Here is a 57,671-nt window from a genome sequence, read left to right as displayed (position 1 = left end):
GCAATGGCGGGAGTTTTGTCAGTTGGTTTAGCATACATTTTAATATTTATTATACTCCGTTTATTTGGTACGAAATGGATCAACAAACTCATTCCCCCCGTCGTTGCAGGAAGCGTCGTAGCAATTATCGGATTAAGCTTAACCCCAACAGCAGTTTCGATGGCTAGTGCAAATTGGATCATCGCCATATTTACTTTAGCAGTGGCAACTCTAGTTAGTGTATATGGAAAAGGGTTTTCTAAAGTTATACCAATTCTTATTGCGATTGTCGCAGGATACATCCTTGCTGGATTTATGGGATTAGTCGATTCAGCTAAGATTATGGCATCATTTAAAACCCCATTTGTCTTGCCTTTCCAAAGCTTCGGCGCAATCCACTTGAATGTGACCGCCATTATTACTTTTGCTCCATTAGCACTTATAACATTGATCGAAGATTTAGGACACATGATGATTCTTAGCAACATCACGCATACTGATATAATTGAAGACCCGGGTTTTGATAAAGTCGTCTTAGGAAACGGTCTAGCAACAGGTATTGCCAGTTTATTCGGTGGTGTTCCGCTTACGACCTACGCAGAAAATATCGGAGTCTTAGCGATAACCAAGGTATACAGCTCCTTGAACCTTTGGATCGCAGCGATTGCCGCGATCATCCTAAGTACCTTTAACCCCTTGCAGGCCTTAATTATGTCTATCCCAACCCCTGTTATGGGTGGTGTTGTAATCCTACTGTTCGGAATGATCGGTGCAGCCGGACTAAGAACATTAATCGAGGCCAAAGTGGATTTCTCCAAAAACAAGAACCTTATTATCGCTGCGGTAATCTTCGCCCTAGGAATCGGGTTAACCAATCATGGTATTATGTTCGCTACTCTAGCAGGCATTTTCTTGAATCTTGTCCTAAAGGATGAAAAAGAAGAAAATTCCTTGAGTTCTACTAAAGAGGCCGCAAAATAATAGGGTTAATGATGCTATTCTAACATAAAAACAGAGCCTAGCAGGGGAGTTAACCTTCGCTAGGCTCTGTTTTTATGTCTTAAACTTCCCTTTACTGGATAACAAATAGTTTTGAGGAAATAATATCACCTGAGGTTTTGGATACTCATACAAACCACTTTCTTGGAGGAATTTTACATGAAAAAATTTATTTGTACAGTTTGTGGCTATGTTCATGAAGGTAATAATCCACCGGAAGTTTGTCCTATTTGTAAAGCAAGCAAAGACAAATTTAAAGAAATGACCACTGAACTAAACTTCGCTGATGAACATAGGATTGGAGTGGCAGCATCCGGATGTGACGATGAATTATTGGAAGGATTAAGAGCTAATTTTATGGGTGAATGCACTGAGGTTGGCATGTATCTTGCGATGTCCCGCCAAGCTGATCGTGAAGGTTATCCTGAGGTTGCTGAAGCTTATAAGAGAATTGCCTGGGAAGAAGCAGAGCATGCTTCAAAATTTGCCGAACTCCTGGGTGAAGTCGTGGTTGCTGATACTAAAGCAAATTTATCTGCTAGAGTTGAGGCTGAATATGGGGCTTGTGAAGGCAAAAAGAAACTTGCCACAATAGCTAAGCAGAATAACTTGGATGCCATTCACGACACAGTCCATGAAATGTGTAAAGATGAAGCCAGACATGGCAAAGCTTTTAGAGGCTTACTCGATAGATATTTTAGTAAATGAGACATCTTAAGTGAAAGTGATCTCGCTTACGCTAAAGCTGAACATCGGGGCTTCAGATACAATAATGTCCAGTGGACATTATTGCCGAGACGCCTTTCCCAAGAGGAATACTTAGCGGCGAAGGAGGACTCTACCCCACCTGAAGTTAACGAAGGACCCACCCCACTTATAGAAGTGGGGGTCTTAAAAACCGGATAAATCATAAAGGAGTGTGTATTAGTGCAAAGAATCAATTGCAGTGCAACAACTTGTTCACATAATAAAAGTGGTATTTGCTATTCAAATAGGGTTGATATCGGGGGCGTTACTGCTTCTACTGAGAGCGGAACGGTATGTGGTTCATTCTTAAATAAATATGAGTACAGTAGTTTAACAAATAATACAAACTCTTCAGGGCCATGTGATGCCCTTACTTGTAATGTGGTGAGCTGCAAACATAATGATAATAAGCTTTGTAATTTGGATTCTATTCAAGTGTCTGGTAATGAAGCTCAAATATATACTGAAACAGAATGTTCCAGCTTTAACGACAACGATAAATAAATAGTCACTCTTCTCAGGACAATGACATTAGATCATTGTTAACAACTTTTCGTCGCAGCGCAATTTTTCCGGGAACACCTTCAATTTAATTACAACAAAGGCCGTGGGAAAACCAGTTTCCAACACGGCCTTTGTTATATTATTGGAAAGTATAACCTTTAGTTAATTACTTCTTCTAGCCTACTCTGCGGCCAACGACTTCGCGTTCGCAAAGGCTCATCACTACAACAAAGGCAGATTAAGTTCCCGCATAGCCTTCTCCATAACTGCCTGATCCTGAGCTCTGATAACAACGCGGGCTTGTTCGTTTTCTTTTTCCACAAACGCATACATGTACTCAATAACAACATCGTGTTTAACCAATTGATTAAGCACTTCGGCAAGTCCCCCGGTCCGATCTGGAACCTTAAGTACCCATACGTGGGTTAATGAGACAACAACCTTACGTTCGCGCAATTTTTCCGTAGTAAGTTCCGGATCATCGACGATAATACGCAGAACTCCGAAATCCTTTGTATCCGCTAAGGACAGGGCACGCAAATTTACCTTAAGTTCTGCAAGAAGACTGACGACCTCAGCTAAACGTCCTTTAGCGTTCTCCAGAAAAATAGATAATTGTAACATAAATTTACCTCCCTATCGACGTTTATCAATAACACGAACTGCTTTCCCTTCACTCCGCGGGATACTTTTAGGTTCTACTAAGCGAAGACGAATGGAAATGCCTAAGATTTCTTCAATTTTACGTTGTAAACGTTCCTGGCGTCCCTCTAACTCGCGGACTTCATCAAAGAAGCTGGTGTCATTGACTTCAACCTGTACTTCCAACTGATCCAAATTTCCCGTACGTTCTACAATAAGTAAATAATGGGGCTCAAACCCACCGAAGGACAGGATTGCTTCTTCAACTTGACTTGGGAAAACATTGACACCTCGAATGATCAGCATATCATCCACCCGTGCTGAAACACGTTCCATTTTCCAGCCCGTATGTCCGCAGGAACAAGTCCCATAGTGCAGTGTCGTCAGATCCTTGGTTCGATAACGTAATACCGGAAAGCCCTCTTTATCTATACTTGTTATAACCAATTCACCCTGGATACCTTCCGCAACGGGATTCCCGTCAGGGCCCAACACTTCAGGATAAAAATGTTCATCAATATGCAAGCCATCATGAGCGGGACATTCCATAGCTACTCCCGGACCCATAGTTTCACTTAAGCCATATATGTCATAAGCCTTAATTCCCAGTCGAGCTTCGATCTGTTCCCTCATACCCTCTGTCCAGGGCTCGGCTCCAAAAACTCCAATTCTTAACTTCAACTCTTCACGTGAAATCCCCGATTCCTCAAGGCTTTCTGCCAGATACAAAGCGTAAGATGGAGTACACGCCAACACTGTCGTTCCAAAGTCTCGCATTAACATAAGTTGACGAGCCGTATTCCCGCCTGAAATAGGAACAACCACCGCACCTAATTCCTCACAACCATAATGCAGACCCATTCCTCCCGTAAACAATCCATATCCATAGGCAATCTGAACAACATCCTTAGGAGTAACACCCGCTCTCCGAAGTTCGTTGGCGACAATTTTGGACCAAAGCTGAATATCACGTTTAGTATATCCCACTACAGTCGGTTTTCCTGTCGTCCCAGACGAAGCATGAAGCCGAACAATATTTTCCATAGGTTCTGCGAAGAGGCCAAAGGGATAATTTTGGCGCAATTCTTCCTTTGTTGTCAGCGGTAGTTTTTGAAAGTCCCTAAGAGAGTGAATATCCTCAGCCTGATGAATCCCTAGTTTTCGAAACCTCTCTTGATAATAAGGAATCGGTAATACACGATCTACCGTCCTACGCAGGCCTTCCAGCCACTGTTTTTCCATTTCTACCATCCCTCTTTACCCATTATTTTTTAGCCTTTGTCATTATGCTATTGAGTATTACAACGGTCCCTCTTTTATAACTGCTATAATACAGTTTGCCTTATAATACCTAATTCTCTAACATTCTGTCAAGGAAACTTTAGGATAATAACATATTCACTGGGGCAGAGGTTTAAAGAAAACTTGGCTGACGCAGGCGGCTGCCTAATTGCCCTTATGCTTAGAAAGTATATTACGCAAGTTTATACGTTCTGACAGTATGAAAAATAATAGTTGCAGCTATGAAAGAAGGAGTCCCTCTCATAACATGATTGGAACTCCTCTAAAAGGACTCGGTCAATTTAAAGGCCGGCAAGTTTTTTCAAAACGTCAGCTTTATCGGTTCTTTCCCAAGGAAGATCAAGGTCGATTCTTCCGAAATGCCCATATGCCGCTGTCTGACGATAAATCGGGCGTCGAAGGTTCAGACTCTTGATAATTCCCGCAGGACGGAGATCAAAGGTTTGCATGACCAATTCAACAATTTTCTCATCCGGTATCTTTCCGGTACCGAAAGTTTCAATAGAAACAGAAACAGGACGGGCAACACCAATGGCGTAGGCAATCTGAATCTCACAACGGTCCGCAAATCCCGCTGCAACAACGTTTTTTGCCACATATCGGGCGGCATAGGCAGCAGAACGGTCAACCTTTGTGGGGTCCTTCCCGGAAAAAGCGCCGCCGCCATGGCGAGCCATTCCTCCATAGGTGTCAACAATAATTTTTCGCCCCGTTAAGCCGCAATCCCCTTGCGGCCCTCCGATAACAAAACGCCCTGTAGGATTGATGAAATATTTTGTCTCTTCATTGAGCAATTCCTTGGGGACTGTCGGATAAACGACGTACTGAAGCAAATCCCGGCGGATTTGTTCTTGGGTAACATCCGGATGGTGTTGGGTGGAAATAACAATAGTATCAACACGCACCGGCTTATTTCCTTCATATTCCACTGTGACTTGGGTTTTACCGTCCGGCCGTAAATAGCCTAAAAGTTCAGTTTTCCGAACTTCCGTTAAACGACGGGCTAAGCGATGGGCCAAGTCAATAGGGACCGGCATATAACTTTCAGTTTCATTCGTTGCATAACCAAACATCATACCTTGATCGCCAGCACCAATTGCCTCTATATCAAGATCTGACATTTCCCCTGTTTTGGATTCCAAGGCCTGATTGACCCCTAAGGCTATATCAGCGGATTGTTCTCCAATAGAGGTTAAAACGGCGCAGGTATCAGCATCGAAGCCATATTTGGCACGAGTATAACCTACTTCCCGAATGGTTTCACGAACAACATGCGGGATATCAACATAACAAGATGTTGTAATCTCACCGCTGACAAGAACTAATCCGGTCGTTACCATAGTTTCGCAGGCAACACGCGCATTAGGATCTTGAGCAAAAATCGCATCAAGAATGGCATCCGATATTTGGTCGCAAATCTTATCAGGATGCCCTTCGGTTACGGACTCTGAGGTAAACAACTTTTTTGTCATCAACATATCACTCCTTTACTTTAACTCCAAGGAGGTTAACAATCTCCTTAACGAGATGTCGAGCAACCTCAAGCTTGCTCATCTGAGGAAAATCTATTTTTCTTCCATCAGGAAAGAGAAAACTAACAATATTTGTGGGACTCCCAAACCCTGCCCCTTCCTTTGTAACATCATTAGCCACGAGAAGGTCAACATTCTTGCGCTGCATTTTTTCCTGGGCGTTAGCTAAGAGGTTTTCGGTTTCAGCAGCAAAACCAATTAAAACCTGAGTCGTCTTCTCTCGTCCTAGTTCAGCAAGAATATCCGGATTAGGGACTAATTCAAGGGTTCGCCCTGAGCCATCTTTTTTGATTTTTTGCTCCGCCTGCACTGCAGGACGATAATCGGCAACTGCAGCTGCTTTAACAATAATTTCAACATCCGCAAAACGCGACAGGACTTCGTCACGCATTTGCCTTGCCGTTTGCACAGACACTCGGGTAACTCCCTGAGGAACTGGCAAATCTGTTGGCGCGCTAACGAGTATTGTCTCAGCACCGGCTTCTTGCAAAGCTTGGGCTACAGCATAACCCATACGCCCGGAACTGCGATTGCCTAAATAACGAACAGGATCTATAGGTTCTTGAGTTCCACCCGCAGTCACAAGAGCTTTCTTTCCTTTTAAGCAAGTACTTAGTTCAAAAAAACGCAGGAGCGTCTCCACAATCTCTTCCGGCTGACTCATGCGGCCGTCTCCCTCGGAACCACAGGCCTGAAAACCTGAATCAGGTCCAATGAAACGTATCCCCCGATCCTGAAGGATTGCCAGATTCTTTTGGGTTGCAGGATGATGATACATGGCATGATTCATAGCCGGGGCCACAAAGATCGGTGCTCTTGTCGCCAGCAAAACGGTTGATAGAAAATCATCAGCTAATCCCATGGCCATTTTAGCTAAAATATTTGCCGTTGCCGGCGCAACAATTACAGCATCTGCCAACTCCGCTAAAGCTATATGTTCAACATTCCATACTTTTGGTTCTTCAAACAAGTCAATATAGACAGGATTTGCAGACAAGCTTCTTAAGGTTAGCGGGGTTATAAATTCCGTCGCTGATGGTGTCATCACAACATGAACATCAGCATGCAGCTTTCGCAAACGACTTACTATCTCAGCCGTTTTATAAGCCGCAATCCCTCCGGAAACTCCAACCAGAATCTTGCTGCCTGCTAACATAGTGTATGCTCGTCAGGAATACATTCATAAGCACTCGTTGATCTAGAAATCTCTTCGAGAGATATACTTACGGATTTGACCCCCCTCGCCAAATCTTCATGCTTCCCTTCTTCCATAATTGCCCGTGCCCGCTTAGCGACCACAATAACCAGCGTATACTTGCTGTCAACCTTTTCCATCAGTTTATCTAGTGACGGTTGTTTCATCAGGATTCCCCCTTAAAGACGAACGGTTTTCGTTTAACCCGGCATTTTTCGGCAATAATGATACTCTTTAATTTATCAACAGCCACAGGAACTTCGTCATTAACAACAACATAATCATATTCACTGACGTATTCCAATTCCTGTATGGCAGTAGCTAAACGCTTTTGAATGACTTCCTCAGTCTCAGTACCTCGTTTATGTATACGCTCTGAGAGTACATCGAGGGAAGGCGGAACAATAAAGGTAAATACTCCCTGAGGAAAGCGCTTTTTAATCTGCAAAGCGCCTTGGATTTCGATCTCCAGAATAACATCCTGGCCGTCCATAATTGCCTGCTCTACAGCAAACCTAGGCGTACCATAATAGTTTTCACAAAACTGAGCCCATTCCAGCAATTCATCTCTGGCGATCATAGCTTCGACGTCTTCCCGGGAACGGAAAAAATAGTGAACCCCGTCCACTTCACCAGGACGCGGCGAGCGTGTCGTCAACGAAACGGAATAGTTTAAATTTGGCATCTGCCGCAGTAATTCTTTACATAAAGTTCCTTTCCCTGCTCCTGAAGGACCTGAAAGGACGATTAATAACCCATGACTTTTCTCCACACTACACCCCTAATCCGCCGGATCATCTACATGATTGCTGGACTCTTTGGTGGAAAGGCGATGTGCCACAGTCTCAGGCTGGACTGCAGAAAGAATAACATGATGACTGTCACAAATAATGACCGCACGTGTACGCCGGCCATAAGTCGCATCAATCAACATGCCCGCATCACGCGCCTCTTGAATGATCCGCTTGATTGGGGCAGATTCCGGACTCACAATCGAGATAATTCGGTTGGCAGATACTATATTACCAAAACCAATATTAATAAGCTTAATGTCCAAAATGAATCCTCCATTACTCTAAATTTTGAATCTGCTCACGTACTTTTTCGAGCTCGCTTTTAACGATAACAACCTGTTTTCCAATAATTAAATCATTGGCTTTAGACCCAATGGTATTGATTTCCCGGTTCATCTCTTGTACCAAAAAATCCAGTTTACGCCCCACTGAATCAGGGCTGTTCAACGCCTCGCGGCTTTGAGCCAAATGGCTGTCAAAACGAACCAATTCCTCAGTAATTGATGCGCGGTCTGCAAAATAAGCCACTTCATTCGCCAAGCGAACCGGATCCAATTCTACACCGCCTAATAACGTTTGAATCCGTTCCTGAAGACGTTCTTGATAGTCGGTCACAACATAAGGCGCTCGTTCAGAAATAAGACGCAAATGCTCTGCCAGTTGATCCAATCTTTGCAGAAGATCGCAGGTTAACTTTTCTCCTTCAGCCCGGCGCATTTGTCCGAAACCCTCGGTTGCTTTCATCAGTGCCTCTGCACAAACATCCCATAGGGTATCCCCCTCGATTTCCGGTTCCTGAACTGAAAGCACTTCGGGCAAAGCCACTAAGCGATAAATATCCGTATCATAGGCCGTATGCAGAGCTGAGGCGAGATCCTTCAATGCCTTATCATACGACAGTGCCAATTCTTTGTCAACCTTCGCTAATCTCATTTTTTCTTCAGTTTCCACGATATTAATATGTACTTCAATCCGTCCGCGCTTGAATTTTTCTTGTAACGTTTTACGGACACGTTCTTCAAATTCCGCAAAATTCCGCGGCAGACGAACAACGATTTCTAAAAAGCGATGATTGACTGCTTTCAGCTCCACAGAAAACTGATAACCACAGCCACTCACTTCTCCCCGTCCAAATCCTGTCATGCTATATGCCATACTTAACCCGGCGAATCAAAACAGCCAGGCTTTTCACCCCTTTATAGTTGATGTCCTTACTATATTATAACAGATCAACGAATAACTTTCCTAGTGAATCAAAGATAGAAACCCGGACTAGGAGCTAAGCAAAATCGCATCTCCCGGCGAAGATGCGATTAAATGTTTTTTGTCTCAGCTTTCTAACCATTCTCCTTTAAACACGTAAGCCGCAGGACCAGTCATATAAACATGATTGTCAGGCCCCCATTCTATCAATAAATCCCCACCTGGCAAATGAACCGTTGCAGAACGTTCAGTCTTTTGATTAAGTACGGCAGCAACCAAGGAAGCACAAGCGCCTGTTCCACAGGCAAGGGTTGGCCCGGCTCCCCGCTCCCACACCTTCATCGTCATCTCCGTCGCTGAATCAATCCGAATAAACTCCACATTCGTTTTACGCGGAAACAAAGTATGGCTCTCGATTGCCGGTCCTAGACGTTCAAAGTCCAGAGTTGAATAGTCATCGACAAAAATGACACAATGAGGATTTCCCATTGAAACGGCAGTATAGGAAAATGTTTTTCCCAAGGCTTCAAGGGACTGGCCGACCACAGGTTCTCCAACACCAAGAACCGGAATAAGATCCGCTTTTAAAATAGGCTCACCCATGTCAACCCTTACTCCACGAACCTGCCCGTTTTCGATATCAAGTCCCAAAGTTAAGACCCCGGCAAGAGTCTCCACCCGCATGGGGTTTCGGGAGACAATTCCTTGATCATAGACGTACCGTGCAAAACAGCGGATACCGTTACCGCACATTTCCGGTTCTGATCCGTCTGAATTAATAATGCGCATCCGAGCGTCAGCAACTTGGGAAGGAAGAATGACAATTAATCCATCTCCCCCGATTCCAAATTGACGGTGGCAGAGTTTCTGGGCTAGCTGCGGATAATCTGCCTCTTCCTTCGGTGTATGAGAAAAATGATCCAGGAAAACAAAATCATTCCCCAGACCATGCATTTTTACAAAGTTCATTATGCTTGCTCCCCTCGCAGAATTTAGTCCCTAATATAAATCTTAAAACATTCGCAGAGAACTCATTCAGCTAAAGCTGAACATCTGGGCTTCGGTGCCGAAAGCACCTTACAAGCCCATAACAAATGCTTACGCGCTGAAGGATGGACTCTTCTCCCACCGAAGCGAGGTATGGGAACAACCCCCACTTATAGGGATAAAAGAATCTCCTTGCTTAGTATACCTAAAACGTTTAGATGGAGTTACCTCCATCTAAATCAAAAGTCTAGTATAGTTTACGTTATATCTCATTAAAGGATACTACGCAAGATAAAGGGGGTCAAGCTATTGAGTCAAGTATACACGGTTTATCCTTTGGCTATCGACGGTTTGCCCTGCCAGTTGTTTTTGAGAAGGCGGGCCAGACCAATTAGAATTGAAGGGCCTCCGGCTACGCAAAGAATTAAAATCCATTGCCAGCTGTGCAGGGCTGTCGTCTTAAAGATAGCTTGTAAAGGCGGCAGATAAATGACACTCAGCTGCATCAGTGTCGAAACCAACACCGCCCCAACTAAGTAAGGGTTTGAAAAAAGTCCTACTTCAAAGATACCTCGTTCTTCAGAGCGACAATCAAAAACATGGAATAATTGAGAGAACACCAGCGTACTAAAGGCCATAGTTCGAGCCCCTAACATATTGGCTCCCATAAAGAGGCCAGCGACAAAAACGAAAAGTGTACCCAAACCTATCAAAGTTCCCCTGATGCCTATTTTACGAGCCAGTCCGCGGGCAAAAATGCTTTCTCCCGGGATTCTCGGAGGACGATTCATAATTTCCGGCTCCGCTCCGTCAACTCCCAGGGCCATGGCAGGCAAGCCATCGGTTACAAGATTTACCCACAAAATTTGAATGGGCAGGAGAGGCAGGGGCAGCCCGACAAGCGTTGCTAAAAACATGGTTAAAACCTCTCCCAGATTACAGGAAAGCAAGTAGCGGATAAACTTGCGGATATTATCATAAATTCCCCGTCCTTCTTCCACTGCGGCAACAATGGTCGCAAAGTTATCATCGCCTAAAACCATAGAAGACGCTTCTTTGGTAACATCTGTCCCGGTCACACCCATAGACACTCCAATATCTGCTTCCTTGACCGCTGGTGCATCATTAACGCCATCGCCGGTCATAGCAACAACTTGGCCCTGGTTTTTCAAGGCTCTCACGATTCTTAATTTGTCTTTTGGGGTTACCCGGGCATAAACGGAAATATCCATAACCCTTTGGCTGAGATCCTGATCAGACATTCGCTCCAATTCTTCCCCTGAGATTACTCCGTCCTTCCCTTTGAGAATCCCTAATTCATGTCCTACTGCTTCAGCCGTCAGACGATGATCTCCCGTAATCATAACTGGCTTAACTCCCGCCTGCCGGCATAATTTAATTGCCCGAACTGCACTGGGACGCGGCGGGTCAATCATGCCCAATAAACCGACGAAAGTTAACCCCTGTTCAATCCCCTCATCATGCATCTCATATTCCGTTAACGATTTTTCTGCGACTGCCAGAACGCGCAGAGCATGCCTGGCCATTTCATCATTGGCCCGCATAATGCTTTGCCTGCGTGCGGAAGATAACTCCACAACACCTTCCGAGGTTAATTCCTGCTTACAAAGCTGGACAATTTTGTCTGGTGCCCCCTTAACATAAGCTCTGGGTCCATGCTTTGTCTTATATACCACGCTCATTCGTTTGCGGTCTGAATCGAAGGGCAATTCTCCAATCCGCTCTTCTTTTCGTTCCAATACCTCACGCCAGATTCCTGCCTTAGCCGCTGCAACCAAAATCGCGCCTTCAGTAGGGTCACCTTCAATTCCCCAGGGAGCATCATTAGCTTTAGAGCGAAAGAGGCCTGCAACTTGAGCTCCCTTTTTCGTTAAGATGGCATTATTACATAAAGCGGCAATTTTTAAGCCTTCATGAAGAGGATCTTTTTCTTTCTCGGGATCGGCACCATAAAAATCCCCCTTGGGATCATAACCTTGACCGGAAACGGTAATTTTTCTGCCATCCGAATAAATTTGACGCACGGTCATTTCATTTTGGGTTAAGGTCCCAGTCTTGTCGGAACAAATCACTGTCGCACAGCCCAAGGTTTCCACTGCAGGAAGTTTGCGAATAATTGCCTGCCGCTTTACCATTCGTTGAACCCCGACGGCCAAGGCCACAGTGACAATAGCCGGTAAACCCTCGGGAATAGCCGCAACGGCCAGAGATACTCCTGTAAAGAACATCTTATAAAAATCTTCACCCCGCAAAATCCCTGTAGCCACTACGACTAAACAAACAAGAACACTAATTAAGACTAACCATTTTCCCAATTCCGCCAAACGTTTTTGTAAAGGGGTTTCTTCCTCTTCCACACTCTGAATCATCCCCGCGATAACACCCATCTCTGTATCCATACCTGTCGCCACGACGACACCGGCCCCTCGGCCGTTGACGACAGAAGTCCCCATATAGCCCATGTTTCGTCGATCAGCCATGGGGGTCAATTCATCGATAAGAGGTGCGATACTCTTACTCACAGGATGAGATTCTCCCGTTAGGGCAGATTCTTCCACTTGAATGTTGACGGCCTGAATCCAGCGCACATCGGCAGGAATGCGATCACCTGCTTCCAAAAGTACGATGTCCCCGGGGACAAGCTCGGCTGCCGGAATTCGCTGCTCAAGGCCTTCCCTTAGAACCCGCGCCTCCGGAGCCGTGAGGGAACGTAAGGATTCCATAGAACGCTCGGCACGAAATTCCTGAATAAAGCCCAAAATTGCATTGACAATCAGAATTGTTAAAATCGTAACTGCATCTGCTATTTCTCCCAAAAGTCCTGAGACTACTGTTGCTGCCAATAAGACCAAAACCATAAAATCTTTAAACTGACCCAAGAACAGAAAAACAGGATGAACTCCCTTTTTTGCTGCCAGGACATTTTTCCCGACTTCTTGCAAGCGCTTCTGAACTTCTTTAACATTTAACCCTTTGCCTGGATGCACATTCAATACCTTGGCCACATCAACCCAAGGCAGTACATGCCATGATTGTTGACGCATGTCTTAATCTCCTCCTCTTACCCAAAGAACTTAGCTCCTTACTCTTTGTCCATTTCGTAGTACATGCTTATTCCGAAGACCGCTGAAAAATGCCTCCGATGTCCAAGTGTGTTATACTAAAAACAATTCGCCCCCCACCGAAGCAAGGTAGGGGAACCACTCCCACTTGTGGAAGCGGGAGTCTGACGATTGGATGAAAGGAGATCCCTCATGGCCTTAGACGGTGTGACCCTCGCCTATTTAGTAAAGGAACTTGCTCCCCAGCTCAAAGGAGCACGTATAGATAAAATCTTTCAACCTGAAAAAGAAGAAATCCATCTTCAGTTGAGGCTGAGCCAAGGCAATAGGAGACTCTTGCTTAACGCTGGCGCTACCTCTCCACGCTTTCACTTGACTGCTGAAAGCAAAAAAAACCCCCCTTCTCCGCCCATGTTCTGCATGATCCTGCGCAAACATCTCGAAGGAGGAAAAATAGCCAGTGTCTCCCAAGTAGAGCTGGAGCGAGTCATCACCTTTGAAATTCAAAACTACAACGACCGCGGTGATCTCGTTACACTCCATCTCTATTTAGAAATCATGGGTAAGCACAGTAATTTAATTCTGGTGGATCAGGGTAGCGGAACAATCCTCGACGGACTTAAACGCTATTCTCACGCCCTTAGCCGCTACCGTGAAGTACTTCCCGGGCGCACCTATCTTGCACCTCCCTCTCAAGGGAAGAAACCTCCCTTTAAAGATGAAGAACTCTGGCGACAGACTTTCTCCTTCGACGATCTCGACCGAAAGATCACAAAACTGCTCCTTACCCATTTCGCAGGAGTCAGTCCGGAATTGGCCCTGGAAATTGCCATTCAAGCCGGCTTATCTGCTGATACTTACCTCCATCAGTGTGGGGACATTGATTTTTCAAGGCTTTTTCAAGCCTATCAAAGGTTATGCAACCCCGAAGATAAGACGGAAATCCAGCCCTGTCTCTACTATCCTCCTCAACCTAAATTACCTCCTATCGCCTTTACCTTTATTCCTTTTCAACAATACCAAACCTTAAAAAAAGTAAGTTTCGATTCTTTAAACGAGACTATTCAGTGCTTTTATAGCGCCAAATCCGTCACCAATAATCTTGAAGCTAAACGTGGCTCACTACGAAAAATCGTCCAAGAACAGCAAACCCATCTTCATAAGAAGCTAAACGTCTATGGAGAAGCCATATCCGAAGCAAATTCCAATCTTGCCTATCAGCGCTGGGGTGAACTCCTCACAGCCAACCTGCATCGAATTGTCTCCAGATCGAAGGAGGTTAGCGTTGAAGATTATTATGACCCCGCTCTTTCATCAGTTCTAATACCCCTTGATCCCCATCTTAGTGCCATCGACAATGCTCAGCGTTACTACAAACTGTATAACAAAGCAAAGGCCACATTAATGAAAACCCAGCAGTTTCAAGAAGCTGCCCTTGATGAAACCAATTATTTGAATTCCCTGCAAGTCAGTCTTGATCAGGCTTCCACTCTTTCTGAACTTGAAGAAATTTATGTCGAACTTATGGAACAAGGCTACGTTGCAGGTAAACATTTGCTCAAGGACACTTTTAAATCGAACAAAAACGGATCAAAATCAAAGTCGCGACAGAAACCCAAGGTTAAATCCTCCAAAGAAATGCCTCATCCTCGCATCTATCGCTCAAGCCAAGACAGAATCATCTATGTTGGGAAAAATAATGCTCAAAACGATTGGCTCTCGTTGCGCAAAGGAAAACCTAATGATCTGTGGCTGCATGTCAAACAGATCCCCGGTTCTCATGTCCTGGTTCCCCTCGAGGAGGGAGAAGAGTTTCCTGACGATGCTACGTTAGAAGAAGCAGCTGCTTTAGCCATTTTTTACAGCCAGTCAAGAGGTTCTTCCCAGGTTCCCGTCGATTATACCCATGTAAAGCAACTTAAAAAGCCCAACTCTGCCAAGCCTGGTATGGTCGTCTACGAGCAGAATTGGACCTTATATCTTACCCCCAAGCCAGAAATCCTGGAACGATTACTGGCAACAGAAGAAGCAATAGAGTGATTGAATAGAAGGATACACCCCCACTTATAAAAGTGGAGGTCTTAAAAACCGGATAAAAAAAACAGCGCAGTAATTTCTTAAGTGAAATTTCTGCGCTTGTTTTTTATCTAGGGAGAACCTTTTCAATACAAAGAAGTTCAGGAGGATTATTGGCCTGATTGGTCAAGCAAATATGAGCAACATTAAAGGCTTTTTGATTCAATGTTGCGGCAAAGACGGCGAGAGCTTCTTGCTCCTCTTTTCCCCGTTCATGTCCCGGGTAGATAACCAATAAAATAAGGCCGTCAGGCTCCAGAAGATCTAAACATTTCTGAACAGCTTGAAGTGTAGTATCCTTTTTGGTTGTTATTTCATGATCTCCTTTAGGAAGATAGCCAAGATTAAACATAAATAAGCGGATTGGCTCCTTGATGTAAGAATCCATTGTCTCATGACCATCAAGAATTAAGACAGCTCTGTCCAGAAGCTTTAATTTCTGCAGCTTCTCGCGGGTTTTACTAATTGCCTCTTCTTGAATATCGAAAGCATAAACCTTTCCTTCTTCTCCAACTAAATCGCATAAGAAAGCAGTATCATTGCCGTTACCCATTGTGCAATCAGCCGCTTTGTCTCCCTGCTTTAATTTTAACTGACAAATTTGCTTTGCTAAATCAACAACGTTCTTAAACATGTTCCTTTTGTCATTCAAGAATAATCACTTCTTCATTAAAAATTCACACGACTGAAGTGAACTTGTTATGTATAATTATACTCGAGAAAACTATGATAACAAGTTTCCGGCTCAATCCCCAAATGCTATTTAGACTCTCGATTTTCCTCCGCAGCAATCTGCCATTGAGTGCGAGCCATATTTAAGATCTTTGCTTCTTCATTACGCTTTGGATGCTCAATAATTTTGGAAAAATAGGAAACGGCTTTGGTATATTGGCCAAGTCGGCGACTTAGCTCCCCGATCATAAATAAGACTCGCAGTTCAGACATTGATGTCCCATTAAAATCGGAATAGAGATAAGATTCTTCATATTCCTGAAGGGCTAACTGCAAAAACCGCTGTTCGTCGTTTTGCCTATTTTCTGTTCGGTATATCCAAGCCAACCGCAAACACAAACCAGCTAATACGGAATGCTTTTCTTTCTTCAAGGTAGCAGAGTATATCGCCAATTTTAGGGTTTCAATACCCTTAGCAGTATCCCTGAGCTGTCCAAGATCGTGCTTTCTCCATTCATAGGATATTTTGGCATTAATGATTTCTTTGGTACCTGAAGGAAAGGTCTCGGAGAAATCATCTGAAAAGGCAAACCCACATTCCGGACAAACTCTAACATAGTAAAGATGCGGATTAGGTGTACCCTCTTTGTAATGGGGACAAAAGTCACTATCAATTTTATAGGGAACAGCCGACCTGGAACGTACTTTTAGGCTGCTAAAACTATGTCCGCAGCAAAGACAGTTTACTTCTTTTTCATAAAAAGCTTCCATTATAGTTGCACTCCTTTTTTGGGGAACCCATGACATTACCGTAAGAGAAAACTTTACTATAGATGTTTAATTTCGACTCCATCAGCTATAATTCCTGCAAATTTTACAAAACCAGTCTCTTAAATCCAAAAGATGGTTTATTTTCATGCTTATGGTTTAACATTTTTTTAATAGAAACTATATAGCAGATGAGCAAATCTAAGCTATAATAGTGTATGGACATTCTTCGGTTTTCCAAAGCCCCTCTCAACGAGGGGACTTTTTGTAAATAAGAAACGATCTTTGTTCAACGGTTGACTAAAGAAGGGCAGGTAGAAGACAGCTTTGAAACTACAAAATAAACGTGTAACCTATTTTTCACGTAGCCGTTGGGTTCCATTATTCTTAGGAATTTTAATGCTTTTAGTCTTAGGCAGGCTTATAGACTTGCAAATAGTTCAGGCTTCCGATCTCAAACAAAGAGGCATTGAGCGACGAACAAACGATGAAAATGTCCGACCCCAAAGAGGTGCTATTTTTGATGCTCAAGGAAATGTTTTAGCTCAAAGCATTCCCGTTAAAGAAGTTTATGCAGATCCCAAAACGTTGAATGACTTAATTTCCAAGAAACAATTTAAAAGCACTAAAGAAGACGTTGCTAAAAACCTTGCAAGTCTCCTAGGAATCGAGCCCCAGGACATATTATCCGACCTTAATAAAACTAACCTTTCTTGGATTAGTCTGGCACATCACGTTGATGTTCAAAAAGCAGATCAGATTATGGCCTTAAAAATCCCCGGAGTCGGCCTGACTGATGAAGAGAAACGCGTAAATCCTATGGGTAGTTTTGCAGCCTCAACACTTGGCATAGTAACTCAAGACGGTCATGGCGTAGAAGGTTTAGAAAACTATTACGACAAAGAGTTGTATGGCAAACCGGGTTTTATCTCCCAAGAAGAAGATACCCGCGCGCGTTCCATTTTAGGTGCTCCTTCGCAGGGAGAACCTCCAATTCCCGGCGACAACCTTACATTAACCCTTGATTCAACTATTCAATATTTAATTGAACAGCAACTTGACGGTTTAGAGCAAACAACTAAGGCTAAGAGTGTAACAATTTTAGCGATGGATCCGAAAACAGGCCGTATTCTGGGTATGGGATCTCGTCCAACCTTTGATCCCTCCAATTATCAAAAAGTAACCCCTGATGTCCGCCGCAACCTTGCCATCGGCATGACCTATGAACCAGGGTCCACTTTTAAGACCGTTACGGGCTCAGCCGCTTTGGAAGAAGGAGTTATAACCCCGAATTCAGAATTCTATGACCCAGGGTATCTTCAAGTGGGCCCTAAAGTAATCACGAACTGGGACTCTAATATAGCATCCCGAGGAAACACCACCTTTACCCAGGGGATGCAATCCTCCTCCAACGTTGTTCTTGCGCAAGTTGGCATGAAACTAGGGATGAACACCTTTTATACTTATCTCAGAGCCTTTGGATTCGGTTCTAAAACCGGCATTGATATTTCAGGTGAAGAAAGTGGTATTCTTGTCCCTCAGAACAAAGCACGAGAGCTTGACCTGGCAACCATGTCCTTCGGACAAGCAAATTCAGTAACACCTATTCAATTATTAACGGCTATTTCAGCTGTTGCGAACGGGGGAACTCTGTACAAGCCCTATATTGTTGACAAAATTACTACACCCGATGGGCAGTTAGTCAAACAACAAAAACCGACATCAGTTCGACAGGTTATTTCTAAAGAAACCGCGACTCAAATGACACAAGTCTTAGAGCAGGTTGTTAACAACGGAACCGGGTATCTGGCCAAAATCCCGGGAATTAATGTAGCTGGTAAGACAGGAACTGCCCAAAAAATCGATCCGGCCACAGGGGATTATTCAAGTACGGATTATATTGCTTCATTTGCATCTTATGCCCCCGCTGAAAATCCTAAAATTGCCTTGTTAGTTATTGTAGATACCCCCAAAATGGCAGATGGAGAACATGACGGCGGTCCTATCTGCGCCCTTCCGGCCAAAGCCATCCTCGAAGGAGCTCTGCAATATTACGGCATTCCGGTAGCGAGCAATACCCAAAGCGATGTTTCAATTTCCCCCACCGAAACCGCTGTTCGCCCCTCTCCGCAACCTGTAACACCTGAACGCACACCAAGTGCCGAAGAAACCGTTGTCCCTGATTTAACGGGACTCACCATGCGTCAAGCCGGAAGTGTCTTAGAAAAATCAGAACTTCACTTTAGCTTTTCTGGTAGCGGCCTGGCAAATCAGCAGTCACTCCCTGCCGGAAAAGTAGTCACCAAAGGTACTATGGTTACTGTCACCTTTTCTCCCCTAGCGTCTCCGTAACGGGTCCTCCAAGTGCTTCAAACTTAAGCTTCTTTTTTAGAGAATTCAAGGAGAAGTTTCGTCCCGGACATTCCGTAGCTGCTCCAGGCACATCCCGATGGAGCTCAACGTCATCAAGGCCTAAGTTGTAATCCTGGAGCAGCTGTACGACTTTTTTCACTAACCCATTGAGCTGAGCTTCAGGCACTTCCGTTTCACTGAAATTTCCCACCAAGCAAACTCCAATACCCATAGAATTTCGCTTGCCTGCTTTGCAATGTGCCCCCTGTTGGGACAAGGGCCTTCCGGCTTGACAGTCTCCATCAGGCATGATGACAAAATTATATCCGATGTCTTTCCATCCCTTGGCTTTATGCCACTCTCGTATTATTTCACAATCAACAGGAACGCTCTTCCCTCCACGACGCACTGTCGTCGGACTTGCCGTATGATGAATCACGATCTTTTGCCAATCCATTTCGAGTCCCCCTTTACAGTCTTTAAATTATGATTTATGCGTTTGCCTTCGATCAAGTGAGAAAAAATAGTTTCCAGTACCTTCAGCATCTTCAAACATAGTTCAAAACGAAAAAGTATCGGTTGCCTGAACCGATACTTTTTCGTTTTGAACTATGTAAACTTTTGGGCAGTAATCTCTACTATTTTCCGATTCCGAAATACCTTAATATCAGAGGATAGAGATCCACAATCCGGGGATGTTTTAAATCAAAGGGCATTCCGGTCACAATCATGGGTACTGTGGAATCCTCTTTCTCCAACGAGCCGTGGCTTCCTCCTCCGGGATGAGTCGGTGCCCCTTCCGCATAATACTCAAAGCCTGAGAGAGCAGAAACAATCACGCGATCACCCTGGCGCGCTTCCAATGCAGAGATAAGCCTCGAAAAAGCATCGGGATAGTTACCAAACTCAATTATTTTCCCGTCGGTCACTTGGGCATCTACCACGGTTAAATCTCCATCGTAAGACCAACTTTGCCCGTATTCATCCAGAATAGGACCCCCACGGGAAAAGGAAAGCTGATTCTCACTACCACCCTGTAGAACAATGTATTTATTATCAGCGACTTTCCATGAAATTTGGGCATTCCTCACATCTCTCGCTAAGATATCGACAATTTGAGGCAAAATTACCTCTTTTCGTTGTAAGACATAAATAAAAGCCATTCGTTCATTGGGGCAAATAACAATTTCGTGATGTTCTCCTGCCTCTTCCCTTGGGCGTAATCGTTTGAAGGTCATTAAAGCCTGATCTAAATTGATCAGGTATTCTGAGCCTAATCCTACCGTAGACTGCGCATGATCTCCTGTAACGATGATGGCTGTTTTCTCGAGAGCAATTTCCCAGGAACCGAACTGATTAAGAATGGAAGCGATCTGCTGATCCGCCATTTCTAAAGAGGGAGCTGTTCGCAAAGGGCCGTAATGGTGGGAATTCTTGTCATTATCCGGAAAATAAACAACTGTAAAATCTGGCAGGCCCCCCTCCTGAACAAGCTGGCGGGCTATTGTACCGGAAAAAACATCATTAAAACCAAAGCGGTGAAAAGGCCCCCTTGGATAAGTAGATAACCGCTCAGAAAAAGGCAAATGGACAAGCTGGCCTAACGTTAGATGCGAAGGTCCAAAAACCTCTGCCTCTCGGAGACGGAATCTCGTGGCCAAAGCAATTGAAAAAGGAAGTTTTGCCTTAAACCCATGAACGGCACGGTGCATAAAAAGATTGATATTCCCCGAGCTAACCCCTGAAGCTTCTAATACTTCGTAAAGTGTCGGCGTTTCCACGGCAAGATGCTCATCATTCAGCTTTAATAACAAATTACGAATAACCTTTTCTGGGCCGATCTTTAAAACATTTTGCCAAGTTGCACCATAATCGACTATTTTTCGTATAGTTTCATTATACCAAATAAACCCGGGAATGCCATGTCGATCGGGGCCTGCTCCAGTAATCATAGAACTTGTGGCCACAGGGGTCATCGTTGGGAACGTCGAAACAACCCCTTCTGTATAGGTTCCATGTTCCGCTAAAAAAGCCAGAGCGGGAGCATTTCCTTCTGCCAGAATTCTTCCCAAGACGGTCGGATGCAAAGAGTCTATCACAAATAAGATGGCCTTTTTCATGATCGACCCCCTTTAAAATGTCCTGCAGAATTCATTATAGCAAAGTTTTCTCCCACTTGTCACGAAACACCTGTCATAACCGTTTTTTAAGAATATCTTAAGTTATTTTTAAGAATGAAATGATATTGTGAATGCAATAACACAAGCGAGGAGAGTTGGATATGAGCATTATTTCAAACCAGGGAACGAGCGCGGCCTTCTTTACTATAGTTCTACTCGTTGCAGCCTGGTATCATATTAAAAAAACAAAACAACAACTCAATCGGCAGAAAAATGATTAGCTTCTTGAAAAGGGTTTAAATAACATGTTCAAAGTGACTGCCACTTCGGCTCCAAACAGCACAATAATGCAGGAAATATAGGCCCAGAACGTAAACAGCATAATGAACGTCAAACTCCCATAGATCATCTCATAGCGTCCTAAATGCTCTGTATACCAAACAAAGGCCACTCGTGAAAGATATATTCCTATAGTTGAAATCAATGCACCTACAAAAAGATAAGGGCTGCGAATAGCTTGGGAAGGCAAAAATCTGTAACAAAAAAGGCAAGTCAGAAACAGCAGCAAAGGAAAGGCTAAGTGCGATATCCCATGAAAAAGAGCTAACCATAAAGGGATACTCTGATTGGGAGTAAGGAAATTTTTTACGAGAGCCAGAGATACAATCGTTGCCAAGGAGGAAACAATCGTTAGACTGACGAGAATCATAAGCATACCAAAGCCAACGAAATACTGTTTAATAAAAGATCGTCTCTTGCGCACCTCCCAGATTGTATCTAAAATCCGCTGGAAGGATACAAAACCGCCCACGGTTGTCCATAGCAGCCCAAGGATTCCAAAGAGCCCAACTTTGTTCGAGCCCAATAAGACCAATCTGGACACGTTTTGCGAAAGATAGAGTTTAGCATCCGGCAAGGCCGGAACATAGGACTGAAAAACAGCCGATATGAAGTTCTGTACGGTCTCCTGAGGAATAAAAATTGAAGCACCATAGATTAAAAGAAGCAGCAGCGGAATCATAGACGAAAAGCCAAAAAAAGCTATAACTGCTGCCAAAGCAGCAATATTATGTTCCATAATTGACGTCACTAAAGTCCGAACAAAGGTAATGACCTTTTGGCCTATAATCATGTGTTAATCTCACCCGCCTCCTGGAAACAACTCTGACCTAGCATTCCCAAGAAACGGTTCCTTAAGCCAAATACTTCCTAGAAAAGTTTACCTTAGAGTTTTCGGCTTCCGGGCTTTATAGCGGGGAGCCCTTGGGCACAAAGAGGACACTCCTCAGCAGCATAGGATTCAATTTTAAGTTGAAGAACAGAACTCTGGGGCAAACCGAAATCCACTGTCCCACCGCTGCGATCAACCAAAACCCCAACTCCCACGGGAACAGCTCCCATCTCTTGAACCACCGCAATGACTTCACGCACAGATCCGCCTGTCGTCACAACATCTTCCACGACCAGAACTCGTTCCTCAGGTGAAAGCGTAAACCCTCTGCGCAGCCGCATGATCCCATTTTCCCGTTCCGTGAACAAGGCACGTACACCGAGAGCCTTAGCGACTTCATGGGCAACCAGGATCCCCCCCATGGCGGGTCCTATTACGGTTTGAATTTTGAAATCCCGAAAGAAATCGGCTAAGCCTTCTGCTAAAACTGCCGCCCGGTCGGGATACTGCAGGACTTGCGCACATTGCATATACTGCCCGCTGTGTTTTCCGGACGTTAAGAGGAAATGCCCCTCTAACAAGGCATTGCTTTTTCTGAATAAGTCAAGATATTCTTCAGTTTTAAGTGTCATACTTTCGTTCTGCTTCTGATTTTCCGTCATTGCTTTCGCTCCTTTTTCGTTGCTTTCTTTACTTATTTTTGCTTTGTTTATCTGTGTCTTATCTTAGCCATAATCTCTCTAAAGCTTGTCTGGGGTCCTTGGCACGCGTAATCGGCCTGCCAACCACAAGATAAGAGCTGCCCGCAGCTAAGGCTTCGTGTGGAGTTAAAACCCTCATTTGATCATCCGCTTCACTCCAAGCCGGTCGAATCCCCGGTGTAACGATCAAAAATTCCGACGCAGTATTCCTGCGAATTTCCTTGGCTTCCTGAGCAGAAGCGACAACCCCATCCAGACCCGCCCTTTCAGCAAGCTTAGCCAGCATCACAACATGATCTTCCAGTTTACGCTCTACTCCTAACTCTTCACGAAATTGGTGTTCCGACATACTGGTCAGAACGGTCACTCCTATAACTTTGGGCACTACTTCCAACATTTCTCCTTCATCATGAACCGCCGCAGCTGCTCGAGCCATCATCTCATAGCCTCCACTGCAATGGACATTGATCATATCCACCCCTGCTTGCACAAATCCTCGCATAGCCCGTTCAACAGTCGTTGGAATATCATGCAATTTCAGATCCAAAAAAATTGGGAATCCCAGTGCCCTTAGTTCACGAATCATCGCCGGGCCGGTATAGGCATAAAGTTCCATGCCGACTTTTAGCCAACAGCCGCTGCCTTGGAGAACATTTGCTAAGACAAGAGCTTCTTCCCGCCCTTTGACATCCAAGGCGACCATAATTCTCTTATTTAAGTTGCTATCCACTCATAGCCCTCCTTTTTTCTCTCGATCACGTCCAATTAGGATTTGAAAATCTAACCCCGATGGGCTAAGCCTACTAATTCCTGTACTGAAGAATACCCTCTCTGTTCACAGTAATTGCGGATGCCTTCAACCACGTCCAAAGGAACCTGAGGGTTATAGAAATTCCCTGTGCCGATGCTGACAGCCGTTGCGCCAGCTAAGAGAAATTCCACCGCATCCTGCCAGGAAGTAATCCCTCCCATCCCAATGATGGGTAAATCCACTGCCTCAGACACTTGCCAAACCATCCTCACAGCTACAGGCCGAATTGCAGGCCCGGAAAGCCCACCAAAGGTATTCGCCAAAACTGGGCGTTGGGAATTCAAGTCGATAGTCATGCCTAAGAGTGTATTAATCAGAGAAAGCACATCAGCTCCCCCGCGCTGAACTGCTCGGGCCATCTCTACAATATCCGTAACATTAGGAGAAAGCTTGGCGATAATAGGTAAGTCCGTTTCACCTCTAACGGCAGCAATAACTTCCTGTGCACTCCTGGGATCAGTACCAAAATGCATCCCACCATGTTTCACATTGGGACAAGATATATTAACTTCCAGGGCCGTTATTCCCGACCCCTTTTTTAAAGCCCGAGCCATACAGGCATAATCATCCAAAGAAAACCCAGATATATTAGCGATTACCGCCGTAGGAACCTTGTTTAGTTTAGGCAGATAAGATTTCAGGAATTCCTCCAGTCCCGGATTTTCCAGTCCAACAGCATTTAACAGCCCCGCGGGAGTTTCTGCAAGACGCGGCACAGGATTGCCCAAGCGAGGAAGCGGAGTAATTCCCTTTAAGGTTATCCCTCCCAACGCTTCAAGAGGACAGTAAGCCAGATACTCCTCACCAAAGCCATAGGTTCCTGAAGACGTAATTACGGGATTTCGGAGGCTAATTCCGCCAAGCTGAGTCGTCAGATCAACAGGTTTCATTCCACACAACCTCCTCACCCCTGAAAACTGGCCCATCTAAACAAACTTTCTTATGAATTAAGCGGCCGGCCTTATCTTTTAAAGTACATACACACCCCAGACACGCTCCCACAGCACAGCCCATTCGTTCTTCCAAAGAAACTTCTATCGGAACATTGAACCTTTGGCAGAGTTCAGTAATGCTTTGCATCATTCCTTTGGGACCGCAAGCAGCCACACTTACTCTGACTTCCATGGCTTCTGGTTTCGATTCTGTCGGTTTGTTTTGTGACAGAGCGCTTTGAACAAGTTCCGTCACTAAACCCTTTTCGCCCAGACTCCCATCCAAAGTGCTGAGACTTAGTTCGATCTCCAATTCTTTCCATGATGTCAATCCAGCACTTTCCAAAAAGGTCTTACTTTCTCCTCCCCAAAATAGCCGTACTTTCAGCCCTTGACTTAAGGCGCTTTGGACTAAAGCAAACAACGGAAAAATGCCAATCCCTCCGGCAACTAACCAAAGTTCTCCCTCTTCAGGCAGCGAGAAACCATTTCCTAAAGGGCCCATGATACTGAGACTATCCCCGCAGCGAGCCTGTGCCAGAATTTCTGTTCCCCTGCCTTTGATCCGGTAAAGGAGCGTGATCTCATCACGCTCCTGAGAAATTTCAGCAATACTAATGGGGCGCCTCAATAAAGGATCAAAAGAAGTCCGCGCGGAATCCTGAACCTGAACCGTTACGAATTGTCCTGCCTTGGCAGTTTGGGCAACAGGTCCTTGGAGAACCAGTCGCCTGAGCTTTTGATCACTGTCGCCCATTTGTTCATGACTAACGACCAGTCCCTGAGAAAGCATAGCATTCTCTCCTTTCTAAGGATACAGTAAACTGTTCAGCTAAAGCTGAACATCGTGCTTCGGTGACGAAAGCGCCACCGAAGCAAGGTATGGAAACCACTAACACTTAAGAAGTGGTAATCTTAATTGATAATAAGGTTCGCAAAATTGTGTGTCTGAGAATGATTAATTGTTTTCCACATTGTTACTTATAGCGGCAGGAGACTGGGGGAAATACTTTCTAAGACATGAAGCAGGGCTGCCGCCGTATCCAAACTCGTAAAACAAGGAATCCCGTACTCTACGGCCGCTCTCCGGATTGCAAAACCATCGCTTTCCTGAACCCGGCCATGAGTCGTAGAATTTACGACATATTGAATTTTTTGTTTACGGATCCCCTCAATAATTTCATCAGAGCCGTCATGAATCTTAGCAATCGGATCAACTCTTATTCCCTTATTCTTTAAATAGCGAGCCGTTCCTTCTGTAGCTAAGATACGAAACCCAAGTTCCACAAAACGGCGGACGAGATCGACTCCTTCAGCTTTATCTCTATCCGCCAGGGTGACAAGTACTGTCCCGTAGGGGGTAAAGGAAAGCCCCGCACTTAAGAGCGCCTTATACAGTGCCTTTTCATAAGTTCTATCCATCCCCATCACTTCTCCGGTGGATTTCATTTCCGGTCCTAAAGAAGGTTCAACCTTTTGCAGCTTGGAAAAGGAGAAGACCGGCGCCTTGACAGCAACTCGATTCTCCAGCGGCCAAATACCATGGGGTATTCCAATGTCCTCCCAACCCCTGCCTAAGATAACCTGGGTCCCCCAATCCACGATAGGTACCCCTGTTACTTTGCTCAAAAAAGGCACCGTTCTGCTGGATCTCGGGTTGACCTCCAGAACAAATAGTTCCTTCTGATAAATGACATATTGAATATTTAAAAGGCCTTTGATGTTTAACGAACGCGCCAAGGATTCTGTCAAAGCAATAATTTTATTGTGCATCGGCTTTTCCAAGGATTGGGGGGGATATACGGCAATTGAATCTCCTGAATGGACTCCTGCCCGCTCTAAATGCTCCATAATGCCGGGAATAAAGACGTTCTTCCCGTCGGAAATTGCGTCAACCTCCACTTCCTTGCCGAGGAGATATTGATCCATCCAGATTTCCTGATCGGAAGAAGCACTGAAAGCACGCCTGACGACAAACTCTAACTCTTTCTCTTCATAAACAATTTCCATAGCCCGTCCGCCAAGAACGTATGAAGGGCGAACGACTAAGGGGAAACCTATCCGTTCTGCCACTTGCCAAACCTGTTCCATAGTTGTTGCTCCGCCGCCCCGCGGGCGCTTAGCCCCTAATTCCTGCAAGACACGATCAAAAGTACCTCTCTCTTCTGCCCGGTCAATATTTTCCACACTGGTGCCTAAAATACGGTAGCCCCGCCTCTCTAAGCCGCCGGCTAAACCAATGGCCGTCTGCCCGCCAAACTGGACGATAACACCCTCAGGTTGTTCTTTATCGAGAATCGCCGAAACATCCTCCAGCGTCAAAGGTTCAAAATAGAGCCGGTCAGCAGTATCAAAGTCTGTAGAGACAGTTTCGGGATTATTATTGATAATAATACTCTCATACCCTCTCCGCCTCAAGGCCAAGACGGCATGTACAGAACAATAATCGAATTCGATCCCTTGACCAATCCGAATCGGGCCCGACCCCAGGACGACCACCTTAGGCTTCCTATGGACTTCTCCCTCATCTTCAACATCATAGCTGGAGTAAAAATAAGGAGTTGTCGCTTCAAACTCTCCGGCACAAGTGTCAACCATTTTAAATACAGGTAAAATTCCGTTCTTACCTCTGAAATAATAGATTTCATCTTCTGTGCAATGCCAAAACTCTGCGATTTCAGAATCGGAAAAGCCCAATCGTTTACCTTTTCTTAATTTCTCTGCATCCCAAGGGAACATTTTTAAAACTGTGCCAAAGTCTGCCAAACGTTTAATAATCATGAGGAAGTAGGCATTCCAGCCTGTTAGACAAGCAAGTTCCTCGAGAGGCCATCCACGTCTTATTCCTTCGGCCAGAACAAACAATTGACGATCATCCGGCTGCTGACAGGCAGTTTTAAGTTCTTCATCCCTTAAGTTCTCCAGTTCCCGTAAAAGAACTCCGGATACTTTAATATCCAGCGAGCGAATAGCTTTCAACAAGGCCGTTTCTAAATTCCTGCCAATGCCCATAACTTCTCCGGTAGCTTTCATCTGCGTGCCTAACTTGCGGTCCGCATCTGTAAATTTATCAAAGGGCCAACGCGGAATTTTCACCACAACATAATCCAGTGCCGGTTCAAAACAGGCAGAGGTTTTACCCGTTACGGCATTTTTCAGTTCAGTCAAAGCGTACCCCAAAGCGATTTTCGCAGCAACCTTAGCGATAGGGTAACCTGTAGCTTTGGAAGCAAGAGCACTGGAACGGCTGAGTCGAGGATTAACCTCAATAACAACATATTCCATCGTTGACGGATGGAGAGCAAACTGAACATTGCATCCTCCCTCAATCCCCAAGCCATTGACAATCCTGCGCGAAGCACTGCGCAGCATCTGAACTTCCCGATCGGTTAATGTTTGACAGGGTGCAACAACGATGCTGTCTCCTGTATGTATTCCCACAGGGTCCATATTCTCCATATGGCAGATGGTAATACAGTTGCCAATACCGTCCCGCAAAACCTCAAACTCAATTTCCTTCCAACCGGCGACGCTGCGTTCGACGAGTATCTGGCCAATAAGACTCGCTTGCAGACCACTCCGGGCAATCTGTTCCAGTTCCTCATCACTTTCAACGATTCCGCCTCCTGTACCCCCCAGAGTAAAAGCAGGGCGCACAATCAACGGATAACCCGTTTCCCCGGCAAACTTCAGAGCGTCCTCGATGTTATCTACGATTTTGCTCTCTGGGATAGGTTCGCCTAAGTGCTGCATTAACTCCCGAAAGCTTTCACGATCTTCGGCTTGATCAATACTCTGCAAAGAAGTCCCCATCAACGTGACACCACAACGTTCCAACACTCCGCCTTTAGCCAGTTGATAAGCTAAGTTAAGGCCCGTCTGTCCGCCCATAGTCGGGATTAAACCGTCAGGTCTCTCCCTTTCGATAATCCGCTCTACGGATTCTACGGTCAAAGGTTCAATGTAAATCCGATCTGCCGTCTCGCGATCTGTCATAATGGTCGCCGGATTAGAATTGACCAGAATAACTTCAATTCCCTCTTCACGTATTGCCCGACATGCCTGAGTTCCGGCGTAATCAAACTCAGCCGCCTGCCCAATTACAATGGGGCCTGAACCAATAACCAAAACTTTTCTCCACTCTTGCTTGGGCATTACCTTCTCCCCTTCCTCAGGCTATTTTCGTCCACCATTTTAGTAAAGCGATTAAAAATTTCACAATTCTCCTCAGGACCGGGAGCCCCTTCCGGGTGAAACTGGACAGATATTACCGGATACGTTGTATGCTCCATCCCTTCTACCGTTCCGTCATTAAGATTACGCATGGCCACTTCAAAACCGGATCCTTTTAACGAATCTTCCCTAACGGCATAACCGTGATTTTGGGAGGTCATCGTTGCTTTCCCTGTTCGCAAATCAAGGACCGGATGATTCCCTCCACGATGTCCATAAGGCAGCTTATAGGTCTCACCACCAGCCGCCAGAGCGAGAAGCTGATGCCCTAAACAGATACCTAAAACAGGCAGCTTATCATACAATTGACGGACCACAGCAACGACTTCAGGCAACTCGCTGGGATCTCCGGGACCATTGCTTAAAACCATCCCCCTTGGACGCTGTCTTAAGACTTCCTCAGCTGTTGATCCTGCCGGGAAAACCATAATTCGATAGCCTCTCTGCTGCAGAGAACGAAGAATATTTCGTTTGGCTCCAAAGTCGAGCAAAGCTATCAAAGGACCTGACCCCGGAATTTCATAAACTTCCTTAACTGTTGAGCGATAAACCCAATGTTCATTTGAACTGTCTTGCTGCTTCTGCCAAAAAACAAGTCCTTCTTCCCGTGTCTCTGTTAAAACTCCCGGCAACGTGCCAAATTCCCTCAGATATCGCGTCAGTGCTCTCGTATCAACACCTTTTAGTCCTCGAACATTATGCTGCTGGCAATAGTCCTCCAAAGACCCCTCAGCATGCAGACTTCCCTCACCTTGGGAAAGTTCACGCACAATAAGCCCTTGCAGACGGGTTTTGTCAGCTTCATTTTCTTCATGATGCCAGCCATAATTTCCGATTTGTGGCTGAGTGAGTACCAGAATCTGCCCGGCATAGGATAAATCCGTAATCATCTCCTGATATCCACTCATGGACGTATTAAAGACTACTTCCCTTGCTGCCAATGAGGAAGAACATTTCTCCCACGCTCCAAACGTTTCCCCCTCGAAGGTTGTCCCATCCATAAAAACGAGATAAGCCACCTCGACACTCCCTCTCAACTCTCATAACATTTTAAGCCTTAAATTAAATAATACTAAGCAATGATTACAGAAGCATACGGTTTCTTTGGACTAACCGGCCCTCCACCCAGACCATCACTGGAAAGCCTTGCAGGGTTTTTCCCAAAAATGGTGTATTTCTGGCTTTGGATACTAAATTGCCCGGCTCGATAACTTCTTTATAGCCCGGATCAAAAAGGACCATATCCGCAGGAGTTCCCGGCTTAAGCGTTCCTCCCTTTAACCCGAAGCGCTTAGCCGGAGAATGACTCCAGGCCTCAATGACCCGCTCCCAGGAAAGTTTCCCCGTGAGCACCAGATACTGATAAACAGCACTAAGAGCCGTTTCCAAGCTCGCAATACCAAAGGGAGCTTCAGCAAAAGGACGCGCTTTTTCCGCCTGGGTATGCGGGGCATGGTCTGTCGCAATCATATCGATAGTTCCATCTTGAAGCCCTTCAATAAGGGCAGCCCGATCTTCTTGGGTAGCCAGCGGCGGATTTACCTTAAGGGCAGTATCTGTAAGATGAATATCTTCGTCACAGAATATAAGATGGTGAGGATTAACTTCCGCTGTGACATTCACGCCTCGTGCTTTCGCCCTTCGGATCAACTCCACGCTTTCCGCTGTGGAAATATGGGCTAAATGAAGTTTTCCGTCTGTTTCTTCTGTTAAAATCAAGTCCCGGGCAACAATGACACTTTCGGCACTGGCCGGAATTCCTTTGAGTCCCATGCGTCCCGAGGCTATTCCTCTGCGCATAAGTCCGTCTCCAGCTAAATAGTTGTCTTCACAATGGCTAATGATCGGCAGTCCCGTTAATTTAACATATTCTAAGGCCAGTCTCATGACTTCCGGATTTTGAATATTTTTTCCGTCATCCGAAAAGGCAACAACTCCGCCTTCTTTCATATCCGCCATCTCAACAAGTTCTTCACCTTGCATCCCTTTAGTTACAGTTCCAATGGGCAGGACATGGGCATATCCGGCTCGTTCACCTTGAAGACGTACAAACTCCGCCAGGGCCCGCTTATCAATAACCGGTTGGGTATTGGCCATAGCTAAAATCGTCGTGAACCCTCCGCGCACAGCAGCGCGAGAACCGCTTAAGATATCCTCTTTGTCTTCCTGCCCCGGTTCGCGCAAATGAGTATGAACATCGATTAAACCTGGGAAAAGGAACTTGCCCTGACCGTTAATTGTCTCTATAGCTTCGCCCTGTGCTTTGAATTGAACCTCTTCATCACTCATGGACGAAGAAATCGCCAGGATTTTTCCTTCTTTAACAAGAACACTCTGCGGACTCGATAGTTTTTGACTAGGATCAACAACCAAAACATCTTTAAGCCACAACATTAGCGGACCCTCCAATCAAGAGATAGATTAAGGCCATACGAATTGCTACACCGTTTGTCACCTGACGCTCAATTAAGGCTTGAGCACTGTCTGCCACCTCATCGGAAATTTCCACTCCGCGGTTCATCGGACCGGGATGCATAACCACGCTTTGTTTGCCGGTCTTCTTTAAGCGCTCGGTCGTTAAACCATAAAGATGACTGTATTCCCGCAGGCTGGGAAACAGTCCGCTTTTTTGACGTTCCAATTGTAAACGCAGGGCCATCACCACATCGGCGCCCGGTAAAACGCTGTCCAAATCATGAGTCAATTTAACCCCCAAGCCTCCCATCTCCGCCGGTGCCAAAGTCGGAGGACCCACCAAGGTAACATTGACTCCAAGTTTTCTAAGGCCCCAGGCGTTGCTCCTGGCTACACGGGAATGTAAAACGTCCCCCACAATAACCACGTTTTTCCCTTCCAGCTCTCCCAGCTTTTCCTCCATCGTAAATATATCCAGCAAGGCTTGGGTCGGATGTTCATGTTGACCATCTCCCGCATTAATAACCCCTGAATTAAGAATATCCGCCAAAAAGCTTGCTGAACCTGAACTTGAATGTCTGAGAATGACTAAATCAGCGCGCATAGCCTGAATAGTTTTGGCAGTATCGTACAAACTTTCTCCTTTGCTCACACTGCTTTGAGCCACAGCGATGCTTGTCGTATCCGCCCCTAAGACTTTAGCCGCCATTTCGAAGGACGTTCTTGTCCTTGTACTGGCCTCATAAAAAAGATTGACAACGGATTTTCCTTTAAGTGTAGGCAGCTTTTTTATGGGCCGCATCAAAATCCCCTTCATCACTTTTGCTGTCTGCAAGATCTGACGAATTTCTTCCACATCCATCTCTTCTAACCCAAGAACGTCTTTACGCTGCAATTTCATCGTAACCCTCCTAATAATGCTGTTACTTTTTGGTATCCCCTTCGCTGCAACTTTTATCCAAAACAAGATTGAGACTAAAAACCAAAAGTCCTCTCCCAAGAAGGGAGAGGACTAAAATAGGCATGGCCAAAGATCCTACTCGCCCCTTGCCCATCTCTCTGGATGGTATTTAAAGGGTTAGGTCATAGTTCGTTGTTATTCACTTGTTAACTTGCAATTAAACCCGCTCCAGGAGAAGTACTTCTTCTGCTTCATCAACTTCCTGTAATTGAACTGCGACGATTTCCCGGCGGGAAGTAGGCAAGTTTTTGCCGACATAATCTGCGCGAATGGGAAGTTCCCGATGTCCGCGATCAACTAACACAGCAAGCTGAATCCGCTCCGGCCGGCCTAAATCCATGGTGGCATCTAAGGCTGCACGGGCGGTTCGTCCGGTATACAAAACATCGTCAATCAGTATTACCGTTTTCCCTTCAACACTAACCGGGACATCCGTTTCATGAACAACAGGCTGAACATCAATCGTACTCAAATCATCCCGATAAAGTGTTATGTCCAAAATCCCCAAGGGTAACTGTACTCCTTCAAATTCCAGGATATACTTTTGGATACGCTCTGCTAAAGGTACGCCCCGACGTCGAATCCCCACTAAAATCAGTTTATCAGTTCCTTTATTTTTCTCCACAATTTCATGGGCAATCCTGATAACCGCCCGCCGAATTCCATCAGCATCTAATATCTTGCTTTTAACCGTTCCCTCCAAAGTATCCATCTCCTTCCTTCTGGAGTAACTTTAGAACACAGATCAGAGTGACAAAACAAATAGGACCATCTCCCACGGGCAGACAGTCCTTAGCTTACTTCCGTCTGCCTTCCCAAGCCTCTCAGGACTTCATTTAAAGGCCATTCAACTGACATTAAGTTTACTTTAGGTTGGTCGAAATGTCAATCCTTCCTGCAAACACTTGAGAAGGTTAGAGAACACTTCAGGAACCGGAACGTCAAACCTCATCCATTCCCCGCTTCGGGGATGTTTAAACCCTAAATGGGCCGCATGGAGAAGTTGGCCATTTAGCCCGAACCTGTTTTTCGAAGGTCCGTAAACAGGATCCCCTAAAACGGGATGCTTAAGATAATTCATGTGTACACGGATCTGATGAGTCCTGCCGGTTTCCAGGTGCACTTCTATGAAAGTCATATCTGGATAACGTTCCAGAACTTTGTAATGAGTGACAGCAGTTTTAGAATGATTCATAACAACAGCCATGCGCTTGCGATCCGACGGGTCACGTCCAATGGGAGCATCAACAGTACCAGAAGGTTCATGGATCACACCATGAACCAGGGCAAAATAGATTCGTTCCATACTGTGTACTTTAAGTTGGGCAGCTAAGTTTTGGTGAGCATCATCATTTTTAGCCACTACTAAAATTCCTGAAGTATCCTTATCAATTCGATGTACGATCCCAGGCCTTAAAACCCCGTTAATTCCTGAGAGATTACGACAGTGGTATAACAAAGCGTTAACGAGAGTGCCTGTCCAAGCACCGGGCGCCGGATGGACTACCATACCCTGGGGCTTGTTGACGACTAAAACATCCTGGTCCTCATAAAGGATATCTAAAGGGATATCCTCTGGTTCCGCATTGGCCGGACGAGGTTTTGGAATTGACGCTTCAATTCTGTCACCCTTGTGGACTTTATAATTTCCTTTTTTAATCTGCCCATTAACTTTAACGTATTCCCTGGCAATAAGATCCTGAACAAAAGACCTGCTTTTTCCTATGAATTTAGTAACCCCAACATCAAGTCTAATACCTTCCGAAAGCTCAAATTCCAAGTTCTCAATTTCGTCAGAACTATCTTCTGCTCCCAACTCAATCTCGTTAATTTCTTCGTTGAAGTCTGCATCAACCTGTTCTGAGCCAACAACTTTTTCTACTTTCACGCCAATCTTAACCATCCCAAATTTAAAATTCTATCATCTTTCAAGGGTTTTGTGATCTTTTTCGTCCCAATATAACTTCAGCATAAGGAGTCCAACACCAACAACGATCATACTATCAGCAAAATTAAAAACATAAGGCCAAATTTGAACATCGATATAATCGACAACACGGCCAATCACAAGGCGGTCATATAAGTTCCCAAGAGCACCTCCGCCAATCATGCCAATAGCCAAGCGCAGAAGTACTTCTTTTTTGGGAATTCGAAATTGGCCATAAATTACCCCACCGACAACCACAACAGCTGTAACGACAAAAACCCAGGTGCGTCCAGCCATCAAGCCGAAGGCGGCTCCTGGATTAAGGACATAAGTAATGTGAAATACCTTGGGAATGACTATCAGCGATTCGCCCGGCACAAAATTTTTTTGAATCAACACTTTTAAGAGGCGATCAACAATCCATACGCCAATCATTGCAAACCAGACCAACAATCCTTTAACCCCCCTGTTCTTTTTCATCTTAACACAGGGTTTTAAGGAGAGCAAATTATTCCTTATGCCGGCAATTCATCTAAGTGCGCCCATGTTTCTCACTGTAGTGGATTGTATTGCCTCGCCCTTCCGGTTCTCGGCTTGTCTCAATGGTTTCTATAAATTCGCTTGCTCCAATAACCTCATCAGAATCCTCATACAAATCATTGGGATCTGATATATCTCTATTTGTCCCTAAATCTTGAAGTGAATCAGACGTTCCATAACGGGCTACAGCCTGCCAGGCATCTTCGCCATCAAATTCGACTCGATCCGTCCCGTCATTAAACGTTCGGGAAAAGGGACGGTTGAGAATTTCATCTTCGACAGGTTCACGATGCAAAGAATGCTGCTCCTCTTTCTCTTCCTCACGACTACATTGAGTACATACCGTCGTATAGGGTACAAGTTCAAGCCGTTCATAAGGGATCTCTTGACCACAGCGTTCACAGACTCCATAGGCGCCTTTCTCAAAACGCTCTAAAGCAGCATCAATAGCCTCAATCCTATGTACAGAACGATCATGATAGGCAACATCCTGAGAACGCTGATATACCTCCGTCGCCACGTCAGCTGGGTGGTTGTCCGCTACTGACAGTTCACCTAAGGACTCCCTCATATCCCCATTAATAAGTTCTGTTGCTGTCTCCATTAAGCTTTGCTTTTCCGCGTGCAGCGTATCTATTAATTTTCTATAACGAGAACCATTATTCATCTAACTGCCCCTTTCTAATGTCTTCAAACAAACTCCTAAATTTTGATCTTGTTTCAATAATCTTAGTGTTCCCACGCGCTGATGATTTACCCAAAAAACTTAATAACATAAAGAAAACTTAGCTGACGCTGAGCTCTGGCGAAAGCGGCAGCTAAGTTGCACTTATGCTAGAAGACGAAGACACTGTCTTCGCACGTATTAACTCTTCTTGCAGTCTAAAACTGTAAGTTATACTCTCCGATAGTACAAAAAAAGAACTCCGCGCCACATAATTGTGACGCGAAGTTCACCATTTACCACAGAATATAAAGAATATCTAAATCTAATCCAAAAGAACCTCTAACTGCATGCCATTGGAGAGACTGAAAGCATTTCCTTCATCTGTATCAATGTGCATATCCAAGGCATAATTCGGGCTGACACGGATAAGAACTTGGTCGAAAATTCCGCCTCGTACACCTGGGACCACAACCCGGACATGGTCTCCATCCTTTAAGGAATATTTTTGAGCATCTTCAGGTGTCATATGAATATGGCGAGCTGCAATAATAGCCCCTTCATCGAGATGAACTTTTCCCTTAGGACCTTCAACATCGAGTCCTGGCGTCCCTTCAAGCTTTCCGGAGTCCCGAACGGGAGGTTTAACTCCTAATTTAAAGGTATCCGTGGCTGCCAATTCCACTTGAGACGCCTTTCTTGCCGGTCCTAAAACACGTATTCCCGGCATGGAACCTTTGGGACCAATAAGCGTCACCGTTTCTTCACAGGCAAACTGACCCGGCTGACTTAAGTCTTTTGTTCTCGTCAAAGTATGACCGGCGCCAAAGAGCTCTTCAATATGCGCCTGGGACAAATGAATATGTTTGTTGGAGATACCTACCGGAACCATAAAACTAGCCATTAGATTTATCACCCTCCATAGTTACTGCGAATGAAATGATAACATCTGCCCGAAACAAATTCCGGGTGTAAAAATTTCATTAAATAATAGTATACTCCATTTCAGCATAAAACGACACAAATCCAAGCGTAAATCCCAGTTTAAATTTATGTTAATAATATCCTTAGCTTAGCGTTTCTTATTCCATTCATCAGATCGATATTTGGAACGAATTTTTTGCATCAAACGTCTTTCAGCATCTGTTAATTGACTTTGAAGCAAATCGATTTTCATAACTCTAGAAAATCCGCAGCAAATCTCCCGTTCCAAATCCTCTCGTCCAATGGGCTGGGGCCAAATTTCATCCAAAGCACACGCTTTCCGTTTAAATCGTTTCAACAAACGCTCCCTCAGCTCTTCAGTGGGGAATTTCAGAAGCCGAAAGAGAAGATCGGCATCAAAATGGAGTAGGATGGACCCATGCTGCAAAAGCATCCCCTCTTTCCGCATCTGAGCGCTCCCCACCAATTTTCGGCCGTTGACAACAAGCTCATACCAAGAAGGAGCATCAAAACAGGCCGCAGTAGTTGTTTCTTTCGCAACCCCGCCAAGGGACATCTCTGCCGGAATTCCCAGGGCTTGAAATCCTGATAATAAGGCTTTACTGATCTTCAGATAAGATTCCGTTACAGTCCCTGAAACCTTAGGATCCTTTTCTGAGGCTATGACACTATAGGTCAGCTCATATTGGTGCAAAACCGCCCGCCCACCCGTCGGTCTGCGCACAATGTCAATTCCTTCTGCCTGACAGGCCCTTTCATCAACCTCTCGTTCATAGCTTTGAGCATATCCAAGGGATAAGGTTGCCGGGTCCCAGCCATAAAAGCGCAAAACGGGTTGAGGCTCAGAAGCTTGAACCATCGTCAGTAATAATGCCTCATCAGTAGCCATATTCTCAGTTCCCGAGGCTACAGCATAAGGCAGGTAACGCCAAAAATCCATAGGATCACTCACTTTCCGTTGATTTCTCCAAACCTTTACGAACTTGATCCCAAGCCCTTACCGCTTCATCTTGAGTCAGGGGCCTCGGATAATTATAAAGCTCTTCACCGGGTGTTTCATTATAATACGGACGATTACAGCCTGTGCAACCCGAAGTTTGAAAGGGTATTCCTCCCCTTTTTTCTTTCAGCACGTCAATAGAAATACCATAGCTGATCAACTGTCCCTGTTCAAATGTAAAATTGTCCTTCCTCCCTAATTGATTTCGGAGGAGATCGTGGGCAACCTGTATCCGACGATAATGAGACAATTCAGGTTGAGCAACTCCTTCCATTCGCGTCCCCCGTACAGGGGTAAAAGCAAAGAGTGCTGTAGTAACACCGTGATCGTAGAGAGTTTGCAGGCAATGGATCATCTCCTCTTCACTCTCCCCTAAACCAACGATCAAATGAGTTGCTATATGACCAGGAAACATCTGAGCAGATGTGAAAAGCAGCTCCCTTCGTTCCTGCCATGACCCGTCTTTACTGCGGGCATAGATCTCAGGAGTTGCGGCATCTAAAGCTACGCTTACATGGTCAACACCGAGATCCAAAAGTTCCTTAACCTCCTCGAGACTTCGGGGACCTGCCGACACACAGATTGGCAGTCCAGTTTCTGATTGAACAGCTTTAACCCAATCCTTAGTTTCTTCCAGAGCCGCTTTATCCTGAACCACTTGAAAACAAATTCGCTGCAGCCCAATATTAGCCTTAGTTGCCCTTAATCCTTGGAGGAACACTTCATTGGCATAATCCGGCCAGCTAACCCTCGACAGAAGATCTGCCCGAGCACCACTCTCGCGGGCTTGTGCACAGAAGGCACAATTAAAGCGGCAGCGTTCTCCGACCATCAGGTAGGCGGTTGTAGGCAAAACATCAACCCTAACCTTTTTTAAGCCCAAGACTTTAGCTGTACCCAAAGAACATCGTATCATAAAGCACAACACTCCTCACCGCGTATAACCTTAAGACCCAATTCTTCTGCTCTTCGCCGAGCTCCCGGAGTCGGCATAACCAAACGATTCAGACCTAAATCAACGGCAGCTTCATCCAGAACCTGCCGGTATTTTCCCTTGGGACGCATACATCCCAAGACTAAAGGTATCTTGGAGAAACGAATCCTTGCCTTAGCCAAAAAATCAACAACCTCCTCCACCGGCAGCGGCCGCCTATCAGCATAGCGTGTTCCCGGCGTCGGAATAAACACATTAAAAATCAAACCCCGGATATCCAGTTCAGAAAGAACTTCCAAAGCCGCCTCTTCCCCCTGCCACTCTCCACCTTTCAAACCTAGAGTTACATGGGGCATCACCGGCAATACGTCCTGCAAAGCAAGAAAAACCCGACGGTAATCCTCCGGGCCAAACTCCAAGCCATATACTTCACGTATCGTTTCCCGATCGGCTACAAAGTCAAAGGAGATCACATCGGCTAAATCTTTGAGCAACGGAACTTCCTCATTGCTTAATAAGCCTACGTGAAAATTTAAACGAACATTTCTTTTAAGCCCGCGCAGAAATTCCAAATGTTCAGGGAAAGGGACCTTCCCCTCCCGTGTACACCCTCCGCTGATAAGTGCACTGCGAAATGGATAACTCTGATTAAGAGCCCCACGAATTTGAATCTCTTCGACACTAGACATCCCCTTAAGGTAGTGTCCGCCACAATGAGCACAATTAAGAGCACAGGAGTGACCTGTAAGAGTGATGCTCTCTGTCTGAGTGGGAAAGTCAAAGAAGATCTCATCGTTAAAATTCCTACGCCGCACCATCCATGCCTGTTGAATCAGGCTCAACCCATCATCATGCTCCATCTCTTCATCCTCACTTAAATTAAAACTTATCTCTGATGGTACCGTATTATAACTTAGATATCTACCCCGAAAAGACTATAGACCTCAAAGCAGGGCACCTTCGCCCACAGGAGAGAACTCATTGCATGGAGAGGCGGTAAAGCCCACAAAGGCTGCGCGGGGCAGCGGAGCCAGTGGTTCACATCAGGTACTGCCCAGAGGTTTGGCACGAAAGTGTCCGGTGGACATTTTCGCTCGATGCGGCTATCTCCAAAGAATGCTTATCCGCTGAAGATAGCTCCCGCGCGGCCGAGTGGGCGAGCCTCGGAATGCTGAGTGAACGGTGTGGGTGAAGATGCCTGACCCTAGCGACCTAATTTCATTCTTCAATGGCTTTACATCCAGACCGTTAGTGGAAAAAAGCCGCCCCAAAGAGCGGCATATAAAATCACCCTAGTTCCCTGACAAAATGTTACTTCTTCCGATACCGCAAATCCGGTTTCCGCACCGCTGCCACCTCATCTAAACGAGTCACTAAAGTAGTATGGGGGGCGTTCTTAACCAAATCCGCATCTTCACGGGCTTCCTCAGCAATCTTAATGAGGACCCGGGCAAATTCATCGAGAGTTTCTGCGCTTTCCGTTTCGGTGGGTTCAATCATCATTGCCTCTTCAACGATCAGCGGAAAATAAATCGTGGGCGGATGATAACCATAATCCAATAAGCGTTTGGCAATATCTAAAGTGTGAACTCCCGTCGATTTCAAGGTCTTCGGCGTAATTACAAATTCATGCTTACAAGTACGGTCGAAGGGCAGGTAATAATGATCTTTGAGCACTTGCATTAAATAATTGGCATTAAGCACCGCATTTTCTGACGCTGCCTTGAGCCCTTCTCCTCCCAAAGCTCGAATATAAGCGTAGGCCTTAACAAGTACCGAGAAATTAGCGTAAAATGAACGAACCCGGCCAATTGAAAGGGGCAGATTGTCCTCTAATCCAAAAGTACCGTCATTTCTTCGAACCACAATAGGCTTGGGCAGGAAGGGCAGCAAAAATTCCTTTACGCCGACGGGACCGGCACCCGGCCCACCTCCCCCGTGGGGCGTCGAAAAGGTCTTATGCAGATTAAGATGAACGACGTCAAAGCCCATATCTCCGGGACGAGCAATACCCATGATGGCATTGGTATTAGCTCCGTCATAGTACAATAATCCGCCGACATCGTGAACAAGCTTGGTGATTTCCCGAATATTTTCATCGAATAGACCAACGGTATTAGGGTTTGTTAACATTAGAGCAGCAACTTCATCGCTGACAACCTTTTTTAAAGCCTCCAGATCTACGCCGCCCCGCTCAGTGGAAGGCACCTGAATGATATCATAGCCGACCATCGCTGCCGTCGCCGGATTAGTTCCATGAGCTGAATCCGGAACGATGACTTTCGTACGTTTCCGGTCTTGCCTATGTTCATGATAGGCTTTAACAATTAACATCCCCGTCATCTCTCCATGAGCACCGGCTGCAGGCTGAAGAGTAAATCCATCCATTCCCGCCAGCTCACAAAGATCTTCCTGAAGCTCAGCCATGAGCTGTAAAGCTCCTTGAGTCAAGACCTCCGGCTGATAAGGATGGAGGGCCGAAAACCCGGAGAGACGAGCCAAAGTTTCATTCACTTTAGGGTTGTACTTCATTGTACAAGATCCCAGAGGATAAAATCCGGTATCTACTCCATGATTGAAGGTTGAAAGCCGAGTAAAATGCCGCACAACATCAACCTCGGACAGTTCGGGAAGCTGCGGTTCCTGACGGGTAAGCATATGCTCGGGGATCATTGTCTCCACAGGGATTTCCGGAACATCACATTTTGGCAAACTGACTGCATTTCTGCCACCAGCACTGAGTTCAAAAATTAGCGGTTCTAATGCTTTCATTGGATTTCCCCCAATCTGGCCACAAGCCGATCAATATCAGCCTTACATTTAGTCTCGGTCACACAGAAGAGAAGATGATGATCAAGTTCAGGGTAGAATCGCGCTAAATCCAATCCGCCAATGATTTGATCTTTGAGAAGAGCCTCATTAATTTTCGAGGGTTCCAACGCTGTTTTTACCACAAATTCATGAAAGAAAGGCCGTTGAAAGGCTAAACTCATACCTGGAAGCTTGGCGATCTCCCGAGCGGCATAATGAGCATTTTGGAAATTCAGATTGGCTAATTCTGAAACTCCTTTTTTTCCCAAAGCGCTCAAATGCATGGTAAAGGCTAAGGCACAAAGGGCCTCATTGGAACAAATATTGGAAGTAGCTTTTTCCCTTCGAATATGCTGTTCCCGGGCTTGCAATGTCAGAACATAACCTTTTCGCCCGTTTTTATCTGTTGTTGCTCCTACAATCCTTCCCGGCATTCTCCGCACATACTTGTCCCGACACGCCAAGAAGCCTAAATAGGGACCGCCAAAATTAAGAGGATTTCCAAAGGCCTGACCTTCTCCGACAACAATATCTGCCCCGCATTCTCCCGGAGTCTTCAGCAGCCCTAAAGACACGGGATTAACTGCCATCACGGCAAGTGCTCCCTTTCCATGAGCAGCGAGGGTAATTTGTTCTGCCTCTTCTATATTGCCGAAAAAGTTTGGAGTCTGCACCAAAACGCCTGCTATACCTTCCTGAAGCTTAGTTTCTAAGGCTTCAAAGTCTGTGGCTCCACCTTTGGACGGAATTTCAATCAGTTCCACCCCTCGCGGCGGCAAATATGTTTTTAGAACGTCACGATATTCCGGATGTACTGTCTCCATAACTAAGATTTTGTTTCTCTTTGTGGCATCGCAGGTCATGAGTGCAGCCTCAGCTAAGGCGGAAGCGCCATCATACATTGAAGCATTTGCCACATCCATTCCCGTTAACTCACAGACCAACGTCTGATATTCATAGATCGCTTGGAGTGTCCCTTGCGAAATTTCCGGCTGATAGGGCGTATAAGCCGTATAAAATTCAGAGCGAAGCAATAATTGATCCACAAAACTCGGGATATAATGTTCATAAGCACCAGCCCCCAAGAAGGAACTGTATTCTTCAACGGTCTTATTTTTAGCGGCCAATCCTTTAACATGTTTGACTAATTCTTGTTCTGACATTCCTCCGCGAATATGGAGAGGCCGTTTTAAGCGAACTTCCTGAGGTACATCTGCAAAAAGGTCTTCGACGGACTCAACCCCAATACGGGCTAAGAGCCGCTCTTTTTGGCTGTCCGTATTTGGCACGAAGTTCATTCTAGTGTTCCTCCTCAGCCACAAACTCCTCATACTCAGCAGCAGTCATTAAGGTATCCAGAGGGGACAAATCCTCTGCCTCAACTTTTATCAGCCAGCCGTCTCCATAGGGATCACTATTTAACAGTTCCGGCGAATCAATCACCAAATTATTTACTTCAACGACCTTACCGCTTACGGAAGCTGTGATTTCTGAAACTGCCTTAACCGATTCAACGGTCCCGTAGGATTCTCCTGCAGTTACCGTAGCTCCCACTTCAGGAAGTTCAACGAAAACAACGTCTCCCAGACTTTCCTGGGCGTGATCAGTAATTCCAAAAGTTACGATATTCCCTGCTGTCTTCGCATATTCGTGTTCTTTGTTATACTTTAATTCTACTGGATTCATGATATCATCCTCCTCAATATTTTAGTTATTTTATCCGCTAGCTCCGTTTATAAAACAAACTGGGAATAATCTTTGCTTGAACAGCCTTTCCGCGAATCATCACATCCAGGGTTTCACCTAATACCGCTAAATCCGCTCGCATAAGACCCAAAGCGATATTTTTATCAAGAGTCGGGGAGTAGGATCCCGAAGTAACAAATCCGATCTCTTCCCCATTCTTTTGCAATAGATAATGAGAGCGGGCAATTCCCCGTCCGATCATTTCCAAACCAACAAGCTTGCGTGGTACGCCTTGCTCCTTTTGCTTCAGCAGTGCATCTCTGCCAATAAAATCCGTCTTATCCAGTTTGACAAAGATACCTAGTCCGGCTTCTAAAGGAGTAATGCTCTCCCCTAATTCGTTGCCGTATAAGGGTAAGCGGGCTTCAAACCTTAAAGTATCTCGAGCACCAAGGCCAATGGGCTGTATCCCTTTTGCTGAACCGACTTCCAAAATCCTGCGCCACAATTGTTGGGCAGACTGAGGGGATGCATATATCTCAAAACCATCTTCTCCCGTATATCCTGTACGAGAAATCAGACATCTAATATCATCAACTTCCCCGTAGCAAAACGTATAATACTTTAAGGTTGACAAATCAACATTGGTCATTCCTTGAAGGATCTTTTCCGCTTGCGGCCCTTGCAAAGCAAGCTGGGCATATTGGTCCGAGATATTCTCTGCGGTGGCTTGGAAATTTTGGACTTGCTCAAGCATCCAGGCAAAATCTTTTGCTGTATTGGATGCATTGACAACAAGCAAAAAATGCTCCGGTGTATGTTGATAGACCAATAAATCATCTACAATTCCGCCATTCGGATAGCACATGGGAGAGTAAAGGATTTTTCCGTTTTCCAGCTTACTGGCATCATTTGTAATTATCCTTTGCACAAAAGCCAGAGCATCCTTTCCTCGAACATCAATTTCGCCCATATGGGAGACATCAAAAAGCCCTGCGTTTTTACGTACTGCCTGATGTTCTTCGATCACTCCGGAATACTGAACCGGCATTTCCCAGCCGCCAAAATCAATAAGTTTTGCCTTGGCTGCTTTATGTTCTTCATAAAGTGGAGTTCGCTTCAGTTCTGCCATTTTGGCACCTCCTCAATTCTGTATAGTTTTAACTGAAAACTGAAACTTAACCTCTCCCATCGTAAAAAATTAGCTAGCCGCCATAGATACAAAAAAGGACAGAAAAAATGCCTTCGCATCTTCTCTGTCCTTTAACCTGAGAGATTCGCCGTCTTCCGGCTTCCCCTTTGGTGTTCCCTGTGAAGAGAAACTCTCCAGAGTACCGTCTACTAGCCGTACCTTTGCCTGAGAGTTTCCCCCCTTGAAAAGCGACTTCAAGAGATTTTCTCCTTCGGCGTCCGGAACTTCTCCCAGATCTCTCCTGCTAGTATCATTCGGTAGCTATTATCGTTATACAATATACTATGCCTTTTTTTTCATTTCGTCTATACCCTTTTTAAAAGTTTGACTGATTTTTTTCAATATTTAATTACCTAATTCGACAATTACCATTTTTTTATAGACACCCAACCCGTACAATCGTTTACATTTTTACCCTTGGGCCGGATGACCCAAAATTTCCGATTTTGGGGCTTTTGTAATTAAAACTCCATAAATAACTAAAATCCCGTCCCTCCATAAAGGGACGAGATCACTCGCATACCAACCGTTTCGCTAACGATTTCATCAATAACTGAGTTACTTATAATAATAATAGTTATGAGTCCTTCAAGATTACCTTACGTAAAATCGTGACTAACTTCGCCTGTCCCTCAGAATCGATGGGATCAACCATCCAAAGACACAAAAAAGAGACTTTACGTTGTTTCCATTCCTGAACCAGCGGCTCCATCGTTTCCTTAGAAAGGTATAAATGAGTGGAATCTTGATTAGGGATCAGACTTACCACAACACAACGCTGCTCAAGATCATCCATAATTTGAAATGCACGATCAAGCAAATCGTCGCTTCCGGTCATCAGTACATCCCCCGGGCGAAAATGATTACTGGCTTCAGCAATTCCCACACAAAGAATTTTCAAATCTTTGGTTTCTAAGTCTAAATCATGAAAGTCAGGTAAAAGCTGGATCTCTTGACCTCCTACTTTACCAACAAAAATCTTCCTTTCATCCTCATGCAACCCAAATCCTTGAATGAGAAAGTCAGAAGATATCTCACTAATCAATCTATTCATCGGTGACAATCCTTCTCTTTCCAAGTTCTCTTTTAGAACATTTTACCACGAATGCAGACAGCTTAGCAACAACTGCAGTAGCCTTGACCCTTTAGGCTATACCTTCATTTCGCTCTTGCATCGTTTCTAAATCAAGATGGGAGAGCAAAAAGGACTTGAGTTGACTTCGAATCAAATCACGTTTCCTAGATAATTCTTGTATTTCTCCCTGTATTTCTTCCCATTTTTCCTGAGCTTCAGACACTTTGGCTAACTTATTCTGTTCAGCCTCCTTCAGCAAAAGTTCGGCCTCATGACGTGCAGCTTGCTTTACTTCTTCCGCAGTTTGCTGGGCTAAGACCAGGGTTTGCTGCAATGTAGTCTCAATTTGACGAAAATGACTAATTTCAGATTCTAAAACTTTCACTTTTTCGCGTAACTCGAAGTTTTCAGTGTAGGCGGATTCAAATTCCTGACTCACTGCATCCAGGAATTTTTCCACCTCTCCGCATTGATACCCTCGAATCCCTTTATTGAATTGCTTATTGTGTATATCAAGGGGAGTCATTTGCATCTTTGTTCCCTCCTACTGGCGTTGTGACTTATAAAGAATAAGCTGCCAAGCCGTACGTTCCTTGCGGGTCTGAGTACATTCCAATAGCTTAATGCGTCCGCAGCCCCGGCAGGAAATGGTTTCTCCAGGCTGCAGCTTAAGTTCCGCTTTGTTGACTACCAGGCCTTCGCGCCGTACCTTACCCTGGTTAATCCATTCCTGTGCTAAGGCCCTCGAGACACCAAAGGAATGGGCAAGAAGAGCATCTAAGCGTGATGAACTTACTGTAACCCGTTTCTTCTCTCCCTCGTCGGGCGAAATATTGGGCTTTTGGCTGCATAGTGCTGCTTTAATTTTTTCCCGTCCGGCTAATTGCCAATAATCGATTATAAAGGGAGCAATATCGGCCGAAGTCACTATATAATACTCCCCTTGACCGGCACGGATGTCTCCCAAAACCTCCCGCTCTATACCCAAACCCAACAGAGATCCGAGAATTTGACGGTGTTCGAGCCGAGCTTGAGGATTCGCAGGCAGAACCTCGAGAATTGACAGATTGGCATCCTCAGGATCTAGTTCCTCTCCCCATGGGCCAATAACGATACGAACACGTTCTGCGTCTGGAAACCCGCCTTCCAGCAAATAAGCTAACCCTTCTTTCCTGAGAATCCCTTCAGTCCAATCCCGCAAGGCAAAACTTAAAAAAGGAGTGACCTGTTTAGTATTATAACGAAGTACTATATCGAGTTGATCTAAAAGATGAGCAGCCGTCAACCGTTGGTCTTTTTCGTTCCAAAACCCAAGCGCACTGCGATCTATAGAAGGTTTCATCTAATAGAAAAGCCTCCCAATCAATGTCTGAATCAGGTTTAAAACGATAATAGCGATCAAAGGAGAAAAATCCAACCCCATACCCCCTGAACTAATTTGAAAACGCTGAAACGGTTTCAGTAAAGGGTCGGTTATATCATATATGATCGTGATTAGAGGGTTTGGCTTTAATCTTGGAATATATGAGAGAAATGCTCGAACAATTATGGCGAAAATCAGAATTGTAATCACTTTATCAACAATCTGAGCAATTAGAGAAATCAATTAATAATCCCTCCTATTTTGACCAAAACAGACCTTTAACTTTTAGCTCATCTCGCATTTCCCCAGAAATATCGACATTATTGGGAACAAACAGGAAAATCCCGCTGCCAACCTTCTGCATATTGCCATTTAGAGCATAGGTTGTCCCGCTAATAAAATCAACAATCCGTTTTGCTAAAACCTTCTCGGCATTCTCCAGATTGACAATAACCGGCCGTCGGGATTTCAGCTGATCAGCGATATTTTGGGCATCTTCAAAAGTATTCGGTTCCAAAACGACCACTCGCATTTGTTTTTGCGTATGAATACTAACAACGGGAGCATTTTTTCTGCTGGTACGTACTTCTTCTTGGTCAATTTTCTCTTTTTCCTGTTCTTCAAAAACCTCGTCTTCCTGTTCATCATCCGCAAATCCCATAATCCCAATCATCTTATCAATCAATTTTGCCATACCTGGCCCTCCCTTTCAGATATCTCTTTACGTGGAGCTAAATACTACCTAACTTAACCTACTGGCTATCCGCGTTCGCCAAAAATCTGTCGTCCCACTCGAACAAGAGTGGCTCCTTCTTCAATGGCCAATTCAAAGTCTCGGCTCATCCCCATTGAAAGGTCCAGCAAATCAACACCTGGCCAGCTTTGAGATTGCAAAGAATCACGGAGATTTCTCAGTTGGCGGAAGAATTCCCGAGTTTCTTGCAAGCTTGCCTCCAGAGCTCCGATCGTCATCAAACCCCGGACATTGACATAAGGATAATCCTTTATAGAGTTTAAAAAATCCGGAACTTCTTCAGGCGCTAACCCGGCTTTAGCAGGATCTCGAGCAATATTGACTTGGACCAATGCTGCCCAGATCAAACCTTGTCGTCTTCCCTGTTCATTTAAGGCTTCTAAAAGTGAAAGGCGATCCAAGGAATGAATGAGAGCAACCTTGTCATTCAAATATTTAATCTTATTAGTCTGCAGTCTTCCCACAATATGCCATTCACAATCATTCGGCATATACGGAACCTTCTCCTGCCATTCTTGGATTCGGTTTTCCGCGAAAGCTCGCTGCCCAACCTGATAAGCCTCCTGAATTTTTGGAATAGGCTGAGTCTTGGAAACCGCCAACAATTTTACTGCGGCACAATTTCTATTGCTCCGCTCAACAGCCCGAAGAATTCGCTGACGAACTTCTATTAAACGTTGTTGAATACCCAAATCTTCCATTTCCTGAATATCCCCTTCGCAAAGAATTCTACGCTTTTCCTCCGTTTCCTGCTACGAAAGTCTGAAGCTTGATATTTTTTACCTTGCAATTAGCCCCTCAAGCCCATTTCGCGGGTTCGTTACTACAGGTATCCCTACCGGTAAATTGTCTACACAAGCTTGTTGATCATTTTTATCAAGTACTTTGACTTTTTTAAAATGGATTACCCCTTCTGTCGAAATAAAGACACCTTGTTCCTCTCCCTGTGTCCAAAGAGCGCTTGCAGGTATTAGAACACCACTGGTCTGGGGCGCATAGATCCAAGTTATTTCTTGGTGTCTTTCAGTTGCTGACCCATCAACGTAATGAGGAAACTGAACGATTATACCCATAGGTTTTTCAGATTTACGCATAATCTGAGCATCCATCGTTTGATTTCCTGCTGTTAAACGGATGGTTTTTCCAGTGATATCATCAATACTTGACAATTGGAGGAAAGCCAGCGTCGGCGAAAGATTATTCACGATTTTACCCACAATCTCTCCCGCCTGAACCGTCTGACCAGGGACTTTAACCTGGGAAGTTTGAGCAACTAATTTTTCTAAATCCATAGACATTATGTTCTCGCTGGTAATAATTGTTTCTAAACCATCGCTTTGATGAAAGAATAGCCCTCCCATATCAGCTGTTACCACAGTGCCGCTTAGCGAACTCTGATTACTTCCGGGAGCAGCTCCATTTTGCTGCACTGCTGCCAACGTTTCGCCTCGTCTAAAACGCTGGCCATCTTTGCCGACAAACTGTATTGTTCCTGAATTGGGAGCTTTGACAGGCTGCTCCTGATTCGCAAAAACAGCAGAAACCTTTCGTTCATGAGTAATGATCCCCGGCTGAGCTGCTGTGAAGGTTATATTCCCAGCGGAAAAATTCTCTCGATAGTAGCAAAAAGCTCCCCCAAATAAGATTAAGAATACGATGATCCAAAGCCCATATGGATTTCTTTTTTTTCGCTTTTTTTTCTCCATGGACCCCTCCCAGAACCCGTCTCTTTTTTGATGTTTGATACATAGGATGTCAGGATGCACTACCTGGCTCGAGGTAAATCACAGGTAAAAACAGTTCCGACACCAAGCTGGGATGTAACATCAATAGTTCCACCCACTCCTTCGACCATATGCTTTACAATACTTAGACCCAAGCCTGTCCCTCCTTGTTCTCGGGATCGAGCTTTGTCCACACGGTAAAAACGCTCAAAAATTCTTGGCAGCATTTCTTCTGGAATACCACAACCGGTATCACCAAACTCCAAGCGAAGATACTCTTGAAAAACTTGCGCATTCAGCCATACTCTTCCTTCAGTTGTATATTTCACAGCATTCTCTAAAAGGTTTAAGAGAAGTTGGCTTAATAAATCTTCACCTATGGAAAGAGGCGGTAAATCCTCCGGGAGATTGACTTCAACCTCAATATTTTTGACTTGAGCGAAACTAAGTATAACCGGCTGAATCTTTTTATAGGCTTGCTGGAGATAACTTATTTTGCCGGAGACGAGTCCTCCCTTGTTCTCCCGTCCTTCAAAATGAGCTAACGTTAAAAGATCTTCAATTAAGCGCTGCAGGCGCAAGGTCTCAGCCTGAATAATTTTTAAGAAACGCTCGCGTAACGAAGGGACATCCGCCGCACCATCCAACAATGTTTCCACAAACCCTTTAATGGATGTTAAGGGAGTTCTCAACTCATGGGATACATTAGCAACAAATTCCGTGCGCATTTGTTCTAAACGACGAAGTTCAGTAACATCATGCATGACAATCACAGCCCCTCGCGGCTGACCAAGTTCATTTAAAATCGGGTTTACTTGACTTTGGATGGTCTTTTGACCAAAGTGGGTTTCCCTGGTCGCACTCGGTTCTCCAGAAAGTACATTGTGAATTAAATGTTCCAGTTCTGAATCATAGGTCAGCTCCAGCAAATATTTTAACTTGCGTTCCGTATCCTGGCGTCCAAAAATTCGATTTGCTGCTGCGTTAACTAAAACAACCCTGCCCACATGATCAACTGAGACAACGCCTTCTTGCATTCCTGCTAATATTGCCTCCATCTTGTGAGCCTCTTGAGTTCCGCTTTGGACAATCATCTCCACATGCCTCGAAAGACTATTCAGTTCAGCCGTAAATTCCCCGATTTCATCCGTAGAATCTGCAAAATCAATTCGTTCAAAGTTGCCTCTCGCAATACGTTGAGTGGCCAGATGGAGTTTTTCCAATCGCTTAGCTAAATAGCCGGCATAAACATAAACAGCCCCCGCCGGAAAGCAGATCGCCAGGATCACGACTTCAATGTCTATTTGCTGTCCTATCGCTTTTAATTTTACGCTCTCACCAACCCAAAACAAAAGCAAGGACAAGGCCGTCATAACAATGTACAGTCCCGTTAAGCGCCATTTTATGCTCATATTCTTACCCTTTAAAACGGTAGCCGATTCCGCGCAGAGTTTCAATGTACTCCGGATTCGAGGGATCACGCTCAATTTTTAGCCGCAAATGCCGCACATGGACATCAACAGTACGGGTATCTCCATGATACTCATAGCCCCAAATGCGTTCCAGAAGTTCATCTCTGGAATACACTTTACCAGGATGGGCAGCAAAAACACGTAAAAGCTCAAATTCCTTTGGCGTTAGCTCAACTTCTTCACCTCGGATGAGAACACGGAAACCGTTAATGTCAATACGCAGCTCTCCTCGCACAATCATGGCTTCCGTATCTTCCGGGATGTTTAAGCGGCGCAAACGAGCTTTGATTCTCGCCAGTAGTTCCCGGGGACTAAAAGGCTTTGTCATATAATCATCTGCCCCAAGCTCCAAACCCAGAACCTTATCGATCTCTTCACCTTTCGCCGTTAACATAATAATTGGTATCTGCTGAAACTTTGTATTTAAACGAAGTCTGCGGCAGACCTCTAAGCCGTCCATTCCTGGCAGCATGACATCAAGAACAAGCAAATCCGGCTGTTCCTTTTCAATAGACGCTAAGGCTTCCGGACCATCTTTTGCCACCCGAACCTGATATCCTTCTTTTTCCAAATTGAATCTAAGCAGTTCTTGAATGGGTTCCTCATCATCCACAACCAATATTGTTGCCACTTAAATCCCCCCAATTCTAATCCACCCTGCCATTCGTCCTGTTCGAGCACCATCACGACGATGAGAAAAAAACCATTCCGGGTTATCTTTTGTGCAAAGGGCCGCCACTGCAATATTATCCGGGCAAACACCTTTTTCTAACAATGTAGTCCTATTAGCTTCCCACAGATCAAGCTGGTACTGTCCTTCAGAGATCGGACGCAAAAAGGGAGTTTCTGCGTAGTTGGCGCGAAATTGGCTAGCAACACGTTCATCGACAACGTAGCAGCAGGGGCCGATACTAGGTCCGATGGCAGCCCAAGCCTTTTCCGTACAGCCTCCGGCTTCTTCAAAACACTCTAAGGCTCTGCGGCCAATTTTCTGCATGGTTCCCTTCCAACCCGCATGAGCGATGCCAACCGCCTTAAGATCAGGATAATAGAAATAAAGAGGAACACAATCTGCATAAAATGTCATGAGACCAACGGAACTCTTTGTAGCAAGACCATCGACACCTGGGATAACAGTTTCTTGATCACGAAGACCTCGGCCGCCATCTTCCTCATCAACCCATACAACCTTTGCTCCATGAATTTGTTCTCCCACGACAGCTCCCGACCAGGAGGCGTCCCACAGACTAAGCCAACGCGAACGATTCTCCAAAACCTCCCCAGCTTCATCCCCAACATGAAGTCCTAAATTTAAACTGTCATAGGGGGAGTGACTAACACCTCCCTTGCGCGTCGAGAAGCCTATATCAATTCCTTCTTCAAGCCACTTTGAAATTGTTAGAACGGTAAATTCTCCTTTTCTTTGCCAGTTCCAGTTCATTCTCTGACTCCTTTAATTTCTTTTTTAATATATCATTTAATAACCATAAGAACAAACCTGCTATTAGTCCTATTTCGACTAGTACTAGAAAAACATTGGCGAATATCCGGATAATATGTAGATAAAACCTGTCCTTTGCGGAACAAACATAAATAAAAGCATAAGCACATGTTCTTAGATTAAGAACTATGACTTATGCCTATTGATTCAACTTAAGTACTCTTAGCGATGGTCATCATTCTCCGGATGGTATTCAGGCAGATCATGGGCATCAACTAAAATAACATCCACTCCAATTTTCTTAACCCGTTCCCAAGGAATTATAAAATCCTCAGCTTTTCCGCCGCCAAAAAGTCCCCAACTACTTCTTGCAGGCCCTGGTACCACCATTCCTTTAACAATACCCTTCTCTAGATCCAAATCGAGATCTTTAATTGGGCCTAACCTTCGGCCATCCTTGATATTGACAATATCCAATAAGCGCAAATCTGAGATTCTCATAGATTAATCCCCCCTGATGAGGCTCAACTGTCATATATCATTATATGTGGGATGGTCTTTAAATAGCCTTCGCTTTTAATATTTTTTAAAGTTACTATGTTGCAGTAAGTAAATTTGGCTGCGGTGGCTGTAAAGAGTGCAATTGGGATGACCTTCCTTGATCTTGCGAAGCTCTTAAACGTATTTGCGCATATGCTGCATAGCCGCCTTTTCTAAGCGGGATACTTGGGCCTGGGATATCCCTATCTCATCGGCGACTTCCATCTGTGTCTTGCCATTAAAAAACCTTAGCGATAAAATCAGCTTTTCCCGTTCACTTAAACGCCTAAGGGCCTCGCGGACTGCAAGCCCCTCTACCCATCCATTGTCCGTCTGTTTATCATCTCCGATTTGGTCCATAACAAAAATAGGGTCACCGCCGTCATGATAAATCGGCTCAAACAAAGAAATCGGTTCCTGAATGGCATCCAAAGCAAAAATAACATCTTCACGCGGCAGGGACAGCTTAGTGGCGATCTCCGCAACTGTTGGTTCACGCGAGCACTCACAAACTAATTGATCTCTTACTTGTAAGGCTTTATAAGCAATGTCTCTAAGTGATCGGCTTACCCTAATGGGATTATTGTCCCTTAAGTACCGGCGAATTTCTCCAATGATCATCGGCACAGCGTAAGTTGAAAACTTTACGTTTTGGCTAAGATCAAAGTTGTCAATCGCTTTCATCAATCCAATGCATCCAACCTGAAATAAGTCGTCAACATACTCGCCTCGATTTGTAAATCTCTGAATTACGCTGAGTACAAGACGAAGATTCCCGTGGATTAATTTTTCACGGGCACTGCGATCTCCGGCTTGATAAATCACAAACAGCTCTTTCATTTTTGCACTGGATAATACAGGTAGCTTCGAGGTGTTCACGCCACAGATTTCAACTTTATTTAATGCCAACTTAAGAGCACCTCCCCAGACAATTCTGTTGGAAAGTATGCCCGTTGACCGTTTTACTTATTCTAAACGACAAAATTCTTTACGCAATCTGCGAATTATTCTTTTTTCGAGTCTTGAAATGTAGGATTGTGAGATACCGAGTCGATCCGCCACCTCCTTTTGGGTCTTCTCTACCCCATTATCTAAGCCAAATCTTAATTCCATAATAATTTTTTCTCGGTTCGTTAGTCTTTCCATAGCTAAATGCAATAACTGCCTGTCAACTTGTTCTTCAATAGGTTTGGAAATGACATCATTTTCTGTTCCCAGAACATCTGAAAGCAATAACTCATTCCCATCCCAATCAATGTTTAAAGGTTCATCAAAAGATACCTCAGAACGAGTCTTATTATTACGTCTAAGATACATCAGAATCTCATTTTCAATACAACGGGAAGCATAAGTTGCCAATTTAATCTTTTTCTGCGGATCAAACGTGTTAACTGCTTTGATTAAGCCAATGGTTCCGATAGAAACCAGGTCTTCAATGCCTATCCCGGTATTTTCAAACTTTCTGGCAATGTACACGACGAGCCTGAGGTTACGTTCAATTAAGATATCTCTGATCGAAGGATCACCCATTTCCAGACGCTCTAAGAGCATCCCTTCTTCGTCTGAATTTAGAGGAGGGGGCAAGGCTTCACTGCTTCCGACATAATAGATACCTCGAGCCGAAAAGAATTTCTGGCGAAACACCACCCAAAAACGGCTAATTTTATCGAGAACATTACTCCACCACATAATTATTCATCTCCACCTTTCTGCAATAGTTCCGGGTGCAGTAACGCTTGATATTCACCCTCCGAACTTAAAATTTGTTTGACAAGAGCCACAGTTGCCTGGATTTGACGGGGGCCATCCTTGTCAAAACAAGTGACCCGAGCAGGTCTGATCCCTAGAAGCCAACTTCGGCGATCAATAGTTTGAAAGGGAATAAAAACAAGACGTCTCATTAAACTAGGATTTTCTTTCCATAAGTATGGCCATGGATCCTTACTCTCCTCCCAGGGTATTTCAAGAAAGGACTGTATTTCCTGGGGTATCGAGGCCGCTGCAGCCTCTTCTTCCACAAGTAAGACAGGATTGCCATTCAAGGGGTCCGTCAGCTGATTGCCTGTATCCAACAAAGCTTTAAAATTAACGAGCTTTTGGCCATCACCTTCGAAATCAATTTCCAGTTCAAAAAGGTTTTTTTCTAAGTGAGAACGTCCTGTCTGCCATCGCTGCCAGCGGTCTTGTAGTATCCACCATAAAAATCCTGACAAGGGCAAAATCCAGAAAGTTCCTTTGACAAGGGTAAGCATGTCATCACCCAGACCCTTATCAAACTGTATCCACCCCCATAAAGCATAAACAAACCCCCCGAGTCCGGCGGAAAAAAGCCAAAACCCCAGGAAGACTTTAAGAAAAACCTTTATACTCCGGATCGGGTAGGCTGCTAAAACCATGAGGAAAGGGATGAGCCACTTGCTCAGAGTCGTCCAGGGCGGACCGGAATAACACACTAAGATTACCGGAATTTCCCCAAGCAATACCCCAGCCAGTATTCGTTTCGATCGAATTGGCAGATGAAGCATTCGGCCTGCAAGAATAAGAAGTAGCGCATCTACGCCTCCATTCACGAGCATATCTAAATCGAGATAAGTCATCGCTCCATTCATTGACGCATCCTTTCCAGATCTATACTAAAAATTATAGCTTAGCGACGGAGGAAAAAGCTGTCGCTTTCAGTGGTTCTGTTTGGGATTTTTTAGGAGAATGAATACGAGTAGTGTAGTTTTAGATCAAACTTGGCTGCTGACAAGCTCCCAAGTATCGACGACACTCTGAATTTCCTAAGCACTTAACTGTCTGTAAATCTCAGAAGAACAATTTAGCTGATGCTCGAAGGCACTGTCTTCCACCCGCTAGCCTTTGGGAAGAAGTGAGTGAACTCGTTCAACTAAAGCTGAATAAAAAAAACTGTCGGGAATGCTTGATTCATTCCCGACAGGTATAAAATGATCTTACGTCGAATTACGTTAACACTCTTGTTGTAGTTCTTGTAAAACAGCAACCACCTCTTGTGATGCTTGAGCCATCTTTTTAAGCAGTTCTCCACCTCTGGTTTTATCGCCTTGTTCTATCGCTGTTGCCGCTTCACGAGCTAGATCATGAACTAGTTTATGCGGAGCTTCCAGCTTGGTCAATACATTGGAGGAACGAAAGTGGATGGATTGGTCGCTTTCAACCCATTGACCTAAACGACAGCCATGATGGTCACCAACCTGCTTGGCAGTCAGATGTTCATACCCCAAAAGTAAGTTGTAAATTCGCCATGTCCATAAGAGATGGTCTGTTTTACACAATTCTAAAGCTTGATAATCGGACATAGTAGGAACTCTTGTCACTTGTTCTGAACGAATTGTTTCTAGTTCCCGACTAAGATCATAAATTCCTTGACCGGTTACTTCAGCTATGTTTTTAATTTCTTCGGCAGCCAGAGTCAACGTGGAAATGCTTCCGGCTGCCTCTTGAACGGCTGCACTCTGCTCTTCACTGCTGGCTGCAATATTTTGGATATCCTCTGTGATCGACGTAAAATTTTCGATAATTCCTTCTAAGGATGATGCTGCTTCCTGCATTATCGTTTTGCCATTGGACATCGTTTGCGAAAGTGCCGAAATCTTCTGATTTGTTTCAAAAGAATTCTGACTAAGAACAGCAATTTTCTGACGAATATCCGTCACCGATGTCGTTGTATGTTCGGCAAGTTTACGAACCTCATCCGCCACAACAGCAAATCCCCGACCCTGCTCCCCGGCACGTGCCGCTTCGATAGCTGCATTGAGAGCCAGTAAGTTTGTTTGATCAGCCACACCGGCAATAACCGTCACAATCTTTTCAATGTCCTTCATGGAATTCAATACTTCTTGAACCTGTTGGCTGACTATAGAAAATTCATCAAAGGAACGTTCAACGAAGAGAATGGCTTCTTGTATTTTTTCACCTCCGGAAACAGCCGCCGTGGTTGCTTGTTCAACAAACCCCGAGGAATTAGTAGCAGACTGGGCAACCTGATCCGAAGAAGCGCCCAATTCTTCAGACTGAGCAGCAAGACCTGTTAAATGATCCGCTTGTTCCTCGACCTTATGCAGCATTTGGCGAATTGAGGTCATACCAATCAGTCGCTTGACAGAATTATCGATATCCTTCAGGGAAGCCGAAGATGCCTCTTGTCTCTCGGCAATGACGCGGTTAAGAATTTCCACCACAGGGTAAAGGGGACTTGAAGGCTCAATATCGACTTCCAATGACCTGGTAAAATCAGATTGGCTTAAAGCCTTATATATTTTTTCACAATCGGAATTAGGCGTAAGAACTTCGGAGGTCTTACCCTTAAATAATCCCATACAGACATCATCCTTCTTATCTTAAATTCCTGAATTATTCTGCAACATTCTACATTATTCTCCGAATTCCTTCATGGTAAATCAAGTTTTTAAAAATAATTACTAGGTAAAACTTATAATACAAGGTTGATTAGCTTACTCCTTTGTGACTGCCGGCTTAGTCATTAGTCAATTCGACAATTAAGGAAACGACTTGCCAAAGGGGCAGTACCAAAACTTGTTAGCGCCCTCCTTGAATCTCCAATTTTACTTGCCTAATCATTAAATAAAGGCGTTCTTACTCCACTACTAGTGAAGCGAGAACGCCTTTAGTATTTGCATCGATCAATGGTACATTTAATTGTTTTATCCAATCGCAAGACTCCTACTTCTTCAAGTGGGAGTGAAGCCCCGATGTTCAGCTTTAGCTGAACGAGTTCACTTTCGGCGCCGCAGAAACTCAGGAATATCAATATCCACTTCTTTTGTTACCGGTTTAATGATGGTAGTTTCCTGAGACTTACTTTGCGCTCCCGAAAGGCCTGCGTATTGCTGGTCAAAACCAGTGGCAATAACAGTAACCCTTAATTCCTCTTTAAGATTCTCATCGATTACAGCACCGAAGATAATGTTAGCCTCAGGATCTGCCGCCTCAGAAATAATTCCTGCCGCCTCATTGACTTCAAAGAGTGTTAAATTGATTCCACCAGTGATGTTAAGCAACACTCCCTTGGCACCTTCGATTGACGTTTCCAACAAAGGACTGGAGATGGCTTTGCGGGCCGCATCAACGGCTCGATTCTCGCCTGTAGCTTGTCCGATTCCCATTAAGGCAGAACCGGTATTGGACATAATAGTCTTCACATCTGCAAAGTCTAAATTGATCAGCCCAGGTACCGCTATTAAATCCGAAATCCCCTGTACCCCTTGGCGCAGAACATCATCGGCAATCCGAAATGCTTCATGGATCGTCGTGTGCTTGTCCACAACCTGGAGCAAACGGTCATTAGGTATTGTAATTAATGTATCTACTTTACTTTTAAGTTCAGCGATCCCCTTTTCGGCTTGCATAGCCCTTTTACGTCCTTCAAACGTAAAGGGTCTG

The 57,671-nt window shown here is 44.8% G+C and carries 57 protein-coding genes and 2 riboswitches (2 of these 59 cut by a window edge); of the genes, 6 read left to right on the top strand and 51 right to left on the bottom strand.

All coding sequences use genetic code 11. From position 1 onward, the window contains the following. The 3 genes from ACPUYX_RS02655 to ACPUYX_RS02645 form a co-directional block, all read left to right on the top strand. Nucleotides 1-960, top strand: the 3' portion of a protein-coding gene (locus ACPUYX_RS02655; RefSeq protein WP_426378318.1) for a solute carrier family 23 protein. Its footprint begins 267 nt before the window's first position; the window shows 960 of its 1,227 coding nt (coding positions 268-1,227); its start codon lies off the left edge, out of view; it ends in the stop codon at nt 958-960. A gap of 177 nt (nt 961-1,137) precedes the next feature. After that, nucleotides 1,138-1,686, top strand: a complete 549-nt coding sequence (locus ACPUYX_RS02650; RefSeq protein ID WP_426378174.1) for an NADH peroxidase — start codon at nt 1,138-1,140, stop codon at nt 1,684-1,686. A 219-nt stretch (nt 1,687-1,905) separates the two neighbouring features. Next, nucleotides 1,906-2,229 carry a DUF1540 domain-containing protein gene (locus ACPUYX_RS02645; protein ID WP_426378173.1) on the top strand — a complete coding sequence of 108 codons (324 nt, stop codon included), beginning with the start codon at nt 1,906-1,908 and terminating at the stop codon, nt 2,227-2,229. 222 nt (nt 2,230-2,451) lie between these two features. Here ACPUYX_RS02645 and ACPUYX_RS02640 read toward each other — a convergent pair whose 3' ends face one another. From ACPUYX_RS02640 to ACPUYX_RS02595, 10 genes are all read right to left on the bottom strand, one after another. Further along, entirely contained in the window at nt 2,452-2,853 is a 402-nt protein-coding gene (locus ACPUYX_RS02640) for an ACT domain-containing protein (protein WP_088187638.1), read from the bottom strand. A 12-nt stretch (nt 2,854-2,865) separates the two neighbouring features. Beyond that, the gene (locus tag ACPUYX_RS02635; RefSeq protein ID WP_426378172.1) at nt 2,866-4,113 is read right to left on the bottom strand and encodes a phenylacetate--CoA ligase family protein; all 1,248 of its coding nucleotides are present in this window, start codon (nt 4,111-4,113) and stop codon (nt 2,866-2,868) included. Nucleotides 4,114-4,454: 341 nt separating this feature from the next. Then, nucleotides 4,455-5,645, bottom strand: a complete 1,191-nt coding sequence (gene metK, locus ACPUYX_RS02630) for a methionine adenosyltransferase (RefSeq protein ID WP_088228502.1) — start codon at nt 5,643-5,645, stop codon at nt 4,455-4,457. A 7-nt stretch (nt 5,646-5,652) separates the two neighbouring features. Continuing rightward, on the bottom strand, nt 5,653-6,861 hold the full coding sequence (gene coaBC, locus ACPUYX_RS02625) for a bifunctional phosphopantothenoylcysteine decarboxylase/phosphopantothenate--cysteine ligase CoaBC (RefSeq protein WP_426378171.1): 1,209 nt from the start codon (nt 6,859-6,861) through the stop codon (nt 5,653-5,655). Beyond that, complete coding sequence (gene rpoZ / locus ACPUYX_RS02620) at nt 6,855-7,067, bottom strand: DNA-directed RNA polymerase subunit omega (RefSeq protein ID WP_426378170.1); 213 nt, start codon at nt 7,065-7,067, stop codon at nt 6,855-6,857. Before rpoZ ends, coaBC begins: the two co-directional genes overlap by 7 nt. Beyond that, on the bottom strand, nt 7,067-7,672 hold the full coding sequence (gene gmk / locus ACPUYX_RS02615) for a guanylate kinase (RefSeq protein WP_426378169.1): 606 nt from the start codon (nt 7,670-7,672) through the stop codon (nt 7,067-7,069). The genes rpoZ and gmk overlap by 1 nt, the downstream gene beginning before the upstream one ends. A gap of 9 nt (nt 7,673-7,681) precedes the next feature. After that, nucleotides 7,682-7,957: an extracellular matrix/biofilm regulator RemA gene (gene remA, locus ACPUYX_RS02610; RefSeq protein WP_426378168.1), complete on the bottom strand. Its 276-nt coding sequence runs from the start codon at nt 7,955-7,957 to the stop codon at nt 7,682-7,684. A 13-nt stretch (nt 7,958-7,970) separates the two neighbouring features. Then, nucleotides 7,971-8,849, bottom strand: coding sequence for a YicC/YloC family endoribonuclease (locus ACPUYX_RS02605; RefSeq protein WP_426378167.1), 879 nt, complete (start codon nt 8,847-8,849; stop codon nt 7,971-7,973). Nucleotides 8,850-9,023: 174 nt separating this feature from the next. Continuing rightward, nucleotides 9,024-9,866 (bottom strand): diaminopimelate epimerase, encoded by an 843-nt coding sequence (gene dapF, locus ACPUYX_RS02600; RefSeq protein ID WP_426378166.1) that lies wholly within the window; start codon nt 9,864-9,866, stop codon nt 9,024-9,026. Nucleotides 9,867-10,213: 347 nt separating this feature from the next. Then, nucleotides 10,214-12,949, bottom strand: coding sequence for a calcium-transporting P-type ATPase, PMR1-type (locus ACPUYX_RS02595; RefSeq protein WP_426378165.1), 2,736 nt, complete (start codon nt 12,947-12,949; stop codon nt 10,214-10,216). A gap of 210 nt (nt 12,950-13,159) precedes the next feature. Here ACPUYX_RS02595 and ACPUYX_RS02590 point away from each other — a divergent pair, with 210 nt between their 5' ends. Further along, nucleotides 13,160-15,007 carry an Rqc2 family fibronectin-binding protein gene (locus ACPUYX_RS02590; RefSeq protein WP_426378317.1) on the top strand — a complete coding sequence of 616 codons (1,848 nt, stop codon included), beginning with the start codon at nt 13,160-13,162 and terminating at the stop codon, nt 15,005-15,007. A 103-nt stretch (nt 15,008-15,110) separates the two neighbouring features. Here ACPUYX_RS02590 and ACPUYX_RS02585 read toward each other — a convergent pair whose 3' ends face one another. After that, nucleotides 15,111-15,677, bottom strand: a complete 567-nt coding sequence (locus tag ACPUYX_RS02585; protein ID WP_426378316.1) for a class I SAM-dependent methyltransferase — start codon at nt 15,675-15,677, stop codon at nt 15,111-15,113. Between the two features lie 125 nt (nt 15,678-15,802). Further along, nucleotides 15,803-16,486 (bottom strand): DUF2225 domain-containing protein, encoded by a 684-nt coding sequence (locus ACPUYX_RS02580; RefSeq protein WP_426378164.1) that lies wholly within the window; start codon nt 16,484-16,486, stop codon nt 15,803-15,805. Between the two features lie 324 nt (nt 16,487-16,810). Here ACPUYX_RS02580 and ACPUYX_RS02575 point away from each other — a divergent pair, with 324 nt between their 5' ends. Beyond that, the gene (locus ACPUYX_RS02575) at nt 16,811-18,835 is read left to right on the top strand and encodes a penicillin-binding protein (RefSeq protein WP_426378163.1); all 2,025 of its coding nucleotides are present in this window, start codon (nt 16,811-16,813) and stop codon (nt 18,833-18,835) included. On the opposite strand, the gene ACPUYX_RS02570 is transcribed toward ACPUYX_RS02575, so the two are convergent. From ACPUYX_RS02570 to ACPUYX_RS02480, 19 genes are all read right to left on the bottom strand, one after another. Next, nucleotides 18,807-19,292, bottom strand: coding sequence for a peptidoglycan recognition protein family protein (locus ACPUYX_RS02570; protein WP_426378162.1), 486 nt, complete (start codon nt 19,290-19,292; stop codon nt 18,807-18,809). The two genes, ACPUYX_RS02575 and ACPUYX_RS02570, sit on opposite strands and share 29 nt — an antisense overlap. 181 nt (nt 19,293-19,473) lie before the next feature. Continuing rightward, the gene (locus ACPUYX_RS02565; protein WP_426378161.1) at nt 19,474-20,955 is read right to left on the bottom strand and encodes an alkaline phosphatase family protein; all 1,482 of its coding nucleotides are present in this window, start codon (nt 20,953-20,955) and stop codon (nt 19,474-19,476) included. Between the two features lie 277 nt (nt 20,956-21,232). Continuing rightward, nucleotides 21,233-22,087 carry a YihY/virulence factor BrkB family protein gene (locus ACPUYX_RS02560; RefSeq protein ID WP_426378160.1) on the bottom strand — a complete coding sequence of 285 codons (855 nt, stop codon included), beginning with the start codon at nt 22,085-22,087 and terminating at the stop codon, nt 21,233-21,235. 92 nt (nt 22,088-22,179) lie between these two features. Further along, entirely contained in the window at nt 22,180-22,788 is a 609-nt protein-coding gene (pyrE, locus tag ACPUYX_RS02555; RefSeq protein WP_426378159.1) for an orotate phosphoribosyltransferase, read from the bottom strand. Between the two features lie 58 nt (nt 22,789-22,846). Continuing rightward, on the bottom strand, nt 22,847-23,557 hold the full coding sequence (pyrF, locus tag ACPUYX_RS02550) for an orotidine-5'-phosphate decarboxylase (protein WP_426378158.1): 711 nt from the start codon (nt 23,555-23,557) through the stop codon (nt 22,847-22,849). Between the two features lie 50 nt (nt 23,558-23,607). After that, nucleotides 23,608-24,528 carry a dihydroorotate dehydrogenase gene (locus ACPUYX_RS02545; protein ID WP_426378156.1) on the bottom strand — a complete coding sequence of 307 codons (921 nt, stop codon included), beginning with the start codon at nt 24,526-24,528 and terminating at the stop codon, nt 23,608-23,610. Further along, the gene (locus ACPUYX_RS02540) at nt 24,515-25,363 is read right to left on the bottom strand and encodes a dihydroorotate dehydrogenase electron transfer subunit (RefSeq protein WP_426378155.1); all 849 of its coding nucleotides are present in this window, start codon (nt 25,361-25,363) and stop codon (nt 24,515-24,517) included. Before ACPUYX_RS02540 ends, ACPUYX_RS02545 begins: the two co-directional genes overlap by 14 nt. Nucleotides 25,364-25,551: 188 nt before the next feature. Then, the gene (gene carB / locus ACPUYX_RS02535; protein WP_426378154.1) at nt 25,552-28,725 is read right to left on the bottom strand and encodes a carbamoyl-phosphate synthase large subunit; all 3,174 of its coding nucleotides are present in this window, start codon (nt 28,723-28,725) and stop codon (nt 25,552-25,554) included. After that, on the bottom strand, nt 28,725-29,822 hold the full coding sequence (carA, locus tag ACPUYX_RS02530) for a glutamine-hydrolyzing carbamoyl-phosphate synthase small subunit (RefSeq protein ID WP_426378153.1): 1,098 nt from the start codon (nt 29,820-29,822) through the stop codon (nt 28,725-28,727). The genes carB and carA overlap by 1 nt, the downstream gene beginning before the upstream one ends. Nucleotides 29,823-29,886: 64 nt before the next feature. Then, entirely contained in the window at nt 29,887-31,197 is a 1,311-nt protein-coding gene (locus ACPUYX_RS02525) for a dihydroorotase (RefSeq protein ID WP_426378152.1), read from the bottom strand. Continuing rightward, nucleotides 31,184-32,119, bottom strand: coding sequence for an aspartate carbamoyltransferase catalytic subunit (locus ACPUYX_RS02520; RefSeq protein ID WP_426378151.1), 936 nt, complete (start codon nt 32,117-32,119; stop codon nt 31,184-31,186). Before ACPUYX_RS02520 ends, ACPUYX_RS02525 begins: the two co-directional genes overlap by 14 nt. 217 nt (nt 32,120-32,336) lie before the next feature. Continuing rightward, nucleotides 32,337-32,882 carry a bifunctional pyr operon transcriptional regulator/uracil phosphoribosyltransferase PyrR gene (gene pyrR / locus ACPUYX_RS02515; protein WP_088229041.1) on the bottom strand — a complete coding sequence of 182 codons (546 nt, stop codon included), beginning with the start codon at nt 32,880-32,882 and terminating at the stop codon, nt 32,337-32,339. A 165-nt stretch (nt 32,883-33,047) separates the two neighbouring features. Further along, complete coding sequence (locus tag ACPUYX_RS02510; RefSeq protein ID WP_426378150.1) at nt 33,048-34,082, bottom strand: RluA family pseudouridine synthase; 1,035 nt, start codon at nt 34,080-34,082, stop codon at nt 33,048-33,050. An 18-nt stretch (nt 34,083-34,100) separates the two neighbouring features. Then, entirely contained in the window at nt 34,101-34,559 is a 459-nt protein-coding gene (lspA, locus tag ACPUYX_RS02505) for a signal peptidase II (protein WP_426378149.1), read from the bottom strand. A 79-nt stretch (nt 34,560-34,638) separates the two neighbouring features. Beyond that, on the bottom strand, nt 34,639-35,313 hold the full coding sequence (locus tag ACPUYX_RS02500) for a TraR/DksA C4-type zinc finger protein (protein ID WP_426378148.1): 675 nt from the start codon (nt 35,311-35,313) through the stop codon (nt 34,639-34,641). A 322-nt stretch (nt 35,314-35,635) separates the two neighbouring features. Continuing rightward, nucleotides 35,636-36,214, bottom strand: a complete 579-nt coding sequence (gene pduL, locus ACPUYX_RS02495) for a phosphate propanoyltransferase (protein ID WP_426378147.1) — start codon at nt 36,212-36,214, stop codon at nt 35,636-35,638. A gap of 168 nt (nt 36,215-36,382) precedes the next feature. Further along, nucleotides 36,383-37,207 (bottom strand): lipoate--protein ligase family protein, encoded by an 825-nt coding sequence (locus ACPUYX_RS02490; protein ID WP_426378146.1) that lies wholly within the window; start codon nt 37,205-37,207, stop codon nt 36,383-36,385. Further along, nucleotides 37,200-38,171: a radical SAM protein gene (locus ACPUYX_RS02485; RefSeq protein WP_426378145.1), complete on the bottom strand. Its 972-nt coding sequence runs from the start codon at nt 38,169-38,171 to the stop codon at nt 37,200-37,202. Before ACPUYX_RS02485 ends, ACPUYX_RS02490 begins: the two co-directional genes overlap by 8 nt. After that, on the bottom strand, nt 38,168-39,049 hold the full coding sequence (locus ACPUYX_RS02480) for a radical SAM protein (RefSeq protein ID WP_426378144.1): 882 nt from the start codon (nt 39,047-39,049) through the stop codon (nt 38,168-38,170). The genes ACPUYX_RS02485 and ACPUYX_RS02480 overlap by 4 nt, the downstream gene beginning before the upstream one ends. Before the next feature lie 121 nt (nt 39,050-39,170). On the opposite strand from ACPUYX_RS02480, the gene ACPUYX_RS02475 reads away from it, so the two are divergent. After that, nucleotides 39,171-39,320, top strand: a complete 150-nt coding sequence (locus tag ACPUYX_RS02475; RefSeq protein ID WP_426378143.1) for a hypothetical protein — start codon at nt 39,171-39,173, stop codon at nt 39,318-39,320. A gap of 180 nt (nt 39,321-39,500) precedes the next feature. Here the strand turns inward: ACPUYX_RS02475 and gcvPB are convergent, their stop codons facing one another. The 20 genes from gcvPB to ftsZ all read right to left on the bottom strand — a co-directional run. Continuing rightward, entirely contained in the window at nt 39,501-40,961 is a 1,461-nt protein-coding gene (gcvPB, locus tag ACPUYX_RS02470) for an aminomethyl-transferring glycine dehydrogenase subunit GcvPB (protein WP_426378142.1), read from the bottom strand. Next, entirely contained in the window at nt 40,958-42,298 is a 1,341-nt protein-coding gene (gene gcvPA, locus ACPUYX_RS02465) for an aminomethyl-transferring glycine dehydrogenase subunit GcvPA (RefSeq protein ID WP_426378141.1), read from the bottom strand. Before gcvPA ends, gcvPB begins: the two co-directional genes overlap by 4 nt. Nucleotide 42,299: 1 nt before the next feature. Then, on the bottom strand, nt 42,300-42,686 hold the full coding sequence (gcvH, locus tag ACPUYX_RS02460; RefSeq protein WP_426378140.1) for a glycine cleavage system protein GcvH: 387 nt from the start codon (nt 42,684-42,686) through the stop codon (nt 42,300-42,302). A 37-nt stretch (nt 42,687-42,723) separates the two neighbouring features. Then, nucleotides 42,724-43,818, bottom strand: coding sequence for a glycine cleavage system aminomethyltransferase GcvT (gene gcvT / locus ACPUYX_RS02455; protein ID WP_426378139.1), 1,095 nt, complete (start codon nt 43,816-43,818; stop codon nt 42,724-42,726). Nucleotides 43,819-43,940: 122 nt separating this feature from the next. Next, nucleotides 43,941-44,018: riboswitch (glycine riboswitch) on the bottom strand. A gap of 3 nt (nt 44,019-44,021) precedes the next feature. Then, nucleotides 44,022-44,132: riboswitch (glycine riboswitch) on the bottom strand. A 323-nt stretch (nt 44,133-44,455) separates the two neighbouring features. Then, on the bottom strand, nt 44,456-44,932 hold the full coding sequence (locus ACPUYX_RS02450; protein WP_426378138.1) for a hypothetical protein: 477 nt from the start codon (nt 44,930-44,932) through the stop codon (nt 44,456-44,458). Between the two features lie 91 nt (nt 44,933-45,023). Then, on the bottom strand, nt 45,024-45,485 hold the full coding sequence (locus ACPUYX_RS02445; RefSeq protein WP_426378137.1) for a DivIVA domain-containing protein: 462 nt from the start codon (nt 45,483-45,485) through the stop codon (nt 45,024-45,026). Nucleotides 45,486-45,497: 12 nt separating this feature from the next. Beyond that, on the bottom strand, nt 45,498-46,295 hold the full coding sequence (locus ACPUYX_RS02440; RefSeq protein WP_426378136.1) for an RNA-binding protein: 798 nt from the start codon (nt 46,293-46,295) through the stop codon (nt 45,498-45,500). After that, the gene (locus ACPUYX_RS02435) at nt 46,296-46,559 is read right to left on the bottom strand and encodes a YggT family protein (RefSeq protein ID WP_426378135.1); all 264 of its coding nucleotides are present in this window, start codon (nt 46,557-46,559) and stop codon (nt 46,296-46,298) included. It lies immediately after the preceding gene. A 13-nt stretch (nt 46,560-46,572) separates the two neighbouring features. Beyond that, complete coding sequence (locus ACPUYX_RS02430) at nt 46,573-47,010, bottom strand: cell division protein SepF (RefSeq protein ID WP_088228534.1); 438 nt, start codon at nt 47,008-47,010, stop codon at nt 46,573-46,575. A gap of 65 nt (nt 47,011-47,075) precedes the next feature. Continuing rightward, the gene (locus ACPUYX_RS02425; RefSeq protein WP_426378315.1) at nt 47,076-47,762 is read right to left on the bottom strand and encodes a YggS family pyridoxal phosphate-dependent enzyme; all 687 of its coding nucleotides are present in this window, start codon (nt 47,760-47,762) and stop codon (nt 47,076-47,078) included. 87 nt (nt 47,763-47,849) lie between these two features. Further along, entirely contained in the window at nt 47,850-48,776 is a 927-nt protein-coding gene (locus ACPUYX_RS02420) for an HlyD family efflux transporter periplasmic adaptor subunit (RefSeq protein ID WP_426378134.1), read from the bottom strand. 59 nt (nt 48,777-48,835) lie between these two features. Further along, the gene (locus ACPUYX_RS02415) at nt 48,836-50,206 is read right to left on the bottom strand and encodes an ATP-binding protein (RefSeq protein WP_426378133.1); all 1,371 of its coding nucleotides are present in this window, start codon (nt 50,204-50,206) and stop codon (nt 48,836-48,838) included. Nucleotides 50,207-50,210: 4 nt separating this feature from the next. Further along, a complete protein-coding gene (locus ACPUYX_RS02410; protein ID WP_426378132.1) occupies nt 50,211-50,897 on the bottom strand; it encodes a response regulator in 687 nt (228 codons plus the stop codon). Next, nucleotides 50,898-51,707 (bottom strand): peptidoglycan editing factor PgeF, encoded by an 810-nt coding sequence (gene pgeF / locus ACPUYX_RS02405; RefSeq protein WP_426378131.1) that lies wholly within the window; start codon nt 51,705-51,707, stop codon nt 50,898-50,900. Between the two features lie 222 nt (nt 51,708-51,929). Then, nucleotides 51,930-52,208, bottom strand: coding sequence for a YlmC/YmxH family sporulation protein (locus ACPUYX_RS02400; RefSeq protein WP_426378130.1), 279 nt, complete (start codon nt 52,206-52,208; stop codon nt 51,930-51,932). Between the two features lie 174 nt (nt 52,209-52,382). Further along, nucleotides 52,383-53,156: an RNA polymerase sporulation sigma factor SigG gene (gene sigG / locus ACPUYX_RS02395; protein ID WP_426378129.1), complete on the bottom strand. Its 774-nt coding sequence runs from the start codon at nt 53,154-53,156 to the stop codon at nt 52,383-52,385. A 57-nt stretch (nt 53,157-53,213) separates the two neighbouring features. Then, nucleotides 53,214-53,936: an RNA polymerase sporulation sigma factor SigE gene (sigE, locus tag ACPUYX_RS02390; protein ID WP_426378128.1), complete on the bottom strand. Its 723-nt coding sequence runs from the start codon at nt 53,934-53,936 to the stop codon at nt 53,214-53,216. Between the two features lie 2 nt (nt 53,937-53,938). Next, on the bottom strand, nt 53,939-54,856 hold the full coding sequence (locus tag ACPUYX_RS02385; RefSeq protein ID WP_426378127.1) for a sigma-E processing peptidase SpoIIGA: 918 nt from the start codon (nt 54,854-54,856) through the stop codon (nt 53,939-53,941). Nucleotides 54,857-55,216: 360 nt separating this feature from the next. Further along, nucleotides 55,217-56,587, bottom strand: a complete 1,371-nt coding sequence (locus ACPUYX_RS02380) for a methyl-accepting chemotaxis protein (RefSeq protein WP_426378126.1) — start codon at nt 56,585-56,587, stop codon at nt 55,217-55,219. Between the two features lie 417 nt (nt 56,588-57,004). Beyond that, nucleotides 57,005-57,671, bottom strand: the 3' portion of a protein-coding gene (ftsZ, locus tag ACPUYX_RS02375; RefSeq protein ID WP_047810777.1) for a cell division protein FtsZ. 398 nt of this gene lie beyond the right edge of the window; 667 of the gene's 1,065 nt are visible here — the last part of the coding sequence; the start codon falls outside the window, past its right edge; it ends in the stop codon at nt 57,005-57,007.

The sequence above is a fragment of the Desulfosporosinus sp. SYSU MS00001 genome, from assembly GCF_049943955.1.
Lineage (GTDB): Bacteria > Bacillota > Desulfitobacteriia > Desulfitobacteriales > Desulfitobacteriaceae > Desulfosporosinus.
This window is presented reverse-complemented; position numbering and strand designations above follow the sequence as displayed.

Excerpts from the sequence above, each read along its gene's own strand:
- ACPUYX_RS02650 (WP_426378174.1), top strand. The coding sequence starts at position 1,138 with ATGAAAAAATTTATTTGTACAGTTTGTGGCTATGTTCATGAAGGTAAT.
- ACPUYX_RS02430 (WP_088228534.1), bottom strand. The coding sequence starts at position 47,010 with ATGGCAAAATTGATTGATAAGATGATTGGGATTATGGGATTTGCGGAT.
- ACPUYX_RS02560 (WP_426378160.1), bottom strand. The coding sequence starts at position 22,087 with ATGATTATAGGCCAAAAGGTCATTACCTTTGTTCGGACTTTAGTGACG.
- gcvT (WP_426378139.1), bottom strand. The coding sequence starts at position 43,818 with ATGGCAGAACTGAAGCGAACTCCACTTTATGAAGAACATAAAGCAGCC.
- ACPUYX_RS02585 (WP_426378316.1), bottom strand. The coding sequence starts at position 15,677 with ATGTTTAAGAACGTTGTTGATTTAGCAAAGCAAATTTGTCAGTTAAAA.
- ACPUYX_RS02445 (WP_426378137.1), bottom strand. The coding sequence starts at position 45,485 with ATGCAAATGACTCCCCTTGATATACACAATAAGCAATTCAATAAAGGG.
- ACPUYX_RS02565 (WP_426378161.1), bottom strand. The coding sequence starts at position 20,955 with ATGAAAAAGGCCATCTTATTTGTGATAGACTCTTTGCATCCGACCGTC.
- ACPUYX_RS02510 (WP_426378150.1), bottom strand. The coding sequence starts at position 34,082 with ATGGTTAAGATTGGCGTGAAAGTAGAAAAAGTTGTTGGCTCAGAACAG.
- ACPUYX_RS02385 (WP_426378127.1), bottom strand. The coding sequence starts at position 54,856 with ATGAATGGAGCGATGACTTATCTCGATTTAGATATGCTCGTGAATGGA.
- metK (WP_088228502.1), bottom strand. The coding sequence starts at position 5,645 with ATGACAAAAAAGTTGTTTACCTCAGAGTCCGTAACCGAAGGGCATCCT.
- ACPUYX_RS02440 (WP_426378136.1), bottom strand. The coding sequence starts at position 46,295 with ATGAAACCTTCTATAGATCGCAGTGCGCTTGGGTTTTGGAACGAAAAA.
- pgeF (WP_426378131.1), bottom strand. The coding sequence starts at position 51,707 with ATGAACTGGAACTGGCAAAGAAAAGGAGAATTTACCGTTCTAACAATT.
- ACPUYX_RS02480 (WP_426378144.1), bottom strand. The coding sequence starts at position 39,049 with ATGGAGCATGATGATGGGTTGAGCCTGATTCAACAGGCATGGATGGTG.
- dapF (WP_426378166.1), bottom strand. The coding sequence starts at position 9,866 with ATGAACTTTGTAAAAATGCATGGTCTGGGGAATGATTTTGTTTTCCTG.
- ACPUYX_RS02450 (WP_426378138.1), bottom strand. The coding sequence starts at position 44,932 with ATGAATAGATTGATTAGTGAGATATCTTCTGACTTTCTCATTCAAGGA.
- gcvPA (WP_426378141.1), bottom strand. The coding sequence starts at position 42,298 with ATGAACTTCGTGCCAAATACGGACAGCCAAAAAGAGCGGCTCTTAGCC.
- sigE (WP_426378128.1), bottom strand. The coding sequence starts at position 53,936 with ATGTGGTGGAGTAATGTTCTCGATAAAATTAGCCGTTTTTGGGTGGTG.
- ACPUYX_RS02605 (WP_426378167.1), bottom strand. The coding sequence starts at position 8,849 with ATGGCATATAGCATGACAGGATTTGGACGGGGAGAAGTGAGTGGCTGT.
- ACPUYX_RS02595 (WP_426378165.1), bottom strand. The coding sequence starts at position 12,949 with ATGCGTCAACAATCATGGCATGTACTGCCTTGGGTTGATGTGGCCAAG.
- ACPUYX_RS02570 (WP_426378162.1), bottom strand. The coding sequence starts at position 19,292 with ATGGATTGGCAAAAGATCGTGATTCATCATACGGCAAGTCCGACGACA.
- ACPUYX_RS02640 (WP_088187638.1), bottom strand. The coding sequence starts at position 2,853 with ATGTTACAATTATCTATTTTTCTGGAGAACGCTAAAGGACGTTTAGCT.
- gcvPB (WP_426378142.1), bottom strand. The coding sequence starts at position 40,961 with ATGAAAGCATTAGAACCGCTAATTTTTGAACTCAGTGCTGGTGGCAGA.
- ACPUYX_RS02500 (WP_426378148.1), bottom strand. The coding sequence starts at position 35,313 with ATGAATAATGGTTCTCGTTATAGAAAATTAATAGATACGCTGCACGCG.
- ACPUYX_RS02520 (WP_426378151.1), bottom strand. The coding sequence starts at position 32,119 with ATGAAATTGCAGCGTAAAGACGTTCTTGGGTTAGAAGAGATGGATGTG.
- ACPUYX_RS02590 (WP_426378317.1), top strand. The coding sequence starts at position 13,160 with ATGGCCTTAGACGGTGTGACCCTCGCCTATTTAGTAAAGGAACTTGCT.
- rpoZ (WP_426378170.1), bottom strand. The coding sequence starts at position 7,067 with ATGAAACAACCGTCACTAGATAAACTGATGGAAAAGGTTGACAGCAAG.
- ACPUYX_RS02545 (WP_426378156.1), bottom strand. The coding sequence starts at position 24,528 with ATGAAACCTGTTGATCTGACGACTCAGCTTGGCGGAATTAGCCTCCGA.
- ACPUYX_RS02540 (WP_426378155.1), bottom strand. The coding sequence starts at position 25,363 with ATGCTTTCTCAGGGACTGGTCGTTAGTCATGAACAAATGGGCGACAGT.
- ACPUYX_RS02485 (WP_426378145.1), bottom strand. The coding sequence starts at position 38,171 with ATGATACGATGTTCTTTGGGTACAGCTAAAGTCTTGGGCTTAAAAAAG.
- ACPUYX_RS02415 (WP_426378133.1), bottom strand. The coding sequence starts at position 50,206 with ATGAGCATAAAATGGCGCTTAACGGGACTGTACATTGTTATGACGGCC.
- ACPUYX_RS02525 (WP_426378152.1), bottom strand. The coding sequence starts at position 31,197 with ATGTTGTGGCTTAAAGATGTTTTGGTTGTTGATCCTAGTCAAAAACTA.
- ACPUYX_RS02400 (WP_426378130.1), bottom strand. The coding sequence starts at position 52,208 with ATGAGAATCTCAGATTTGCGCTTATTGGATATTGTCAATATCAAGGAT.
- ACPUYX_RS02635 (WP_426378172.1), bottom strand. The coding sequence starts at position 4,113 with ATGGAAAAACAGTGGCTGGAAGGCCTGCGTAGGACGGTAGATCGTGTA.
- ACPUYX_RS02580 (WP_426378164.1), bottom strand. The coding sequence starts at position 16,486 with ATGGAAGCTTTTTATGAAAAAGAAGTAAACTGTCTTTGCTGCGGACAT.
- coaBC (WP_426378171.1), bottom strand. The coding sequence starts at position 6,861 with ATGTTAGCAGGCAGCAAGATTCTGGTTGGAGTTTCCGGAGGGATTGCG.
- gcvH (WP_426378140.1), bottom strand. The coding sequence starts at position 42,686 with ATGAATCCAGTAGAATTAAAGTATAACAAAGAACACGAATATGCGAAG.
- pduL (WP_426378147.1), bottom strand. The coding sequence starts at position 36,214 with ATGGCTAGTTTTATGGTTCCGGTAGGTATCTCCAACAAACATATTCAT.
- pyrE (WP_426378159.1), bottom strand. The coding sequence starts at position 22,788 with ATGACGGAAAATCAGAAGCAGAACGAAAGTATGACACTTAAAACTGAA.
- carB (WP_426378154.1), bottom strand. The coding sequence starts at position 28,725 with ATGCCCAAGCAAGAGTGGAGAAAAGTTTTGGTTATTGGTTCAGGCCCC.
- ACPUYX_RS02380 (WP_426378126.1), bottom strand. The coding sequence starts at position 56,587 with ATGGGATTATTTAAGGGTAAGACCTCCGAAGTTCTTACGCCTAATTCC.
- ACPUYX_RS02420 (WP_426378134.1), bottom strand. The coding sequence starts at position 48,776 with ATGGAGAAAAAAAAGCGAAAAAAAAGAAATCCATATGGGCTTTGGATC.